The following is a 55330-nucleotide window of genomic DNA, read 5'->3' as shown; positions in this document are numbered from 1 at the left end:
GATGGAAACGGCGATCACGATCAGCTCCAGCGGCAGCCCGATCCGCCAGTAATCGCCAAAGCGGTAGCCGCCCGGCCCAAGGATCAGCGTGTTGTTCTTGTGCCCGATCGGCGTCAGGAACGCGCAAGACGCCGCAACGGCGACCGCCATCAGGAACGGATCGGGGTTCACGCCAAGGCTTTGCGCCATCTGGATGCCGATCGGGGCCGCCACAATCGTCGTGGCCGTGTTGTTCAGCACATCCGACAGCGTCATGGTGACAACCATCAGCGCGGTCAGGATCATCCAGGCTGGCAGGCCCTGCGTCAGACTGACGATCCAGCCTGCGATCAACTCGGTCCCGCCAGAGGTTTCAAGCGCCGACCCCAGAGGGATCATCGACCCCAGCAGGACGACAACGGGCCATTCGATATGGGTATAAAGCTCTGCCAGCGGTACGATTTTTGCCAGCACAAAGGCAATGACCACCAGCCCAAGCGCCACAGGCAGATAGATCAGGCCAAAACTGGCGGCGGCAACCGCACCGCCGAACAACCCGATGGCCAGCCAGACTTTCTTGTCATTGGTCACGGCCAGCCCGCGTTCGGCCAGCGGCAGACAGCCCAGCCATTCCACCACATCGCCCTGCGCGTCGGACGGCACCAGCAGCAACAGGATGTCGCCGGTCTGCACGGTCGTCTTGCGCACCTGCGCGACGATCTTCTGACCGCGCCGCGAAATGCCCATCAGCACCGTGCGCTGGCGCCAGCCAAGGCCGATGGATTGCGCGGTCTTGCCCATGATGCGCGCGCCGTCGGTGACAACCACCTCGACCAGCGAAACGCCTTCGCCTACCGCGTCCAGATGGGCCTGACGCTCGGTCTCGGTAAAATCCAGCTTCAGTGCCGTGCGGAATTCGTCGATCGCGTCCGGCGTTGCCTCCAGCACCAGCGCGTCTCCGGCTTGCAATTGCACGTTTCGCGCCGTGCCATAGCGGCGTTTTCCGTCGCGGATCAGGCCCAGAACGGCAACATCCATCTTGTCGCCCTCGGGGTAAAGGTCGCTGACCCGCTGGCCGATCAATTTTGATCCCTCGGGCAGGGTCAGTTCCGCGATATAGGCGGAAATGCTGGCCATCGGATCTCCCGCCACGGCCTGCGCATCCGCTTGCGGGATCAGCCGCCATCCGACAAATGCCACAAACAACAGCCCCGCCAGGGCCGTAATGCCGCCCACAGGGGCAAAATCGAACATATTGAACGGCGCGCCCAGCGTGTCGGCGCGGATGGTGGCGATGATGATATTGGGCGGCGTTCCGATCAGCGTGACCATCCCGCCCAGAATAGTGGCGAACGACAGCGGCATCAGCGACAGGCCCGGTGCCCGCCCCGCCTTGCGCGCGGTCTGGATATCGACGGGCATCAACAGCGCCAGTGCCGCGACATTGTTCATGAACGCCGACAGCACGCCGCCGATCACCCCCATGATCGCGATATGCGCGCCAAGGCTGCGGCTTGCGTCGATCATCGTGCGGGTGATCAGCATGACCGCGCCCGACCGCACCAGCCCCGCAGACACCACCAGAACAAGCGCCACGATCAACGTCGCCGGGTGCCCGAATCCCGCAAAGGCGTCCGGCGCCGGGACAACCCCCAGAACCACGCCGATCATCAACGCGGAAAAGGCAACGATGTCATAGCGGAACCGCCCCCAAAGCAGCATCCCGAAGACGGCCGCGAACAGGGTGAAAAGAATGATCTGGTCTTGGGTCACGGGCGGTGTCTCCTTTGGCGTCGCCTCACCCAACCGGATCGCGGGCCCGATTGCAATGCGTGGCACCCTTGCACGGTCCATGCGGTCTGACATATAGAGGCCCAGAAATTATAACAGGTCGGAGAAGGTCATGGCAGGCCATTCAAAATGGGCAAACATCCAGCACCGCAAAGGGCGGCAGGATGCGGCACGCTCGAAGCTGTTTTCAAAGCTTGCGAAAGAAATCACCGTTGCTGCGAAAATGGGCGACCCGGACCCCGATAAGAACCCGCGTCTGCGCCTTGCGGTGAAAGAGGCGAAATCGGTCTCGGTGCCGAAGGATGTGATCGACCGCGCGATCAAGAAGTCGATCGCGGGCGAGGGCGACAACTACGACGAGATCCGCTACGAGGGGTATGGCCCCGCCGGGGTTGCCGTGCTGGTCGAAACGATGACCGACAACCGCAACCGCACCGCGTCCAACGTGCGGTCGATCTTCGGCAAGAACGGTGGCAATATGGGCGAAACCGGATCGGTCAGCTTCATGTTCGACCGCAAGGGAGAGATTGTCTACAAACCGGCGGCGGGCGACGCCGACACCGTATTGATGGCCGCAATCGAGGCCGGTGCCGAAGACGTCGAAAGCGACGAGGAAGGTCACTGGATCTATTGCGCCGATACCGACCTGCACGAGGTCTCGAACGCGCTGGAGGCGTCCTTGGGTGAGTCGGAAACGGCCAAGCTCGTCTGGAAACCGCAAACCCGCACCGATCTGGGGCTTGAAGAGGCGCAAAAGCTGATGAAGCTGATCGAGGCGCTGGAAGACGACGATGACGTGCAGAACGTCACCGCGAACTTCGACATCTCGGAAGAGGTCGCAAGCCAGCTTTAGGCGACCGGTCATCTGCTTTGAACAAACGGCGTCCCAAGCGGGGCGCCGTTTTGCATTTGCCCCCTTGCACCTTGGCGCGGGTTGCGATCAGGTCGCGGCATGGCTGTTCAACCCACCCCCGACCGCCCCTTGGCAGGTGTCCTGTGGATGCTTTTCACCGGAGCGAATTTTGTGGCGGTCACCGCCATCGTCAAGCACATCGGCGCCAGTGTTCCGGCCGCAGAAGCCGCGTTCCTGCGCTATGCTCTGGGGCTTGTGTTTCTTCTACCGATGCTGAAAGCGTTCCGCGCGCCGATCTCGAAACGGGGATTGGCACTGTTCGGGGTGCGCGGGGCGGTACACACGCTGGGCGTGCTGTTGTGGTTCTACGCGATGACCAAGCTGCCCCTGGCAGAGGTGACGGCGATGAACTACCTGTCGCCGGTCTATGTCACCATCGGGGCCGCGCTGTTTCTTGGGGAAACGCTGGCCCTGCGGCGTATTCTGGCGGTGGGTGTGGCGCTGTGCGGCGCGTTGATCATCCTGCGGCCGGGGTTTCGCGAAATCTCTGACGGGCATGTCGCAATGCTGGGAACCGCCTTGTTTTTCGCGGTGTCCTACCTGATCGCCAAGGCCATGTCGGCAGAGGCATCGCCGGCGGTCATTGTCGGCATGTTATCTGTCACGGTGACCATCGGGCTGGCGCCTTTCGCCTGGGCCGTCTGGGTGCCGCCGACGGGCGCGCAGCTTGGCTGGTTGTTTCTTGTGGCCTGCTTTGCGACGGCGGGGCATTTCACCATGACACTGGCGTTTCAGGCGGCGCCAGTGACGGTGACCCAACCCGTGACGTTCTTGCAGCTGGTCTGGGCCGTTTCATTGGGGGCGCTGGTGTTCGGTGAACCGGTGGACGGCTGGGTCGTGCTGGGCGGTGCGGTGATCATGGGGGCTGTCAGTTTCATCACCTGGCGCGAGCACAGGTTGAAACGCCGCGCCCTGACGCCGGTTGATCTGGCGACAAAGGTCTGATCCAAAGGCCGCGCCTGCGGCGCGATTGTTTTGCCTCGCGTCCTTCGGACACTCAGGCTGCGCTTCGCGCGAGGATATTTGAACCAAGAAGAATCTTCGTATATCTTCTCGGTCCAAATACTCGTTTATGTGCGCGGATCCAGCAATTTTGCCAGGACGCTGTCGCGGGTGATCTGACCGATCAGCTTGCCGTTCTCCATCACCCCGATGGCCTGTTTCGTATCCTGCACGCGGGACATGACCTTCTGGATGGTATCACTGGGGTCGACGGTGATCGCGGGGGCGGGGTCTGTCACCGGATGCATGGCGTCACGCGCGGTCAGCACCCCCAGCGGGTTCATATGTGCCACGAAGTCGGCCACATAGCCATTCGCGGGATGCGTGAAGATCTGCTGCGGGGTGCCGCTTTGCACGATCCGCCCGCCCTCCATTATCGCGATGCGATTGCCGATTTTGAACGCTTCGTCGAGGTCATGGCTGACGAAGACGATTGTGCGTTTCAGCTTTTGTTGCAGGTCCAGAAGCTCGTCCTGCAGTTTGGCGCGGATCAGCGGGTCAAGGGCGGAAAAGGGTTCGTCCATCAACAGGATAGGCGCATCGGTGACAAAGGCGCGGGCAAGGCCGACGCGTTGCTGCATCCCGCCCGATAATTCTCCGACTTTGCGGTCGGCCCAGTCGGACAGGCCGACAAGGGACAACTGCTCGTCGACTTTCGCCCTGCGGTCGGCTGACGCCATCCCGCCCAGTTCCAATCCAAGCCCGACATTGTCGCGCACCGTGCGCCAGGGTAGCAGGCCGAACTGCTGGAACACCATGGCGATACGGGACAGCCGCATGTGGCGCAGTGTTTTGGCGTCGCAGGTCGTGACATTGACCATCTCGTCGCCGTCCTTGACATGGACAGCCCCCCGCACCACCGGGTTCAGCCCGTTCACCGCCCGCAACAGCGTGGATTTGCCAGAGCCGGACAGGCCCATCAGCACAAGGATTTCGCCTTCTTCGACGGTCAACGAGCAATTGTGCACCCCAAGGATCTGCCCTGTGGCGGACTGGATGTCGCCGCGGGTCTGGCCTTCGTCCATCAGGGGCAGGGCGGCTTCGGGTTTCTCGCCGAAGACGATCGAGACGTTCTGGAAATCGACAGCGGTGCCCATCAGCGTTCTACCCTTAACATACGGTCCAGCATGATCGCGACCACGACGATGATAAAGCCGGATTCAAAACCCAAGGCCGTGTTGACAGAGTTCAGCGCCCGCACCACCGGCACGCCCAGGCCGTTGGCACCCACCAGTGCCGCAATCACGACCATGGACAGGGACAGCATGATGGTCTGGTTCAGGCCCGCCATGATCTGGGGCAGCGCATAGGGAAGCTCGACCTTCCACAGGGTTTGCGTCGGCGTCGCACCAAAGGCCCGCGCGGCCTCGAGCAGGGGCATCGGCGTTGACGAGATGCCAAGATGCGTCAAGCGAATCGGGGCGGGCAGCACGAAAATTACGGTGGCGATCAGGCCGGGGACCATGCCAAGGCCGAACAGGACGATCGCGGGAATGAGGTAAACAAAGGTCGGCAGGGTTTGCATCAGGTCCAGCACCGGGCGCATTGCTGCGTAAACGCGGGGGCGGTGGGCGATGGCGATGCCGATCGGTACGCCGATGCCCATGCAGACAACGCAGGCCGACAGGACAAGCGTCAGGCTTTCTGTGGTGTTCTTCCAGTAGCCTTGATCAAGGATGAACAAAAACCCCAGAAAGACCATCGCGCAGGTCACCCATTTGCGCTGCATATACCACGTCAGGCCGACAAAACCCGCAATGATAATCAGCGGATGCGGGGTTTGCAGAACCCACAATATCCCGTCGATCAGGTTTTCCATGGCCCAGGCCAGCGTATCGAAAAACCCGGACGCATTCGCGTTCAGCCAGTCGAAAAAGGATTTGGCAGAGGCGCCGATCGGAAACTTCTCGTCCGTCTGGCCCAGTATCCGTTGCGGCAGCCAGGTTACGAACCAGTAAAGACTGTCGAATATCCCGACAAAGAAGTTCTTGATCCATTCCATTTCGCGCGACCCTTCTTATAAAAACCCTCACCGGCGGAAACCGGTGAGGGTGGTAACAATCACATCTGCGGGCTTATTTGCCCAGTGCGGCCATAACGGCGGCGGTCGCGTCGCCACCGTCTTTTGTGGTCACACCGTCCAGCCATGCGGCAACAGCGTCGGTATTGTCGGCCAGCCATGCTTTAGTCGCCACGTCCGGCTCCATGCCCTCATCCAGGATCTGACCCATGATCAGGTTTTCCATCGGCAGCGAAAACTTCAGGTTGGTCAACAGCTTGCCCACATTGGGGCATTCCGCGACATAGCCCTTGCGGGTCACGGTTTTCACAACGCCTTCGCCACCAAAGAAATCCTCGCCACCGGTCAGATACTTGAGGTCGAAGTTCGAGTTCATCGGGTGCGGTTCCCAGCCCAGAAAGACAACGTCCTGCTGTTTGGGGTAATAGCGGCTGACCTGCGCCAGCATGCCCTGCTCAGAGCTTTCGACAACCTCCATGCCGGTCAGGCCAGAGCCTTCTTTCTCGGTCAGCGAGATCAGATAGCCGTTGCCTTCGTTGCCCGGCTCGATGCCGTAGATCTTGCCGCCAAGGCTGTCAGAGAATGTGTTGATGTCGGCGTAGGTCTTCAGGCCCTTGTCGTAGGTATAGGCGGGCACGGCCAGCGTATACTTGGTGCCTTGCAGGTTTTCCGCGATGGATTCGATCGCGCCGCTTTCGGTGTAGGGGCCGATCGCGCCGGCCTGCGCGGGCATCCAGTTGCCAAGGAAGACGTCGACATCGCCGCTTTCCAGCGCTGCGAATGTCACCGGAACCGATAGGATCTTGACATCGACTTCATAGCCAAGCGCCTGAAGCACATGCTTGGTCGCAGATGTGGTTGTGGTGATGTCGGTCCAGCCGACATCCGAGAAAGTCACCTTGTCGCATTGTGCCTGTGCGGCACCGGCAAGAGCAAGCGTTGCGACCGAGGCGGTCAGGATCGAGTGAATTTTTGTCATTATATTTTTCCCGTTGGTTGTTTTTTGTCAGTAAAAGTTCTATTGATTGATTAGTCAATTAAAACTTCACCAGCCTGCGAGGGCAGATGCAAGGAGCGCCACAAATGCCTAAGCTTGGAGCAGAGCCTATCAGGCGTCGGGCCTTGGTTAAAGCCACGATTGCCGAAGTCGGGCTTGTCGGGTCGCTGGATGTGACCGTCAGCCAGATCGCCAAACGCGCGGGCATGTCCAGCGCGCTGGCCCATCATTATTTCGGCGGCAAGGACCAGATCTTTCTGGCGGCCATGCGGCACATCCTGTCGGAATTCGGGGCAGAGGTGCGCAGTCAACTGGTGCAGGCCACAACGCCGGCAGAGCGTCTGGATGCCATTTTGCGCGCCTGTTTCGCGCCCTCGTGTTTCGAGCCGGCAACGGTCAGCGCGTGGATGACCTTTTACGCGCAGGCCCAGGCCTCGAACGATGCGCGGCGGTTGTTGCGCATCTACCAGCGGCGTCTGGCGTCGAACCTTACCTTTGCGCTGCGGCCCCTGTCGGGGGATGCGTTGCGCCTTGCAGAAACACTGGGTTCGCTGATCGACGGGCTGTATATCCGCGCCGCACTCAGCCGTGAAACAACGCGGGAACAGGCGCTGGACCTGTTGCGGGGATGCGTCTCCGATGGCCTAAGGACACCAAAATGACCCAACCGAATATCCTGATCATCATGGTCGACCAGTTGAACGGCACGCTGTTTCCCGATGGCCCCGCAGACTGGCTTCATGCCCCGAACATAAAGGCGCTTGCGGCGCGGTCCACACGGTTCCGCAACGCCTATACCGCCTCGCCGCTTTGTGCGCCGGGGCGGGCGGCCTTCATGTCGGGGCAGTTGCCCAGCCAGACCGGCGTCTATGACAATGCTGCGGAATTCACGTCGTCGATCCCGACCTACGCGCATCACCTGCGCCGCGCCGGCTATCAGACCTGCCTGTCGGGCAAGATGCACTTTGTCGGCCCCGACCAGATGCACGGCTTCGAGGAGCGCCTGACAACCGACATCTATCCCGCCGATTTCGGCTGGACGCCGGATTATCGCAAACCGGGCGAGCGGATCGACTGGTGGTATCACAACATGGGGTCCGTCACCGGCGCAGGCGTGGCCGAGATCACCAACCAGATGGAATACGACGACGAGGTCGCCTATAATGCCGTGCGCAAGATCTACGACTACTCGCGCGGGGCCGATCCGCGCCCGTGGTGCCTGACCGCCAGCTTCACCCACCCGCACGATCCCTATGTCGCGCGCAAAAAATACTGGGATCTTTACGAGGATTGCGACCACCTGATGCCGCAGGTCGCCCCGATTCCCTACGCCGAACAGGACAAGCACTCGCAACGCCTGTTTGACGCCAACGACTGGCGGTCCTTCGATCTGACCGACGAGATGGTGCAACGCTCGCGCCGCGCCTATTTCGCCAACATCAGCTATCTGGACGACAAAGTGGGCGAGATGATCGCCGCCCTGACGGCCTCGCGGCAGGAGGCGGTGATCGTCTTCGTCTCTGACCACGGCGATATGCTGGGCGAACGCGGCCTGTGGTTCAAGATGTCGTTCTTCGACGGCTCCTCGCGCGTGCCGATGATGATCGCGGCCCCCTCGATGACGCCCGGTCTGGTGGTCACGCCTGTCTCGAACATCGACGTCACGCCGACGCTTTGCGATCTGGCGGGGGTCTCGATGGACGAGGTCATGCCATGGACCAGCGGCGAAAGCCTTGTGCCTTTGGGGCAGGGCGGCACCCGCGACACACCCGTGGCGATGGAATACGCCGCCGAAGGCAGCCAGACTCCGATGGTGTCGCTGCGCTATGGCCCGTGGAAATACAACCGCTGCATGGCAGACCCCGACCAGTTGTTCGACATGAACGCCGACCCCTTTGAGCTGACCAATCTGGCAGGCGATCCCGCCCATGCCGCCACTTTGACCAGCCTGCGGGCAAAGTCCGAGGCGCGCTGGGATCTGTCCGCCTATGACGCCGCCGTGCGCATCAGTCAGGCCCGCCGCTGGGTCGTCTACGAGGCGCTGCGCAACGGCAACTACTACCCGTGGGACTATCAGCCGCTGCAAAAAGCGTCAGAGCGGTACATGCGGAACCATATGGACCTGAATATCCTCGAAGACAGCAAACGCTTTCCCCGGGGGGAATAACCCGCTGCTTCTTACTTCTGTAAATATCCTCGCCGAAGGCTAGAAATCATGACCTATCCGACCCAACCCACCGCCAGCCATTTCATCGACGGCCAATATGTCGAGGATAGGTCGGGCACGCCGATCCCCGTGGTCTATCCCGCCACAGGCGAGGTGATCGCGACGGTTTACGCCGCGACGCCCGCAATCATCGACCGCGCCCTGACCGCCGCCGGACGCGCGCAAAAGGCATGGGGGCAGATGACCGGCACCCAGCGCGGGCGCATCCTGCGCCGTGCCGCCGACATCCTGCGCGACCGCAACCACGACCTTAGCGTTCTGGAAACGATGGATACCGGCAAACCACTTCAGGAAACGCTTGTCGCAGACGCCACCTCTGCCGCCGACGCGCTGGAATATTTCGGCGGACTGGCGGGCAGCCTGACGGGCGAGCATATCCAGCTTGGTGCCGATTTCGTCTATACCAAACGCGAGCCTCTGGGCGTCTGCGTCGGCATCGGGGCCTGGAACTACCCCACCCAGATCGCCGCATGGAAAGGCGCGCCTGCGTTGGCCTGCGGCAATGCGATGGTGTTCAAGCCTTCGGAAACCACACCGCTTTGCGCGTTGAAAGTGGCGGAAATCCTGCACGAGGCCGGACTGCCCGCCGGGCTTTACAACGTCATTCAGGGCATGGGAGAGGTCGGCGCGGCCTTGGTCACCGACCCACGCGTCGACAAGGTCTCGTTGACCGGATCGGTGCCCACGGGCCGCAAGGTCTATGCGGCAGCGGCGGCGCATATCAAACATGTGACGATGGAACTGGGCGGAAAATCCCCGATCCTGGTCTTCGATGATGCCGACATCGAGGATGCCGTGGGCGGCGCGATTCTGGGCAACTTCTATTCCTCGGGGCAGGTCTGTTCCAACGGCACGCGGGTTTTCGTGCAGAAGGGCATCAAAGAGGCCTTTCTGAAGCGCCTGAAAGAGCGCGTGGAAACCGCCATTCTGGGCGATCCGCTGGACGAGGCGACCAATTTCGGCCCGATGGTGTCAGAGCGGCAGATGAACATCGTTCTGGGCTACATCGAGGCGGGCAAGGCCGAAGGGGCGCGTCTGGTCACCGGTGGCACCCGCGTTGATCGCGCCGGATATTTCCTTGCCCCCACCGTCTTTGCCGATGTCACCGACGATATGTCCATCGCCCGCGAGGAAATCTTCGGTCCGGTCATGTCCGTGCTTGATTTCACCGACGAGGCCGACGCGATCGCCCGCGCCAATGACACCGATTTCGGCCTTGCCGCTGGCGTCTTCACCCGCGACCTGACCCGCGCGCACCGCGTTGTGGCTGCATTCGAGGCGGGCACCTGCTACATCAACACCTACAACCTCGCTCCGGTCGAGGCACCTTTTGGCGGGTCCAAAATGTCCGGCGTCGGGCGCGAGAACTCAAAGGCCGCGATAGAGCATTATTCGCAACTGAAAAGCGTCTATGTCGCCATGGGCAAAGTCGAGGCACCCTATTGATGGAAGCGGATTATGTCATCATCGGCGCAGGCTCTGCGGGCTGCGCCATTGCCTACCGTCTTGCAGAGGCGGGTAAATCGGTTCTGGTCATCGAACATGGTGGCACCGACGCGGGGCCGTTCATCCAGATGCCCGCCGCCTTGTCCTACCCGATGAACATGGCGCGCTATGACTGGGGGTTCAGTTCGGAACCGGAACCGCATCTGGGCAACCGCCGTCTGGCGACGCCCCGTGGCAAGGTGATCGGCGGCTCCAGCAGTATCAATGGCATGGTCTATGTCCGTGGCCACGCCCGCGACTTCGACCATTGGGCCGAACGCGGTGCCGATGGCTGGTCTTACGCCGACGTGCTGCCCTATTTCAAACGGATGGAGCATTGGCATTCGGGCGGGCATGGCGGCGATGCCGATTGGCGCGGCACCGACGGCCCGCTGCATGTTTCGCGCGGCCCGCGCCGCAACCCGCTGTTCCGTGCCTTTGTCGAGGCAGGCCATCAGGCTGGATACCCGCTGACCGACGACTATAACGGGCAGCAGCAAGAGGGCTTTGGCCCGATGGAACAGACCGTTCACAAGGGCCGCCGCTGGTCGGCCGCCAATGCCTATCTGCGCCCGGCGCTGAAGCGGCCGAACTGCGACCTGGTGCGGGCCTTTGCCCGCAAGGTCGTGATCAAGGAGGGCCGCGCCACAGGCGTCGAGGTCGAGCGTGGCGGCAAGATCGAAGTGATCCGCGCACGGGCCGAAGTGATCATCGCCGCCTCGTCGATCAATTCGCCCAAGCTGCTGATGCTGTCGGGTATCGGCCCTGCGGCGCATCTGTCGGATCACGGGATCAACGTAGTGGCAGACCGCAAAGGCGTCGGCGCCAACCTTCAGGATCATCTTGAACTGTATATCCAGATGGCCGCCAGCCAGCCAATCACGCTGTATAAACACTGGAACCTGATCTCGAAGGGGATCATCGGGGCGCAATGGCTGTTTACCAAAACCGGCCTTGGTGCCTCGAACCAGTTCGAAAGCGCGGCCTTTATCCGTTCGAAGGCGGGCGTCGATTACCCCGATGTCCAGTATCATTTTCTGCCCATGGCGGTGCGTTATGACGGCAAGGCCGCGGCAGAGGGGCACGGCTTTCAGGCCCATGTCGGTCCCATGCGATCGGCCTCGCGCGGGGCGGTCACCCTGCGCTCGGGTGATCCGAAGGACGCGCCGAAGATCAACTTCAACTATATGTCCGACCCGCAGGACTGGGAGGATTTCCGCACCTGCATCCGCCTCACGCGCGAGATTTTCGGGCAAGAGGCGTTCAAACCCTTCGTCAAGCACGAGATCCAGCCGGGTGCCGCGGTGCAAACCGACGACGAGCTGGATGCCTTCATCCGCGACCATGCCGAAAGCGCCTATCACCCCTGCGGCACCGCCCGCATGGGGCGGCGCGATGATGCGGGCGCCGTGGTCGATCCAGAGACGCGCGTGATCGGGGTGGATGGCCTTCGGCTTGCCGACAGTTCGATCTTTCCGCAGATTCCCAATGGCAATCTGAACGGCCCCTCGATTATGGTGGGCGAGAAAGCCGCCGATCACATCCTTGGCCGCACGCCACTGCTGCCCGCAAACGTGGAGCCATGGATCAACCCCGCGTGGAAAACCGCCCAGAGGTAACCCCGATGCCCAAGCCCGTGAATGACTTGTCGCTGCGCAGCGGACTGCCGGAACACCTGCAAGAGATGGTCCGCCGCTATCCCCGCGAGGGGTGGGAGGGGCACGCGAACTTTGACGGGCTGACGCGGTTCTGGCTGGACCGTCACCTGATGTTCCGCAAGGTCATGGGGCAATTGCAGGACGGTGCCGAACAGTTTCTGGACGGCAACCGGGACCCGATGCGCTATGCGGCGGACACAGGGCGGCTGGCGGGGTTTTTTCTGAACCAACTGCACGGGCACCACCAGATCGAAGACCTGCAGTATTTTCCGATGCTGTCGGCGCATGACGCCAAACTGGTCGAGGGCTTCGCGCTGTTGGACAGCGACCATCTGGCGTTGGACGGGCATATCCACCGTCTGGCCGACCGGACCAACGCGATGCTGCATGTCGCGGGGCAGGCGGGGATGCGGGACCGCACCGCAGAGTTGCACACCGCGCTGTCGCAGTTCCACGGGTTTTTGAACCGGCATCTGGAAGACGAGGAAGATCTGGTCGTGCCGGTGATCCTGCATTACGGCGCCCCGCTTTAACCACGGGTTAAAGAACCGGTTGAACTTGCCGCGCAATGCCGCAATACCACGGCATGTTAAGAATTTGTTCACTTCTCGTTCTCGTGCTGGCCGCCCCCCTGTTGGCGATCCCGGCAGCGGCGCAAACGGTCACCGGCCCCGCACGGGTGATTGACGGCGACACATATGATGTGGCCGGCCATCGGATCCGGCTGTTTGGCGTCGATGCGCCCGAGGCGAAGCAGACCTGCACAAGCGATCAGGGTGCCTGGCCCTGCGGGCGCTGGGCCACAACCGAAGTGACCCGCCGGATCGGCGGTAAATCCATCACCTGTACCGGGGTCGAGACCGACCGCTATGGCCGCCTTGTGGCGCGGTGTGTTTTGGGCGGGCAGGACATCGGCGCGATGCTGACCCGTGCCGGGATTGTCTATGCCTTTCGCAAATATGCGCTGGATTACGTCGATGCCGAAAAAGAGGCGCTGTTTGCGGCGCGGGGGCTGTGGCGCGGCGGATCGACGCCGCCTTGGGACTACCGTGCCAGCCAACAGCCTGCCGCGCAAACGGTGCCGGCTGCGGATTGTGCGATCAAGGGCAATATCAGCGGGTCGGGCCGGATTTACCACATGCCCGGCGACCGGAGCTATGCCAAGACGCGGATCAACACCGCGAAGGGCGAGCGCTGGTTTTGTTCCGAGGCGGACGCCCGCAAAGCCGGATGGCGCGCCGCGCGTGACTGAGGCCGGAGTTTCACCTTCGGCGAGGATATTTAGAGGCGTCAGAAAGCGAAAGGAAGCGGGTCGGCTTGATCCGTGTCAAAGTGCGACGGCATCGGGGCAGCTATGAATGTGGATGACACGCCACACAGGAGCGCAAGATGTCCCACACGCCGCATGAAATCGCAGACGACTTTCCCGAATTCGCCGAAAAGATCCATGAGCTGAAGATCAACAACACGCATTTCGCGCGGTTGATGGAGGAATATCACGACCTTAACCGTAAGATCCACCGTGCCGAAACCAATGTCGAGCCGCTGGAGGAGCTATACGAGGGTGAAATCCGCAAGAAACGGGCAGACCTGAAAGACCAGATCTACCACGTTCTGCGCGGCGGCGCCTGAGGGTCAGGCCCCGGTGGCGGGCGCTGATGCGCCCTCTACCGTGTCTTTGAACCGCTCGAAGAACTGGTCGGCCATTTTGCGGGCGAAGCCGTCGATCAGGCGGCTGCCCAGTTGCGCGATCTTGCCGCCCACCTTTGCGTCGACATCATAGGTCAACTCTGTGCCGCCTTCGACCTCTGTCAGGACCACTGCGGCCCCGCCTTTCGCAAAACCGGCGACACCGCCCTTGCCCTCGCCGCTGATGGTGTAGCTGGTCAGCGGAACGATATCGGACAATTCCACCGCCCCTTTGAACGTCGCCTTGACCGGCCCGACCTTTTGCGTGACCGTCGCCTCGAACCCGTCTTCGGGCGATCCTGTCAGATCGGTGCAGCCCGGAATACAGGCCCTAAGCGTGTCGGCGCTGTTCAGATGTGCCCAGACCGTTGCGCGGTCGGCATTGATGATGCGGCTGCCTTTAAGTTCCATTTGATCCTCCTGTTTTGCGGTCAGGGTAGGGGGCATTGTGCGGGCGGTAAAGCGCGATCACGGCTCTATTTCGTAGGGCAGCACCCCACGATGGTCGTGGTTGACACGCAATTCACGCTCCAGCGGCGGAACAGAGCGTTGGTGGCAGTTTGTCCGCTCGCAGATCCGGCAGGAAATACCGATCGGCTCGAACGCGCGGGCGGCAGAGATATCCATGTCCTGCGCATAGACCAGCGCGCCCGCATGCTGCACCTCGCAGCCAAGGCCGATGGCATAGCGGCGCACCGGTGCCTGAAACGATCCGCCCGATTTCGACACATCCCGCGCAAGACAAAAGTAGCGCACCCCGTCGGGCGTTTCCGCCAGTTGCCGCAGGAACCGCCCCGGTGTTTCAAAGGCGCGGTGGACGTTCCATAGCGGGCAGGCCCCGCCGAACCGCGCGAACTGAAGCCGCGTGGCAGAGTGGCGTTTGGTGATCGTTCCGGCCTGATCGACGCGGACAAAGTAGAACGGTATGCCCTTGGCGCCGGGGCGTTGCAGGGTGGACAGGCGGTGCGCCACCTGCTCGATCGAGGCGCCGAACCGGTCGGCCAGTTGTTCCAGATCGTGGCGCGTGTCCCGCGCGGCATCGAGGAAGGCGCCGTAAGGCATCAGCGCCGCGCCGGCGAAATAGTTGGCCATGCCGATCTTGGCGATGCTGCGCGAGGCGTCACTTTGGAACCGCGCCAGATCCAGCGTTGCCTCCAGCAGGTCGTTCTGGGTCAAAAGCGCCAGTTGGTGCAGCAGCTGGAACCGCTGTGTCGCCCCCGTTGCCCGCGACGACAGGGTCAGGCGGCGCGTGGTGCGGTCATAGCCGCGCAGGCCCGCGCCTTCGCCATAGGTGATGTCGACACCCGCCTCTTTCAGCAGGGCAGCAGCGGTTTCGGCGGGGTCGCGCCCGTCGCCCGCGCGGGTGGCAAAGCGTTCGGCGGCGCGGTCCACCGCGTCGATGTAGTTGTCACAATAGTGGAAAAAGTCGCGCACCTCTTCCCAGGGGCTGGATTGCGGCCGCCGGTCCTCTCGCCCCAGTGCTTCGTCCAGCGAGGCGAGGCGCTCGTGGGTCTGGCGGTAGGCGCGGTGCAGTTCCAGAAACGCGCGGGCCAGCGCCGGCGCGTTGGACGCGGTCAGGCGCAGGTCGGCCAAAGGCGGCGCGCCGTCGCTGAACACCGGATCGGCCAGTGCCTCCCTCATGTCGCTGACCATGCGTTCCGCGTCGCCCGTCGACAGCTCGGTCACGTCAAAGCCGAACTCTCCGGCCAGCGCCAGAACAACGCCGGTGCTGACGGGGCGGTTGTTGTTTTCCATCTGGTTGAGATAGGGCAGGCTGACGCCCAGCTTGGCGGCAAAGGCCTTTTGCGTCAGGCCAAGGCGGCCGCGTGTTTCACGCAGCTTGACTCCGGCATAAAGTTTCTGGGTGGCCATCGGGGCATCCTCGGCAGGTTTGCTAATATCACTGTAGTCTTTGCAAACCCGGTGATGCAAGCGTCAGTCGGGGGCAACCATCCGCGCGCGCCGGATCACCCAAAGGCCCGACACGATGCCAAGCGCGGAACTGATCAGCATGATCCAGACCAGCGTCAGCGCCCCGTTTTCGGGCGTCAGCAAAGTGCCCGCCAGCGCCGACAGCGCGGCCCCGCCGCCGATCATGATCGCGCCGCCAAGCCCCGAAGCGGACCCCGCCAGATGCGGCCGCACCGACAGCATGCCTGCGTTGGCATTGGGCAGGACCATGCCGTTCCCAAGGCCCACAAACGACATGAACGCGAAGAACACATAGACCGAACCGAAACCTGCGTAGAACGTCAGGATCGACACCAGCAGCCCCGCCGCCGACAGCACCGTGCCCCACAGCATCATCGCGTTGATCCCGAAACGGACCGAATAGCGGCCGCTCAGGAAGTTGCCCAGCATATAGCCGACCGCAGGCGCCCCGAACAAAAGGCCAAGCTGCGAGGGGTCCAGCCCGTAGACCTTTGTTCCGACAAACGGCGCGCCGCCGAGGTAGGCGAAGAACGCGCCAGAGGCAAAGGCGGCGGTCAGGCAGTAGCCCCAGAACCGCTGCGAGGTCAAAAGCTCGGGGTATTGGCGGATCTGCGCGCCAAGGCTGGTGGCGCGGTTCTTGGATGTTTCGCCCAGATCGGCCCAGGCCAGCCAAAGCGTGGCGGCGCCAAGAATGAACAGCAGCCAGAAATTCGCCTGCCATCCGAATGCGGTATCCAGAATGCCGCCGATCGCGGGGCCGACCATCGGCACAATCGACATGCCCATGGTGACATAGCCGATCATCGACGCGGCCTGTTCCTGCGGGACCATATCGCGCACCACGGCGCGGGACAGAACCATGCCGGTCACGATCACCGCCTGCGCCATGCGGCAGGTCAGAAAGACAGTGATATTGGGCGCATAGATGCAGCCCAGCGTCGCGACCAGAAACAACGCGCTGCCCGCAAGGATGACAGGGCGGCGACCATAGCGGTCTGAAATCGGGCCGACAATGATCTGCAATGCCGCGTTGATCCCCAGATATAGCGCGACCGACAACTGCATCAGCTTGTAATCCGTCTGGAAATACTCGGCCATATGCGGCAGCGACGGCAGAAAGATGTTCATCGACAGCGCCGACAGCCCGGCAATCAGGATCAGGGTCGCGATGTGGGGCGGGCTGGTGCGCTGTAAAAAGCGTGGGGTCACAGGTGTGGTCATTGATCCGAGATAGGACGACCACCCGACCTTGTCCAATTCAAAAGCGTGATCGTCGGCATTTCCAACGATTGGGACGGCGGCGTAGCCTATCGTGACAGCATCCCTGATGGAGCAATATTTTGCAACTTTGCAATTTGCAAAATAGATGTTTCATTCAATTTGCAAATCTACTCAATTTTCCTTTCGAACAGCCTGTCCGTCCGTTAGTGTGCGGCTAAACCAGCGAAGGGGACCGGCCCATGAAAGACATCCTGCAACAGCTTGAAGACCGCCGCGAGGCGGCTCGTATGGGTGGTGGTCAGCGTCGGATCGACGCGCAGCACGCCAAGGGCAAGCTGACCGCAAGAGAGCGGATCGACCTGTTGCTGGACGAAGGCTCGTTCGAAGAATTTGATATGTTCGTCGCGCACCGCTGCACCGATTTCGGCATGGAGCAGGATCGGCCTGCGGGCGACGGTGTTGTCACCGGATGGGGCACCGTGAACGGCCGCATGGTCTATGTCTTTTCGCAGGATTTCACGGTTTTCGGCGGGTCGCTGTCTGAAACCCACGCGCAGAAGATCTGCAAGATCATGGATATGGCGATGCAGAACGGCGCGCCCGTGATCGGCATCAACGATTCAGGCGGCGCCCGCATCCAGGAAGGTGTGGCATCCTTGGCCGGCTATGCCGAGGTGTTCCAGCGCAATATCATGGCATCGGGCGTTGTGCCGCAGATCAGCCTGATCATGGGCCCCTGCGCCGGTGGCGCGGTTTATTCACCCGCGATGACCGACTTTATCTTCATGGTGCGCGACAGCAGCTATATGTTCGTGACCGGCCCCGACGTGGTGAAAACCGTCACCAACGAGGTCGTCACCGCCGAGGAACTGGGCGGCGCGAAAACCCACACAAGCAAATCCTCGGTCGCCGACGGTGCCTTCGAGGATGATGTCGAGGCGTTGACAGAGGTCCGCCGCCTGATCGACTTCCTGCCGCTGAACAACCGCCAGAAGCCGCCCGTGCGCCCGTTCTTCGACAGCCCCTCGCGGATCGAGGACAGCCTGGACACGCTGATCCCCGAAAATCCCAACTCTCCCTACGACATGAAAGAACTGATCCTCAAACTGGCGGACGAGGGCGATTTCTACGAGATCCAGCAGGATTTCGCCAAGAATATCCTGACCGGCTTTATCCGTCTCGAGGGCTCCAGTGTCGGCGTCGTCGCCAACCAGCCGATGGTTCTGGCTGGGTGTCTGGACATCGACAGCAGCCGCAAGGCCGCGCGGTTTGTCCGCTTTTGCGATGCCTTCGAAATTCCGATCCTGACGCTTGTCGATGTACCCGGCTTTTTGCCCGGAACCGGACAAGAATATGGTGGTGTGATCAAACACGGCGCGAAATTGCTGTTTGCCTATGGTGAGGCGACTGTGCCCAAGGTCACCGTCATCACCCGCAAGGCCTATGGCGGCGCATATGACGTGATGGCGTCCAAGCATCTGCGCGGCGATTTCAACTATGCCTGGCCCACAGCCGAGATCGCCGTGATGGGTGCCAAAGGGGCGACCGAAATCCTGTATCGGTCGGAACTTGGCGACACCGACAAGATCGCGCAGCGCACCAAAGACTACGAAAGCCGCTTTGCGAACCCCTTCGTTGCCGCGGAAAAGGGCTTTATCGACGAGGTGATCATGCCCCATTCAACGCGCAAACGGATTTGCCGCGCCTTTGCCTCGCTTCGGGGCAAGTCGCTTCAGAATCCATGGAAAAAGCACGACAATATCCCTTTGTGATGATGTGAACATGATCCGCTTCCTTCCCCTTTTCTGGCTTGCTGGTCCGGCTTTGGCGCAAAGCATCGCGGTGCCGTCCGGCCAGACGGTGACCCTGTTCGAGGTGGTCGCCGAGGATCAGGCCGATCTGGGGCAGGTCTGGGCGCGCTTTCGCTTCCTTGCCCCGCAGATCGCACGGGATGCGGGACGACTGACCTTCGAGCAGGCCGAGGCAGACATGCTGCACCTTTGCGAGACCGTCGCACTGCCCGCCCTTGCAGGGGACACGCGCCAGTTTGATCTGGTGCTTGTCAGCCTATCGGATAGAGAGGTTCCTTTCGGGGTCATCGATCCCGAGGCAACCCAGTTTTTCGAAGGCTATAGGCCCGAAGAAGCGACCTGCATCTTGGAGGAATTTTGATGCAACCACAACATCTTGCACGTCGAAGCCGATACAGGGGCATGGTTGATGCAAACCTATCACAGGGTGTCCTGCCGTTGCAGATCCAGTATGTTTCCGGCGTGAATTCTGCTACTGTCATCACAGGTTTTCCTGGGAAAGCCTGTGTGTCATCAATCGACCTTGCGGCGCATAACGTCGTTTCGGTTTATAATAACAGCAGTAGGAGACATGTATGTCCATTCACACCAAAGCCGTTCTGGGCCTTTTCCTTGTCGCATTTGCAGCCGCTTGTGCGCCGAAGACCGAAGAAGTGGTCTATGTCGAGCCGGTTCAGGCAGAGCCCGTATATACCAGCAAATACAAGTAACGCATCAACGGGACGGGCGTTTCTGCCCGTTCCGACACCAGCCCTGACGTTTGGCGCGCCCCGCATTGCGGAGGTCGCAGCATGATAAAGCACCGTGGCTTCCCTGGCCGCCTTCCGGGCACCGACTTTCAATTCACCATCCGCCGCGCCAGCGACAGAGGCATCGCGCCCCTGACCAAACGTGAACGCTATGCCGACCGCCGACCCGCCGACCGCCGTGCCGACGAGGGCTTTTTGCGCGCCTTGTGGGAAAATTTTGGTGAGGCACCATTCGAGCGGGGCAATCTAGATGCCGGGCGCCTGTCATGGTTGTTCGGCCGCGAAGTGATTCCCGCCGAGGACCCGTTTGACCCCGAAAGCTATGAGGCCCTGCTGAAGCTGGATCTGCCGCGCGCCATGTCGTCCTTTCCCGACGTGTTCGAGTAGGAATCGGCATGATTTTGCCCATGAAATCCGGTTTTTGGCGGGAAGCAGCCCAAAACAGCCTGTCTGTTACGGCGGTCTTTTCAGAAACGGCGACTTGGGCCAATCTCACAGACACGGCAGGTGCCTCCAGCAAAGTCCCTGCCGTTTACGATCGATACCGTTACCCTTCCCCTTCTCTGTGGCCTGACCTTATTTGGGTCAGGTCACTTTTTCCCGTTGCGCGTCGGCGACACATTGCCGAGCTGTCCGGTCTTTGTATTTACCGCTTCCCCCGCGTGAAGCGGCATGAGACACTGCGGCACATAATAAATCTCTCTGGAGGCATTTCAAAATGCGAGTACTCAAAATTATCGCGGCAATCGCTGTCGCGTCTTCTCTGTCGGCCTGCCTTGATACTGACCTCGAGCGCGGCCTTGCCGGCGCTGCGGGCGGTGCGGTTGTCTCCGACGCAGTGGGCGGCAGCGCTGTCACCGGTGCGCTTGTCGGCGGTGCTGCTGGCGTGTTCTGCGACGACGCAGGCATCTGCCGCTAATCGGCTTGCGCGGGTCATTCCGCATGCCATAACAGGTTTCAAGCCATTCGGGCCCCGTGCCCGGGTGGCTTTTTCTTTGCTGTAATGACTGCCGTAGCCGGGGGTCATCCCCTGCCGGTCGACTGGAAGGGACGGACATGTTCAAGAAAATCCTGATTGCAAACCGGGGCGAGATCGCCTGCCGCGTGATCAAGACGGCGCGTAAAATGGGCATTCAGACGGTGGCGATCTATTCCGACGCTGACCGCAATGCCCTGCATGTCAAAATGGCGGACGAGGCGGTGCATATCGGCCCGGCCCCTGCCAACCAGTCCTATATCGTCATCGAAAAGGTGATGCAGGCGGTGCGCCAGACCGGCGCAGAGGCGGTGCATCCGGGCTATGGCTTTTTGTCCGAAAACCGGCTGTTTGCCGAGGCGCTGGCGAAAGAGGGTGTGGCCTTTATCGGACCACCCGCCGGCGCGATAGAGGCGATGGGCGACAAGATCACCTCGAAAAAGCTGGCGCAAGAGGCCGGCGTGTCGACCGTGCCGGGGTATATGGGCCTGATCGAAGACGCCGAGGACGCGGTCAAAATCTCTAATCAGGTCGGTTATCCGGTGATGATCAAGGCCTCTGCCGGTGGCGGCGGCAAGGGGATGCGCATTGCGTGGAACGACACCGAGGCCCGCGAAGGCTTTGACAGTTCCAAGAACGAGGCGGCCGCCAGTTTCGGCGACGACAGGATTTTCATCGAGAAATTCGTGACGCAACCGCGCCATATCGAAATTCAGGTGCTGGCCGACAGCCACGGCAACACCCTGTATCTGCACGAACGCGAATGCTCGATCCAGCGCCGGAACCAGAAGGTCATCGAAGAGGCGCCAAGCCCCTTCCTTGACCCAGAAACGCGCAGGGCGATGGGCGAACAGGCCTGTGCGCTGGCCGCCGCCGTGGGGTATACCAGTGCCGGCACCGTGGAATTCATCGTCGATGGCGCGCGCAACTTCTACTTTTTGGAAATGAACACCCGCCTTCAGGTGGAACATCCCGTGACCGAACTGATCACCGGCATCGACCTTGTCGAACAGATGATCCGCGTGGCCTACGGCGAGGCGCTGCCCTTCAAGCAGGACGATATCCAGTTGAACGGCTGGGCGATGGAAAGCCGGCTTTATGCCGAAGACCCTTACCGTGGGTTCCTGCCGTCCATCGGCCGACTGTCGCGCTACCGTCCCCCCGCCGAGGTCGCAACCCCGACCCATGCCGTGCGCAACGATACCGGCGTGTTCGAGGGCGGCGAGATCAGCATGTTCTACGACCCGATGATTGCGAAACTCTGCACCTGGGCACCCACCCGCGCGCAGGCGATCGAGGGAATGCGCAACGCGCTCGATGGGTTCGAACTGGAGGGCATCGGCCACAACCTGCCGTTCCTTGCCGCCGTGATGGACCACGAGAAATTCGCCTCGGGCAACATCACCACCGCCTTCATCGCCGAGGAATACCCCGATGGTTTTGAGGGCGTCAGCCCCGATCAGCCCACGCTGCGCCGTCTGGCCGCCGTCGCCGCCCATGTTAAAATGCTGAAAGAGGCGCGCGCGGCGCAAATCTCGGGTGCCATGGCCAACCACAAACGGCGCGTCGAAACCGATTGGGTCGTGACCGTCGGCAAACAGAATTTCCCCGTGCATATCGTGGAAACGCCGCAGGGCACCGATGTCAGCTTTGACGGCAACGGCACGCTGTCCGTCGCCTCTGACTGGACGCTGGGCGACAGCCTGTTCACCGGCACCGTTGACGGGACCCCGATGATCGTCAAAACCGAATTCGTGCGTGGCGGCGCGCGTCTGCGCTATCGCGGGGCCGACCTGAAGGCGGTCGTGCGCACCCCGCGTCAGGCGGAACTTGCGGCCCTCATGCCCGAAAAGCTGCCCGCCGACACCTCGAAGCTGTTGCTTTGCCCGATGCCCGGTCTGATCGTCAAGGTTATGGTGGCCGAGGGCGACGAGGTGCAGGAAGGCCAGTCGCTTTGCACTGTCGAGGCGATGAAAATGGAAAACATCCTGCGTGCCGAAAAGAAATGTATCGTCACCAAAATCAACGCGGCCCCGGGCGATAGCCTGAAAGTGGACGACGTGATCATGGAGTTCGAATGACCCCGACCGCCGGTCAAAACGCTCGCCCCTTCGCAATCGCCGCGCTTGTCGCGGCACTGGGCTTCTTTGCGTGGCTGCAATACGCGGCACTGGGGCGCACGGGCGGTGTCTTTGAATACCCGCTTGATGACGTTTATATCCATCTGGCGATGGCCGAACAGATGGCGCGCGGCGGCTACGGGGTGAACGCGGGCGAATACGCGTCGGCGGCGTCATCGGCGCTTTACCCCGTGCTGCTGTTGCCCTTCGCCGGGACAGAGGCGCAGCGGCTTCTGCCGTTGGTCTGGAACATCGCCGGTCTGGTGATGGCGGCGGTCCTGTGGGGCCGGATCATCGCCTTTGCCGGATACGGTCGCACCCTCGGGCTGGCACTGGCCATCGCAGGACCGGTCGCGCTGAATATGTCGGCGGTGGCCTTTACCGGCATGGAACACGCGCTGCACACCGCCGCCAGTCTTGCGATCCTTTACGGGTTGCTGCGGTTCGCGCAGGACGGAACCCTGCGCTGGGTTCTGGTCGCGGGCATGGTCGCGGCCCCATTGCTGCGGTTCGAAGGCTTGGCGCTGGCCTTGCTGGCCGTGGGCGTTCTTGCGCTGAACGGGCGGCGCGGCGCGGCGGTCTGGACGGGCGCGATGGTGGTCCTGCCGATCGTCGCCTTTTGCGCCTTTCTGGTGTCCCTCGGGCTGGACCCTTTGCCGAACTCGGTTCAGGCAAAGCTGGTCAGCGCCGGCGAAGAGGAAATCACACTGCTGCAACGCATTCTGGGCACCTTCCAGATCAATATCGGCAAAACGCCGGGGCTTTTGGTGCTTTGCCTTGCGGTTCTGTCTTTGCTGGCGACTGCGGTCGTGCCGCAGTTGCGGCAGGGCCCGATGCGGCATCTGGCGCTGGCCGTGGCCGGGGCCGCCATCGCGCATCTGTTCCTCGGGCAGATCGGCTGGATGCACAGGTATGAGAATTACATCCTGTCGGTCGCCGCAGGCGGCCTTCTGGTTCTGGTGGCCCCTGCCTTTCGCGGCACAGCCCCGGCCCGCACGCTTGCCGTTCTGGCGCTTTTGCCGATCGCGGGGGCAGGGGCGTTTTACCTGCCTAAAATCATCCGCGACTTTCCCGCCAACCCCCGCGCGATCCACCTGCAACAGGCGCAAATGGCGCGGTTCGCGCAGGACTATGCACATGTGCCCGTCGCGGTGAACGATCTGGGGCGCGTGGTCTGGGGCAACCCCGACTATGTGCTGGACCTTTGGGGCCTCGCCTCGACCGAGGCGCGGATGACGCGGTTGTTCCACCCCGTCAAAGGTTGGGCGGGGCCAATGGCCAAGGCCAAGGGCGTGCCCCTTGCCATGATCTATGACGAATGGCTTGGCGATGCCGTGGGCACCGATTGGGTCCGTGTCGGGACGCTGACCATGATCAACCCGCAGGGGTTTCTGGGATCAGACAAGGTCGCCTTTTACGCCACAGCGCCAGAGCATGTCGCGGGGCTGATCCCCGCGCTTGATGCCTTTGTCCCGACCTTGCCGGGCGACGCACGCTTTGATTTCGCAGAGGGTATCCGATGACCGCCCCGCGTTATTGCACCGCCCGCCTGTCGCGCAGCTCTTGCTGGCGCAGGGGCATCTTGTCGATCACGCGGGTCAGTTCGCGCACATCCCAGGGGCTGGGTTTGCGCAGCTTGATCTCCCCGTCCTTGCCGATCAGCACCATCATGAACCCGCGCGGGCGCAAGGTGGTCCGCACCTCTGACATCGCCGCCGGGGCGGTGTCGGTCAGAATGACCACATCGCGCTCTGCCAGTTCCGCGCGGCGGGCCTCCAGCAACTGCATCTGGCGGATAAAGGCGGGGTCGTTCGGGCTGTCGGCAAAGACAACCACGGGCCGCGCCACCCAGACAAAGTCGTCAAGGCTGACCGTTGCCGCATCGAACGGCCCCAAGGGGTCGACAGCCTCAGCTGCGATTTCAGGGGTCTCCGTGGTCGCGGTTTGCGCCTCTCCGACAAAGGCCGAGACGGTGATCAATACAGCAATTCCAAGCGCCAAGACGTGTTTCATGCATCCTCCTGTTCAAATGAATATAGGGGGTGCCCAGCCGATGTCTAAGGCTTTGCCGATGCAATCCGCATGTTTTGTGTCTGCGGTGTGCATGTTTTCCGCATGGCCCCGCCCCGATGAACAAAGGATAGACCGATGACCGACAAAAAAGCGGCGTGGACCAAGCGCGCAGAGATCGAGATGAAGGGCAAAAGCGCCGACAGCCTGATCTGGAACACCCCCGAAGGCATCAAGGTGCAGCCGGTCTATACCGAGGAAGACGCGCAGGGGCTGCCGCATATGGGCAGCCTGCCGGGCGAGGCACCCTTCACCCGCGGACCGAAGTCCACCATGTATGCGGGGCGCCCCTGGACCATCCGCCAATATGCCGGTTTCTCGACCGCCGAGGAATCGAACGCCTTCTACCGCAAGGCGCTGGATGCGGGGCAGCAGGGGGTCTCGGTCGCGTTCGATCTGGCCACCCACCGCGGCTATGACAGTGACCACGAACGGGTCGAAGGCGATGTCGGCAAGGCCGGTGTGGCGATTGACAGTGTCGAGGACATGAAGATCCTGTTCGACGGAATTCCGCTGGAAAAAGTCAGCGTTTCCATGACGATGAACGGCGCGGTCATTCCGGTTCTTGCGTCATTCATCGTGGCGGGCGAAGAGCAGGGCGTCGACCGCCGCCTGTTGTCGGGCACCATCCAGAACGACATTCTGAAAGAATTCATGGTGCGCAACACCTACATCTATCCGCCCGAGCCTTCGATGCGGATCGTGGCGGATATCATCGACTATACCAGCCGCGAGATGCCGAAATTCAACTCTATTTCGATCAGCGGCTACCACATGCAAGAGGCCGGTGCGAACCTTGTGCAGGAACTGGCCTTCACCCTTGCCGACGGGCGCGAATATGTCCGCGTGGCGATCGCGAACGGTATGGATGTCGACGCATTCGCGGGGCGGTTGTCGTTCTTCTTTGCCATCGGCATGAACTTTTTCATGGAAGCCGCCAAGCTGCGCGCGGCGCGGTTCCTCTGGCACAAGATCATGTCGGAATTCAATCCGGCGAAAGAGGGCAGCCTTGTCCTGCGGACCCATTGCCAGACCTCTGGCGTGTCGTTGCAGGAACAGGACCCCTACAACAATATCGTCCGCACCGCCTACGAGGCGATGTCGGCGGTGCTGGGCGGCACCCAGTCGCTGCACACCAATTCGTTCGACGAGGCGATTGCCCTGCCGACGGAATTCTCGTCGCGGATCGCGCGGAACACCCAGTTGATCCTGCAAAACGAGACCGGCGTGACCAATGTCGTCGATCCGCTGGCGGGTAGCTATTACGTCGAAAAACTGACCTCGGACCTGATCGACGAGGCCTGGGCGCTGATCGAAGAAGTGGAAGCGATGGGCGGCATGACCAAGGCCGTGGCCAGCGGCATGCCCAAGCTGCGGATCGAGGAAGCCGCCGCACGGCGTCAGGCGGCGGTGGATCGCGGCACCGAAGTGATCGTGGGCGTGAACCGGTTCCGGCTGGAAAAAGAGGATGTGATCGATTTCCGCGCCATCGACAACGACTCTGTCCGGCTGAGCCAGATCGCGCGTCTGGACCGCGTGCGCGGCAGCCGCGACACAGAGGCCTGCGCGGCGGCGCTGGACGCGCTGGAGGTGGCGGCACGCGACGGCGGTGGCAACCTGCTGGCGCTGGCGATCGACGCCGCCCGTGCCCGCGCAACAGTTGGAGAGATTTCAATGGCGATGGAAAAAGCATTCGGGCGGCACCGCGCCGAGGTCAAAACGCTGGCCGGTGTCTATGGCGCGGCCTACGAGGGTGATGCGGGCTTTGCCGCGATTCAGGCCGACGTCGAGGCCTTTGCCGAGGAAGAGGGGCGCCGGCCACGGATGCTGGTGGTCAAGATGGGGCAGGATGGTCACGACCGGGGGGCCAAGGTGATCGCCACCGCCTTTGCCGACATTGGTTTTGACGTCGACGTTGGCCCGCTGTTCCAGACCCCCGAAGAGGCGGCGCAGGACGCGGTGGACAACGACGTGCATGTGATCGGGATTTCCAGTCAGGCCGCAGGGCACAAGACCCTTGCGCCCAAGCTGGTCAAGGCGCTGGAGGCCGCGGGTGCGGGTGATATTCTGGTGATCTGTGGCGGGGTCATCCCGCAGCAGGACTATCCGTTCCTGTTTGATGCAGGCGTCAAGGCGATCTTTGGTCCCGGCACCAATATCCCCGAGGCGGCCAAGGACATCCTTAAACTGATCCGTGCCGCCAAGCGGTGATCCGGTTTTCCGGATATTTTCAGAACAAAGAAAACGAAAAGAGGCCCCATGCACCGGGGCCTCTTTTGCATTTGTAGCCTATTGCGCAGGGACGGCGTTTGCCAGCTTTGCCTGCCGCTGGTGGGCCAGCATCAGCACGCCATATCCCAGCACGGCCGAGACGAGCGAGCCTGCCAGCACCCCGATGCGCACATCGTTCATCAGGCTTGCATCGCTGAAACTGAGCGAGCCGATGAACAGCGACATGGTAAAGCCGATGCCCGCCAGGCAGGCAATGCCGTAGATATGCAGCCAGTTGGCCCCGTTGGGCAGACGCGCAAGGCCGGATTTAACCATCAGGAAGGTGATCCCGAACACGCCCACCTGTTTGCCCACGATCAGGCCAAGGGCAATGCCGAGGGGCAGGGGGGCGGCGAGGTCGGACAGCGCCATGCCCTTCAGGACCACGCCCGCGTTGGCGAAGGCAAATATCGGCACGATAAGGTAGAGGACATAGGGCGAAATGCCATCTTCCAGCGCGTGCAGCGGAGATTTGCCGTATTTGTCCTTGAGCGGGATACAAAAGGCGGTAAGGACGCCGGCCAGCGTCGCATGGACCCCGGATTTCAGCACAAAGAACCACATGATCGCGCCCAGCAGCAAGGCGGGGGCGACGCGGTGGGTGCCTTTCATGTTCAGCCAGACCAGCAACACTAGTGGCACAAGGGACATCAGAAGGTAATCAATCTTCAGCTCTGCGGTGTAGAACAGCGCGATGATCAGGATCGCGCCGAGGTCGTCCAGAATGGCCAGCGTCAGCAGGAACACCTTGAGCGAGACGGGGGCCCGTTTTCCCACCAGCGCAAGAATACCCAGCGCAAAGGCGATGTCGGTCGCGGCTGGAATGGCCCAGCCGCCGATGGTGGCCGCATTGCCCCAGTTGAACCAGGCAAAAACCAACGCCGGAACGACCATGCCGCCCACCGCCGCCATGCCCGGCAAGATGACATCGGCGGGATTTTTCAGTTTTCCTTCCAGCAGTTCTCGTTTCAGTTCAAGCCCGATGAGGAAGAAGAAGACCGCCATAAGGCCGTCATTGATCCAGAGGATAAGTGGTTTTTCCAAACCGGATCCGTTCAGCGTTATCGCAAGATAGGATCCAAGGGCGCCCTCATATGCGCCGGAAAGCGCAGAATTGGCCACGATCAGGGCAGCAAGGGCCGCAAGCATCAGCAGGATTCCACCCGAAGCCTCATGCTTGAAAAAACGGTCGATGGAGCGAAGAAGGGGCATTATTTACCTGACTATTTTTGTTTACACTGGGTTTGAAATGGAGCAAGCGCGTTCAAATTCAACCACTGGGCCAGCAGTTTTCGCCTTTCCTTTGAATGGATTTGCGGATTGTCTGCAGGGCGCGCGGATCTGCTTAATAAAGGGGCACCATAATGCTGGAACTGGATCATCGGGTGCTCGAAGTGACGCCCCGCAGGCGACGGGGGCGGCAATGATCCGGGCCGCGACCCCCGCAGATTGCCCGGCGATCGCGGATATATGGAATCCGGTGATCCGCGACACGTTGCGAACCTTTACCACGGCGCTGAAAACGCCCGAGGCGCTGGTGCAGTCGCTGGCCGCGAAGGCCGTGCTGAGCCATCCGTTTCTGGTGGCAGATCAGGGCGGTATCCTTGGTTTTGCCACCTACGGCCAGTTCCGTGACGGACCCGGCTATGCCCGCACGATGGAGCATACGATTATTCTGGCGCCACAGGCACAGGGGCGTGGTGTCGCGCGTGCGCTGATGCTGGCGCTGGAGGATCGCGCGCGCGCGCAGGCTGTGCACAGCCTTTGGGCGGGTGTCAGCGCCGCCAACCCCGAAGGGCTGGGATTTCACAGGGCCGTAGGCTTTGTCGAGGTGGCGCGGCTGCCCGAGGTCGGATATAAGTTCGGGCAATGGATTGATCTGATATTATTGCGCAAACAACTTTGAAGCCGCACTGACAGCCGGCAACCAAAAGGTTAGAATATTCATATGTCATTGTGGTCCCGCATTGCCGATGCCCTGTCCGCCCTTGCCGCCGGCGAAGGGTTATCGACCGTGTTCGACCGTTTGCGGTCGCCGCCGCAACGCACGGTGGCCTTTACCATCGCGGTCATTGCGTTGGGGGCGAAGATGGCCAAGGCCGACGGCCAGGTCACCCGCGACGAGGTGACCGCCTTTCGCGAGGTGTTCACCATTCCGCCCGAGGACGAGGCAAGCGCCGCGCGATTGTTCAATATGGCGCGTCAGGATGTGGCAGGTTTTGAGGAATACGCGCACCGTATCAAGGCGATGTTCGGAACCGACCCGAACGGCATGCTGTGCGACCTGATGGAGGGGCTGTTTCATATTGCCCTTGCCGATGGGCAATACCACCCGGACGAGGATGAGTTCCTGCACCGCGTGTCAGAGATACTGGGGCTGAGCGGTCGGCAATTCAAAACCCTGCGCGCAAGGTTTGTGCCCGACGCGGTGCCCGATCCTTATGATGTTCTGGGGGTGGACCCCGACACGCCGCTGGAAAAGGTCCGCGCGGCGTGGCGGGGGCTTGTCCGCGATACCCATCCTGACCGGATGATGGCCCGCGGCCTACCCGAAGAGGCGGTGAAACTGGCAGAGAAACGCCTGATCGCGATCAATCGGGCATGGGAGACAATCAACAAGGACGCGGCCTGATGCGGATTGCCACCTATAACGTGGAATGGTTCAATTCTCTGTTTGACGATGAAAACAACGTCATGGCCGATGACCAGTGGTCGGCGCGCTGGAATGTGACGCGGGCCGATCAGCTGGACGCATTGGGCATCGTTTTTACCGCAATCAACGCGGATGCGGTCATGGTCATCGAGGCGCCTGATTCCAACAGGCGCAGATCGACGGTCGCGTCGCTGGAAGCCTTTGCCGCGCGGTATGACCTGCGGGTCCGCAAGGCGGTGATGGGGTTCTCGAACGAGACCCAGCAGGAAATAGCCATGCTATACGACCCCGATGTCATGGATGCGGTCCATGACCCGATCGGCGAGGCGACGGGCAAAAAGGGCAACCATGACGCGCCGCGCTTTGACGGGGTGTTCCGGATCGACGTCGATATCGACGGCACCCCCGACCTTGTCACGTTTTCCAAACCGCCGCTGGAACTGATCGTGACCCCGAAACACGGGGCCGCGTTCCGCATGATTGGCGTGCACGCCAAATCCAAGGCCCCTCATGGTGCCCGTGACAAAATTCAGGCCACACGGATCGGCATCGACAACCGGCGCAAGCAGCTGGCCCAGTGCATCTGGCTGCGGCAACGCGTGGCGGCGCATCTGGCTGCGGGGGATCCGTTGATCGTTCTGGGGGATTTCAACGATGGTCCGGGGTTGGACGACTACGAAAAACTGTTTGGCCGGTCCGGGGTCGAGATCGTGATGGGTGCGGACCAACCGCCCGAACTGCGCCTGAACGACCCGCATGCCCGTCAGGTGCTGGGGCAGCGCACGCCGGTCATGCCGGCGACCGCCCGGTTCTACATTCAGGCGCAGGATCACTGGCTGTCGGCGCTGCTGGACTACATCATGGTGTCGCCCGCTCTGATGGAAAAGGCCCCTGTCTGGCGGATATGGCATCCGTTCGATGATGCGGGGTGTTACAAGGTGCCGGAATTGCGGGATGCGTTGCTCGCCGCCTCCGATCACTTTCCGGTCACGGTTGATTTGACGTTCTGACCTTCAAAATTGCGACCGGATCGCGTATATTGATCCGATGAAACAGATTGCAGCGCCTTTGATCGTTCTGATGTTGGCCCTTGGTCCCGCCACTGCGCAGGACCAGCCTGCGCCGCCGCCTGCCGCAGGCGATGTCGAAGAGGGTATGAACCTGCTGTCCGAAGGCACAAAGCTGTTGCTGCGCGGCCTTCTGGGCGAGGTAGAGCCTGCGATGCGCGAATTGCAGGACGCACTGGGGAATTTGAACGCCTATCACGCCCCTGAAATCCTGCCGAATGGCGATATCATCATTCGCCGCAAGACGCCCGCCGAACTGGTCACGCCCGATGAAGGCGACATCGAAATCTAGGCGGAAATCCTGACTGTTGTCGCGCAGCCCAAAGATTGCGCAAGAGAGTTGAACCGCGCAACGGCCACTTCGCCGAACAGGCCTTCGGCCTTTTTTGACAGGATCAGCTGCAACAGTTTTTTCTGCGGAAAGTAGCGCAGTTCGGCCAATGCCCCCGGACCGTCAAGCGACAGCATAGAGCCAAAGCGCATGGCTTTGCCCAGAACCTCGGCATCGATCACATCCTTGGGGGGCAGCATGGCGACCACGGGTTCAAACCGCGATCCTGTGCGGCTGTTTTTGTAACGATGCAGCAGGGCCAGACCCATGAACGCGCGTTCCCGATGGGTCAGGCCGCCCAGATTGGCGCGGGTTGCGTTGTCAAAACAGACCTCGGCGCGGTAGTCGGGATGGGCACGCCAGCTGACATCGTGCAGCAGGCAAGCCGCCTTGACCAGGCGCAGTCGCTCCGGTCGGGCCGATTTATAAAGCGGCAACAAAAAGCTGTACAGCGCCTTACCCATGCCGGGCATCCGCGCATCCTTGGCCTCTGCAAAGCGGCACGCCTCGATCAGGGGGTCGCGCTGGCGCAGGCGTTCGGGCATCTGTTCATACAGCATGCCCTCGCGGATTCCATAGCTGGAAATCGCGATTTCCTTGGGTTTGAAGGTGCGGATCAACTGGCGCAGCACCATGCAGGCCAGCGGCACCAGCGCCATCCGTTCGGACGAGGTGCCGGTGCGCGACCGCAGATCATCCGGGTCATTTTCGGCGATCCATTTGATCGTGTCCATCACACTGCGCGTCGTCATCCGGTATTCGTGCAGCACCAGAAGCGGATAACCGCGCCGCTCCATGTCAAGACGCGCAATCGCCCGCCATGACCCGCCCACAAGGAACAGGCGCATGTGCTCGCGCGGGATCCTGTCGTGCAGTCCGGTGATGATCCTGGCGATATGCGCCTTCAGACCCTTCTTGCCCCCCGCGACATCGCGCAGCTTCAGCGGGCCCAGAGGCGAGGTCAGGCGCCGCCCGACCTTGCCGTCGCCGATCTCTGCCAGCTCCATGGATGATCCGCCTATATCGCAGATCATGCCGTTGGCTTCGGGCCAGCCCAGCAGGACGCCCTGTGCCGACAGGCGCGCCTCTTCCTCGCCGTCGATCACCCAAAGATGCAGGCCGGTTTCGCGCAGCACGTCGTCCTGGAAATCCTGCCCGTCGCTTGCCTCGCGGACGGCGGCGGTTGCCACGGCGGACAGAGGGTTGATGCCCATGCCCTCGGCCAGTAGGACGAAGCGCTTGATCGCGGCCAATGCGCGGATGCGGCCCTGCGGGTTCAGGCGGCCCGTATCTGACAGGCCGGCCCCAAGGGCGCACATGATTTTTTCGTTGTAAAAATAGGCGGGTGACCGCGCGGCGCCGTCAAACACCACAAGCCGGACAGAGTTCGACCCAACGTCGACAACCCCCACCCGCGACAATCGTCGCGCAGTTGGGTCATCGAACAACGGCCTGCCGAAATGCCCCCATTCGTCTGCGGGCTTTTCTGCATTTCCGTCCATAGGGGCGACTCCATCTTCCACAGCGGCCACTTTTCCGCGATCAGCGGGGTCGCGTCAATCTTTGCTGTGCGTCAGTTCGGGCACATCGGCCGCGCCCGCAGTTCCGCGACCCGACAAAGAGGGGTTTTCCATAAAGAAACGGTGGCAATTGAACGGATGTTCGCCGGGCGCGGCAGGGGGTCGCACATAGGTGCCAAAGGCGTCCAGAACCCAGCTTTGCGCCTCGTCCGCCATATTTGCCGCCATGATCTGGCTGACAATCTGCGCCTTGACGGTCTGGTTGGTGATTTCAACCAGCGTTTCAACGCGGCGCACAAGGTTGCGGCCCATCCAGTCGGCAGACGAGATATAGACCCGCGCCTTTTTTGACGGCAATCCGTAACCGTTGCCGAAACAGACGATCCGGCTGTGTTCCAGAAACCGCCCGACGATGGATTTCACGCGGATATTTTCGGACAGGCCCTTGATGCCGGGGCGAAGCCCGCAGATGCCACGGATCACAAGGTTGATCTTGACCCCCGCCTGTGACGCCGCATAAAGCCCGTCGATGACATCGGGATCGACCACGGAATTCATCTTGGCCCAGATTTCTGCCGGCTTGCCGCTGCGGGCAAAATCCGCCTCGCGGGCGATGCTGTCCAGCAGGCTGGATTTCAGGCTGATCGGCGCGATGGACAGGTTTTCCAGACGCTCTGGCTGGGCATATCCCGACAGATAGTTGAACACCTTTGTTGCATCGCGCCCAAGGGCGGCATCGCAGGTGAAGAACGACAGGTCGGTATAGATTCGCGCTGTGATCGGGTGATAGTTGCCGGTGCCGTAATGGGTATAGGTCACCAGTTGCTTGCCCTCGCGGCGCACGACAGTGCTGATTTTCGCGTGGGTTTTGTAATTCATAAAGCCATAGACAACATGGGCGCCCGCACGCTCTAGTCGGCGCGACTGGCGGATGTTGGCAGCCTCGTCGAAGCGGGCCTTCAGTTCGACCAGTGCGGTCACCGATTTGCCTGCCTCTGCGGCTTCGCACAGGGCCTCGACGATCGGGCTGTCACGGCTGGTGCGATACAGCGTCTGCTTGATGGCGACGACATTTGGATCGCGCGCGGCTTGCGCCAGAAACCGGACCACCATGTCGAAGGTCTCGTAGGGGTGATGCAGCAGCATGTCCTTTTGCTGTATCGCGGCAAACATGTCGCCGTCGTGGTCCTGAACCCGTTCGGGCACACGCGGGGTAAAGGCGGGCCATAGAAGGTCGGGCCGGTTGTCCAGCACCAGCTCTTTAAGGTCGGTCATGCCCAGCATTCCGCCCAGTTCCACCACCTCGTCCTCTGTCACGATCAGGCGGTCCATGATCAACTGACGCAGCGCGGGCGGGGCATCGGCGGACAGGGTCAGGCGGACAACTTCGCCACGGCGGCGACGCTTCAGCGCCACTTCGAACTCGCGCACCAGATCTTCGGCCTCGTCCTCGACCTCCAGATCGCTGTCGCGCAACACGCGGAAGGCGCAATTGCCCTTCATCTTGTAGCCGGGGAACAGTTGCACAAGGTGCAGTAGCAGCAACTCTTCCAGCGGCAGGAACCGCTGTTTTCCGTTCCGTGGCGGCAGTTCGACATAACGGTCGATCTGCTGGGGGATCGGCAAAAGCGCCTGCAAGGGCCGCTTGTCTGCGGTGCGTTCCAGATGCAGGGCAAGCGAGTAGCCCGCATTCGGAATGAACGGAAACGGGTGCGCCGGATCGACGGCAAGCGGCGACAACACGGGAAAGACGTTGTTCATGAACACGACTTCCAGAAAAACCCGGTCCTCGTCGTCAAGATCGCCGCGCGTCAGCAGGGTGATTCCCTTTTCCTCCATCTCGGCACGGATGGTGTTCCACGCGGTCTGCTGCGCCAGCAACAGTTTGCGCGCATCGGCGTTGATCAGCACAAGCTGCTCTGTCGGGGTCAGGCCGTCTGCCGCGGGGGTAGTGTTGCCAGCATGGTCCAGCTCTCGCAGGCCCGCGACGCGCACGGTGTAGAACTCATCAAGGTTGGTCGCCGAAATCGACAGGAACCGCAGGCGTTCCAGCAGCGGTACACGCGGGTTTTCCGCCTCTTCCAGCACACGCCAGTTAAAGGCAAGCCACGACAGTTCACGGTTGAAAAACCGCTTTGGTCCGGCAAAATCCGCTTCGGGAAGGTCGGTTGGCGCGTCGAACGGCGCCACAAGGAAATCAGCTTTGGTCATGGGGCGGGTATCCACACAATGTGTGACAATTACATGACAACTATGCGTCTCCGCGTTCAAGATTGTCCAGCACCTCTGCCGCCATGGATTGACCGATGGCGCGGCCCTCTCGCAGGGCGCGCTGGTCCAGTGTCTGCACGATGGTTTGTGCCGCAGCAAACGACCGTTCCATACGCCGCAACAAGTAGCCGATCAACGCGGGGGACACGGCAAGCTGACGGTCCGAGAACAGCTTCAGCAGCACAGCCGCCAACAGCGCATCATCGGGCGGATCAAGCGTGACGACAGAGGTGCCCTGCATCCGGCTGGCCAGATCGGGCAGCGCAAGGCGCCAGCGCGTGGGGGCGTCGGTGCCGGTCAACAAAAGTGCGCCGCCGCCGGCCTGCAACAGATTGTGCAGGTGAAACAGCGCCTGTTCCGGCTCTGCCTGCCCCGCGATCAGCGGCACGTCCTCGATCACCACATGTGATTGTGCGGCAAGGGTGTCGACGCGGTCCAGCGTCAGGTCGCGGGCGGGCACGACGGTGGCCGCTGCCTCGACCGCCCAGACATGGGCAAGGTGGGTCTTGCCCGATCCGGTCTGGCCCGCAAGCACCAGCTTGCCGTTCGGCCAATGCGCCCAGTCCGTGACGGTGGCCACGGCAACCGCGTTGGCGGGCGAGACATAGAAATCATCGCGCCCCAGTGCGGCTCTGCCTGGCAGGTCGAATGTCAGTTGTTGCGGCATGGGTTACTTGGTCTTTCCACCTTCAAGACCGCGGTACAGCAAACCGTTCTTGTATTCGGCCACGGCAAAGCGGGCGATGACGCCCAGCGATGCCGCGACGGGAACGGCGACCAGCATGCCGACAAACCCGAACAGCGCCCCGAACACCGACAAGGCAAAGATCAGCCAGACCGGGTGCAGGCCAACGCTGCCGCCGACCAGTTTCGGGGTCAGGATGTTGCCCTCGACCATCTGGCCCGCGATGAAAATGCCGCCGATGACCGCCAGCATGACCCAGTCGCCCCAGAACTGGAACACCGCCAGCGCCAGCGCCAGACCGCCGCCAACCACAGCGCCGACATAGGGAATGAACGAGATAAGACCGGCGATAGCCCCCACAACCGCGCCGAATTGCAGCCCCGCCAGCATCAGTGCTGCGGCGTAATAGGTGCCAAGGATCACGCAAACCGTGCCCTGCCCACGGATGAACGCGGCCAGCGTCCGGTCGATCTGCTTGGCAAGACTGCGAATTACAGGGGCATGGTCGCGCGGCAAAAGGTCGTCGACCTTGGCCACCATGTTATCCCAGTCGAGCAGCAGATAGAACGCCACCACAGGCACGATCACCAGCAGGACAACGATGTTCAGCAGGCTCATTGCCGACGACACAAGGCCGTTCAGCACCTCGGCGCCCCGCGATTCAATCGCGGTGCCGATGCTTTGCAGCGATTGCCGCACAGTGCTGCTGGAATCCATCAGCGATGGGAACCGCTCTGTCAAAAAGGCCTGAAGGCTCTGGAACAGGTCCGGTGCCGCACCGATCAGGGCGGTGGTTTGCTGGATCAGCGTCGGAATGACCAGAAGCGCCAGAAGGATGAACAGGATAAACGCCAGAAGGGTGATGATCACGGTGGCCACGGCACGGCTGGTGCCCAGACGCTCTATCCGGTCGGCGATCGGGTCAAGGCAATAGGCGATGGCACCGCCCAGCACAAAGGGCAGGATCACATTGCCCAGAAACCACATCGTCAAAAGGAAGGCCAGTGTGGCGATCCCCCAATAGGTGACTTGCTGTCTGACGGGTAATCCCATGCCGATTTTCCTTATCCCAGAATGTTCTTCGCCCAAGGGGCGCAATCTTGCAAGGGCTCTGCTAGATTTGCGCGATCATCCCGCCCGCTTGCCTGACCCGTTGCGATGGCTTAGACGGGGCGCGAAAGCATTCCAGAGCAAAGAGCACCCCCATGCGCCTCAGCCGATATTTCCTGCCAGTTCTCAAAGAAACGCCATCCGAGGCGCAGATTGTCAGCCACCGATATATGTTGCGCGCCGGCATGATCAAGCAGCAGGCGGCGGGCATCTATTCCTGGTTGCCGCTGGGCTACAAGGTGCTGAAGCGGATCGAGCAGATCGTCCACGAGGAACAGGCCCGCGCGGGGCATATTCCGTTGCTGATGCCGACGCTGCAACCGGCGGACCTGTGGCGTGAAAGCGGCCGTTACGACGATTACGGCGACGAGATGCTGAGGATCAAGGATCGCGGCGGTCGCGACCTGCTTTATGGTCCCACGAACGAAGAGATGATCACCGATATTTTCCGCTCGAATGTCAGCAGCTACAAAGATCTGCCGCTGACGCTCTATCATATCCAGTGGAAATTCCGCGACGAGATGCGCCCGCGCTTTGGGGTGATGCGGGGGCGCGAGTTCCTGATGAAGGACGGCTACAACTTCGACATCGACAAAGACGCGGCGATCCACGCTTACAACCGTCACATGGTCAGCTATCTGCGCACCTACGAACGGATGGGCCTGAAGGCGATCCCGATGCGCGCCGACAGCGGCCCGATCGGCGGCGAGGACACGCATGAATTTCTGGTGCTGGCCGATACCGGCGAAAGCGAGGTCTTTTATGACAGCGCGATCCTTGATCTGAATTTCGGCGGCCGTTCGGTGGATTACGACAACCGCGAGGCCTGCGCCGAGATCGTGACCGAATGGACCACGCCCTATGCGCGGACAGACGAAACCCACGACGCCGCCTTGTTCGATGCAATCCCCGAAGAGCGCCGCAAGACGTCGCGCGGGATCGAGGTCGGGCAGATCTTCTATTTCGGCACCAAGTATTCGGACCCGATGGGTGCAACAGTGGTCACGCCTTCGGGAGAGAAAACGCCGGTGCACATGGGGTCGCACGGGATTGGTGTCAGCCGCCTGCTGGGCGCGATCATCGAGGCAAGCCACGACGACAAGGGCATCATCTGGCCCGAAGGCGTCACGCCGTTCCATTGCGGTATCGTGAACCTGCGTCAGGGCGACGATGAGGCGGACGCCGCCTGTCTGGCGCTTTACCAGTCGCTGACCGCACTGGGGCTGGAGCCCTTGTATGATGACCGCGACGAGCGGGCAGGTGCAAAGTTCGCAACGATGGACCTGATCGGTCTGCCATGGCGCATCACCGTCGGCCCGCGCGGGCTGAAGAACGGCGTTGTCGAGTTGACCTCGCGACGCACCGGCGAAAGCGTAGAGATGACGCCCGCGATGGCGGTGGCCAAAGTGGCCGAAATCTATGCCGGTATCTGATCCAAAGGAGGCGCGTGCCGCGCCATTCTTATAAGCACTTCGTGCGGTTTTGCGCTTCGCGCGAGGATATTTTTCCAAGAAGAGACTGGATGTTCTTCTCGGTCAAAATACTCTCGCGCGAAGCGCATCCGGCGTGGCGGCTTGACCCTTGCCTTTGAACAGCCCATCGTCGCCCATAACAACAAGGAGCAGATATTTGGCTGGTAGAACCGCCCCTTTCGCGCGATTCGAGTGGATGATCGCCTGGCGCTACCTCAGGGCCAGACGGGCCGAGGGCGGGGTCAGTGTGATGACCTGGATTTCGCTTATCGGCATTACATTGGCGGTCTTTGCGTTGATCGCGACTTTGGCCGTCCGGTCGGGGTTCCGGGCCGAGTTCATTGACACGATCGTAGGGTCGAACGCCCATGTGACCGTTTACAATGCGACGTATGTGAACGAGGGCGGCCAGACGACCCGTGTGATGCCTGACTATACCGATGTCGCCGCGCGTGTGCGCGACGTTGCCGGGGTGACGCGCGTGGCGCCCTTGATCAAGGGGCAGGTGATGGCCAACGCCAACAGCAGTAATGCGGGCGTTCAGGTGTTCGGGATTACGCTGTCCGATCTGAAGGGCATCCCGCGGATTGCCGATCCCGAAACCGGGCAGGGCGATATCGGGCGGTTCGATCAAGGCGTCGCCATCGGATCAGGTGTCGCGTCCGAACTGGGGTTGGGGCTGGGCGACCGGATCAAGCTGATCTCGCCCGACGGGGTCAAGGGGCCGTTCGGCACCACGCCACGGGTCAAGAGCTACGACGTGGTCTATATTTTCAGCGCCGGTCGCTATGATATCGACCGCACGCGGATCTACATGCCTTTCACAGAGGCGCAGAGTTATTTCAACCGCGAGGGTGTCGCGGACGAGTTGGAAGTGATGGTCGAGCATCCCGAAACCGTCGACAGCCTGTCTGGCGCCTTGATCGCGGCGGCGGGGGATCGTGCGCTGGTCTGGACATGGCAGGACGCGTCGGGGGCGTTTCTGCGGGCGCTGGACATCGAGGACAACGTGATGTTCGTGATCCTGTCCATTCTGGTGCTGATCGCCGCGATGAACATCATTTCGGGGTTGATCATGCTGGTCAAGAACAAGGGGCGCGATATCGGAATCTTGCGAACGATGGGTTTGACCGAAGGGTCGGTTCTGCGGGTGTTCTTCATTTGCGGTGCCTCTACCGGCTTGATCGGAACGGCCATGGGCGTTGCTTTGGGGTGTCTTTTTGCCGTCTACATCGATCAGGTCTTTTCGCTGGTGAACTATGTGTCGGGCGGCGGTGTCTGGGACCCGTCCATTCGCGGGATTTATGCCTTGCCGGCCAAGTTGCAGGTGAACGACGTTCTGTCCGCTGTGGCCCTGTCGCTGGGGTTGTCGTTCATCGTGACGATCTTTCCGGCGCGGCGCGCGGCGCGGATGAACCCGGTAGAGGCGTTGCGGTATGAGTGATCCTGCGCTGGTTCTGGACGGGGTCGAGAAGGCCTATAACGAAGGCACGCCCGCCGAGGTGATCGTGTTGCGCGGCGCGTCATTGGTCGTGCAGCCGGGAGAGATTGTTGCGCTGGTGGCCCCGTCGGGTGCGGGCAAATCGACGCTTTTGCATATTGCGGGGTTGCTGGATACGCCCGACGCGGGGCTGGTGCGAATCGGGGGTGCCGATATGACCCATCGCCGCGACGCCAAGCGGACAGAGGTGCGCCGCGCCGAGGTGGGGTTCATCTATCAGTTCCACCATCTGCTGCCCGAATTTTCGGCACTGGAAAACATCGTGCTGCCGCAGCTGGCCAATGCCGTTCCGCAGGCGCAGGCCGAGGCGCGCGCGATGGATCTGTTGACCCGTGTCGGCGTGCAGCATCGGGCGCATCACCGCCCCGCCGCCTTGTCGGGCGGAGAGCAGCAAAGGGTGGCGTTTTGCCGGGCATTGGCCAATAGCCCGCGTCTTTTGCTGGCGGACGAGCCGACGGGGAACCTTGATCCCGCCACATCGGATCAGGTGTTCGCGGCCCTGCTGGATCTGGTGCGGGGCACGGGGCTGGCGGCACTGATCGCAACCCATAATCTGGATCTTGCCGGTCGTATGGACCGGATATTGCGGATGGAAGACGGGCGGCTGGTCTAGGGTGCTGCGGTTGCGGGCGCGGGCCTGACATGGATCAATGCGCCGGGTTTGCGGGCATGGTGGAGTGCAGTGGACACAGAAGGGGAGACACGATTCATGCGTAAACTGGGGGCGATCCTGACCGCTTTGACACTTGCGGGTTGCGTGCCGCCGGTCGAGGTGGGGCGCACGACCTATGCCGATACATGCGCGGCCTGTCACGGGCCTGCGGGCAAGGGCGACGGGCCGTTGGCGGGCGAGATTGGCAAGCTGCCACCGGACCTGAGCACATTGTCGGCACGCAATGGCGGCACATTTCCGAAGGTCTATGTGATGTCGGTGGTTGACGGATACACCCGCCGCGGCAACCACGCGAGCCTGATGCCAGAGTTCGGGACCGATCTGGGCGAGGGGGATCTGGTGTTGGTTCCCACAGGCGAGGGGATCTACACACCGACGCCGAAACGTATCGTGGCAATCGCGGCTTTTCTGGAAACGCTTCAGGAATAACACCCGTTCGCGCACCCGCGCCAGTGCATCTCGAGGTTTGGCCTGCGTTGCGTTTAGTCAAGGCATTTTTCCACATAACCGGCACATTGACGGCATGTTCATCCATTCAGGGAGATTGCCATGACACGCCGTATTCCATTGATTTCACTAACCATCGGGGGGGTAATGTTTCTGGCATCTGCCGCTTCGGCACAGGAATCCACCCTTGGCCGCGCTGAGTTTCAGGCCCGCTGCGCTGTGTGCCATGGTGACGATGCCAAAGGCGGTGGTCTGGTGGGAGAGTTGTTCGCGATAAAGCCCAAGGATCTGACCCTTCTGGCAAAAGAAAACAACGGCGCGTTCCCGTTTTCAGAGGTCTATCAGGCGATCAACGGTCGCCGCGAGATTGCGGGTCATGGCCGATCGGAAATGCCGGTCTGGGGCGAATATTTCAAAGAAGACGCGCTGGAGGACCGCTCGTCGATCTATGGCAGCGACGCGGAACACATCGTGCAGGGGCGGATCTTGTCGCTGGTCTACTATTTGCAGGGCCTTCAGGAATAGGCGCGGCCAGAACGATCAGGCCCACGCCGATCCGCAGCCTTACACATCCAGTTCTTCGACGAACTGGGCGTTCTCGCTGATATACTGGAACCGCATCTCGGGGCGTTTGCCCATCAGACGCTCTACCAGGTCACCGGTTTCGCCCGGTTCGTCCTCGTCGATCGTGACGCGGATCAGCTTGCGGGTTTCGGGGTTCATCGTCGTGTCTTTCAGATCCTTCGCGTCCATCTCGCCCAGACCCTTGAAGCGCGACACGTCGATTTTGCCTTTGCCGCCCAGACCTTTTTCCATCATCCGGATCTTTTCCGGCTCGTCCACGCAATAGACCCGTTTGGCCCCCTGCGTCAGGCGGAACAGCGGCGGGCAGGCCAGATACAGATGCCCGCGGTCGATCATCGGGCGCATCTGGGTGAAGAAGAACGTCATCAACAGCGCCGCGATATGCGCCCCGTCGACGTCGGCGTCGGTCATGATGATGACCTTGTCATAGCGCAGGTCCTCGACGTTGAACTTGGTCCCCATGTTGACGCCAAGCGCCATGCACAGGTCGTTGATCTCGGCGTTGCCCGACATCTTGTTCGAGGCCGCGCCCAGCACGTTCAGGATCTTGCCGCGCAATGGCAGCAGGGCCTGTGTCTTGCGGTCGCGGGCCATTTTCGCCGATCCACCAGCCGAGTCGCCCTCGACGATGAACAGCTCCGTGCCCTCGCGGTTGGAATTGGAGCAATCGGTCAGCTTGCCCGGCAGGCGCAGTTTCTTGGTCGCGGTCTTGCGCTGGGTTTCCTTTTCGGCGCGGCGGCGCATCCGCTCCTCGGCCCGCAGGACCAGAAAATCAAGGATGGCGCCAGCGGATTTCGTATCCGCCGCAAGCCAGTTGTCAAAATGGTCGCGAACAGAGTTTTCCACCAGACGCGCGGCTTCCTCGGTGGCAAGGCGGTCCTTGGTCTGGCCGACGAATTGCGGCTCGCGGATAAAGACCGAGATCACCGCACAGCCGCCCGCCATCATATCCTCGCGGGTGATGTCCTTGGCCTTGCGGTTGTTGACCCGTTCGCCGTAAGCGCGGATGCCTTTCAGGATCGCCGCCCAAAAGCCGGATTCGTGTGTGCCGCCCTCTGGCGTCGGGACGGTGTTACAATAGGACTGGATGAACCCGTCGCGCGACGGGGTCCAGTTGATTGCCCATTCGACAGACCCCACCGTTTGCGGCCCGAATTTCTCGGAAAACCCGACCTTTCCCGCAAAGGGGCGGTCGGCGTAGGTCACGGATTTCTCCAGCTGCTCGCCCAGATAATCGGCAAGGCCACCGGGAAAATGAAAGGTCGCGGTCAGCGGCGTTTCGCCATCGTCGATCGCGGTTTTCCAGCGGATTTCGACGCCCGAGAACAGATAGGCCTTGGACCGGACCATCTTGATCAGCCGCGCCGGTTTGAATTTCAGCGCACCGAAGATCTGCGCATCGGGGTGGAAGGTGACGCTGGTGCCGCGCCGGTTCGGGGCCGCACCCGCCGCCCGCACCGGCCCTTGCGGGATGCCGCGCGAGAACTCCTGCACGAACAGTTCCTTGTTGCGCGCCACTTCGACGCGAACATGATCGGACAATGCGTTGACGACGCTGATGCCGACACCGTGCAGGCCACCAGATGTCTCGTAGGCCTTGCCGCCGAACTTGCCACCCGAATGCAGGGTGCACAGGATCACCTCCAGCGCGGATTTGCCGGGGAACTTCGGATGCGGGTCAATCGGAATACCGCGCCCGTTGTCGCGGATTGTCACGCTGTAATCGGCGTTGACCTCGACCTCGATCCGGTTGGCGTGCCCGGCCACGGCCTCGTCCATAGAGTTGTCCAGCACCTCTGCCACCAGATGGTGCAGCGCGCGTTCATCCGTGCCGCCGATATACATGCCGGGGCGTTTGCGTACGGGTTCAAGCCCCTCAAGCACCTCGATAGAGGAGGCGTCATAGGTCTCTGGCGCGGTGCCGTTCAAAAGATCGTCGGACATGGGTGGTGCTCGATATTTTTGTTGGTTTTGCTGGCCTGTGATTAGACCATTCAGGGCCACATGGTGCAATGGGCAAAGTCGGCTTGAAGCACTTTGCCGTCGCGCGATATAGTGGGCCACGGCACAGGCATCAGGGAGACAGGGCAATGCGCATTCTATTCACCGGCGGCAGCGGCAAGGCGGGGCGGCATGTGGTTGCCTATCTTCTGGCGCAGGGGCACCGCGTTCTGAACGTCGATCTGGTGCCGCTTGCGCTGGATGGCGTCGATAACCTGACGGCCGACATCACCGACAGCGGGCAGATGTTCAACGCGTTGACCTCCTACGCGGGGTTCGACGAGCTGGAGGCGGGCACCGGCGTGCCGGCGTTCGATGCCGTTGTGCATTTCGCCGCCGTGCCGCGTATCCTGATCTGTCCCGACAATGAAACCTTCCGCGTCAATACCATCGGCACCTACAACGTGATCGAGGCTGCGGTAAAGCTGGGCATCCGCAAGGTGGTCTTTGCCTCGTCCGAGACGACCTATGGCGTCTGTTTCGCCGATGGCGTGATCGACCCGCATGTACTGCCCTTGGAGGAGGACTACGATGTGGACCCGATGGATAGCTACGGCCTGTCCAAGGTGGTCAACGAAAAGACGGCGCGCGCGTTCCAGCGGCGGTCCGGCTTCGACATCTACGGCTTGCGGATCGGCAATGTGATCGAACCGCATGAGTACGACCGCTTTCCCGATTTCTTTGCCAATCCGGCACAACGCAGGCGCAATGTCTTTTGCTACATAGATGCGCGCGATCTGGGCCAGATCGTTGATCTTTGCCTGAAAACCGACGGTCTGGGATTCCAGATGTTCAATGCCGGCAATGACGAGAATTCGGTGAACATGCCCAACGCGGACATTCTGGCGGACTTCTTTCCCGATGTCCCGTTGTCGCGAGACCTTGCCCCGCACGAGGCGCTTTTTTCCAATCGCAAAATCCGCGAGATGCTGGGGTTCAGGGAGCAGCACAGCTGGCGCAATGTCGTGCAGGACCCGCGACGGGACTAACCCCCTACTGCCTCTTCTTGGAAAAATATCCTCGCCGAAGGCGGGTGCCGCGCCACAATACTTGACCGGTTGATCAAAACCGCTGCTGCCACCACTTGCCGCATGCGTCCAACTGCCCTAATCGGGATGGATGAGCACGCCCATGACATATAAAGGCCACGCCCGCGCGACGCTGGCCTTGGGTCTGCCGCTGGTCGGCAGCCATGTCGCGCAATTCGCGGTGCATGTGACTGACACGATCATGCTGGGCTGGTATGGCATTGCAGAACTCGCAGCCGTCGTTCTGGGCGCGTCGAGCTTTTTTGTGATCTTCATCATGGGGTCCGGTTTCGCACTGGCCGTCATGCCGATGGTCGCGACCGCAGCCGGTGCCGACGACGACGTTCAGGTGCGTCGCGTGACGCGCATGGGGATCTGGCTGTCGTTGATTTACGGAGTGCTGGTGCTGCCGCTGTTCTGGTATTCGGGGTCTTTGCTGGTGGTTTTGGGGCAGAACCCCGACATCGCCGCGATCACACAGGATTACCTTCGCATTGCGGGCTTCGGGATTTTGCCGGCGCTTCTGGCGATGGTGATGAAAAGCTATCTGGCCGCGCTGGAACGGACGCAGGTCGTTCTTTGGGCGACGATTGCCAGCGTGGTCCTGAATGCGGGCCTGAACTGGATGCTGATCTTCGGCAACTGGGGCGCGCCGGAACTGGGTGTGCGCGGGGCGGCGATCGCCACGATCGGCACGCAGCTTCTGTCGTTGGTGATCATTCTGGCCTATTCGGCCCTGCTGCCCTCGCTGCGCCGCTATACGTTGTTCATCCGCTTCTGGCGGCCCGATTGGGGCGCCTTTGCAGATGTCTTTCGTCTTGGCTGGCCGATCGGGCTGACCAATCTGGCCGAATCCGCCCTGTTCGCCGCATCGGCCCTGATGATGGGATGGATCGGCACAAGGGAACTGGCGGCGCATGGCATCGCGCTGGAAATCGCATCGGCCACCTTCATGGTGCATCTGGGCCTGTCGAACGCGGCAACGGTGCGGGCGGGGCGGGCCTTTGGCGCGGGTGACCAGACGGGGCTGCGGCGGGGCGGGGTGATTGCCATTGCGCTGTCCGTCGGCGTTGCCTGCCTGACGATCCTGTTGTTTCTGGGCATACCAGAGGTGCTGATCGGCGCGTTTCTGAACGAGACCGATCCCGCCCGCCCACAAATCATCGCCATCGGCGTGTCGCTGCTGGCGGTCGCCGCGTTGTTCCAGCTTGCCGACGGGGCGCAGGTCATGGCCTTGGGTCTGTTGCGCGGGGTGCAGGATACGCGCGTGCCTCTGGTGATCGCCGCATGCAGCTATTGGCTGGTTGGGGTGCCGGCCAGCTATGTGCTTGGGTTCACCTTTGGTCTGGGCGGGCCGGGAATATGGCTGGGTCTGGTTATCGGGCTGGTTCTGGCCGCGGTGTTGCTGATGGTACGGTTCTGGACCGGCAAGGGACGCGCGGCGGTTATGGTGCCGCGCGCTGGCCTTATTCCGTAGTCGTCAATTCAACTGTGGCACTCTCTCCGGTTGCGACATCGACGTCGTAAACCGGTTCTTCCTCAGCGACCGAAACGTCCGTTGCGAGGGTGGGCAGATCCAGAAGGCGGTGCAGTTCGGCCAAAGCCTCGGGCGAAAGCGCGCGACCATTGGATGCGGCCAACAGGGCATCCGCCTGATCTGTTTCTGCCGTCGTTTCCGCGTCTTTCAACGTTTCAATCTGCCCCTCAAGCATTTTGCTGTCCATCTCGAAGGTTTCAGCAAGCGCCAGCTCGTCATTCAGCGCCAAAAGGGCGTCTTCGTTCTCGATGGCCAAAGGGTCCAGTTTCGCAATATCGTCATTGATCTCGGCAGTGGTCCGCCCGTCGTAGCCGCTCTGCAGGGCAAGCAGTGCGTCTTCGGCTGCGATCAATTCGTCCTGAGAAAGCGTGGCCTGATCCAGCAACGCGCGATAGGTCTCGATCCGGCCAACCTGACTGTTGGGCGCGGCGTTCGCGCGGGCCGTGGCGCTTGCGTGGGCCGCGTTCAGGCCCTTAAGCTCTGACGCCAGCGCGCCATGTCCCGAGGCGCCGCGTGGTCTGGGGGTCGGCGAGGCTTTGACGGCGGTTACGACGCTGCGCTGTTGCGCCTTGGCCTTTGCGGTTTGGCCTTTGGTTGCGGCGGATGATTTTTTCGGGCTGAAAATCGCTGCGATGTCACTGAAAATTTTCGGGGAGGCCTGACCGCCTGACGCGGCATGGCCGCCTTTGTTGGTTTTGGCATTGGCGTGGCTGTTGCCGCCGCCCTGATGGCCGTTGTTCGAGGCATCCGAATTGCCGCCACGGTTGCCATTTCCGCCGCCGTTGTGGCCGCCGTTTCCGTTGCCGCCATTGTTGTTGTCATTTTTGGCAACCGCCATGTCGGCTGTCACAACAAAAACGCCCGTGGCAACAGTGCCAAGGGTCAGCGAAGAAACCGCCAGCGCGGCAAGTGTCGAGGTCAATCGGCGCGTCATATGCTATCCTTTCGGTGCCCTATGAGGGCATTTGCCTGGACTGTATTGCCAAAACCTTGACGCGAAATTCAGGCAAAAGTCTGGCATAAGCAAGACGGCAATCGGGCGGCCAGCCGAATGGGCCGTATTCCGCCCGAAGTGCAGGAGCGCCCCGCAGGCGCAAAGCTGATGATCATCCGCGCATGGCGGCGACCGTCCTGCCGTCGCGGATCAGTCCCCGGTCTTGTCCATCAGCCGGTCTGCCTTTTTGCGGACCAGCACTGATCGCAGATCGTGCATCGCCAGCAAAAGCGCATCGGTGACGTTTTCCAGCTGCTCGTCCGTTGCCTTGGATTGCACCCATTGGGTGGTCAGGTTCATGTGGTCGACCGCGCGGTGGATATCGTCGATATCGCGCCGCGCCAGAAGGTCCGTGCGCTCTGCCATCCAGCTGCGGATTGCGGCCATGTCGCCTGCTGACAGTTCCCGGTCGCCTTGCGGTTTCACGTCGTTGTTTTTGATGTTGATCACGGCGATCTGATCCATGTCGATGCGGCGCTGGCGGTTTTCCGTGTCGATCCGGAAAACCACCGCGCCATTCTCGCGGATACGAAAGTAGTAATCGGGCAGGTCGCTTGACATCGGTTCCCTAGCTTAGTCCGGCGCAGAACGCCTGAATTCTGGTGCAGGCCTCTGTCAGGGCCTCGTCAGAAGTAGCGTAGCTGACGCGGAAGTTGGGCGATAGGCCAAAGGCCGCGCCAAAGACCACGGCGACGCCGGTTTCCTCCAGAAGAGCGGTCGCGAAGGCCTCGTCATCCGCTATTTTTGCACCCGCTGCAGTCGTCTTGCCGATGCATCCCGCAATCGAGGGGTAGACGTAGAACGCACCTTCGGGCGTCGGGCAGACGATGCCCTGCGCCTTGTTCAACATGGACACAACCAGATCGCGGCGCCGCTGGAACAGCTTTGCATTCTCGGGGATATAGTGCTGGGTGCCGTTCAGGGCCTCGACCGCCGCGTATTGGCTGACCGAGCAGGGGTTCGACGTTGACTGCGACTGGACCTTGCCCATCGCCTTGATCAGGGCCACCGGCCCCGCCGCATAGCCGATGCGCCAGCCGGTCATAGCATAGGCCTTGGATACACCGTTGACGGTCAGGGTGCGGTCGTAAAGGCCCGGTTCCACCTCTGCCGGGGTGCAGAATTTGAAGTCGTCGAACACAAGATGCTCGTACATATCGTCTGTCATCACCCAGACATGCGGGTGGCGCATCAGGACATCGGTCAGCGCCTTCAACTCGTCCCAGCTATAGCCTGCGCCGGTCGGGTTCGACGGAGAGTTGAACAGGAACCACTTGGTCCTGGGTGTGATCGCCGCCTCCAGCTGGTCGGCGGTGATCTTGTAACCGGTCTGCATCGGGCCTTCGACCACCACAGGTTCGCCGCCCGCCAGCAGCACCATGTCGGGGTAGCTGACCCAGTAGGGGGCGGGAATGATGACCTCGTCGCCGGGGTTCAGCGTCGCCATGAAGGCGTTATACAGAACCTGCTTGCCGCCGGTGCCGACGGTGACCTGCGCGGGGGTATAGTCCAGCGCATTGTCGCGCTTGAACTTGGCGCAGATCGCCTTTTTCAGCTCGGGAATACCGTCAACGGCGGTGTATTTCGTCTTGCCCTCGTGGATCGCCCGAATGGCGGCCTCTTTGATGTTTTCGGGGGTGTCGAAATCCGGCTCTCCGGCGCCAAGGCCGATAATGTCCTTGCCTGCGGCCTTCAGCTCCTGCGCTTTGGTTGTGACGGCAATGGTGGGCGATGGTTTGACGCGGTCAAGGGTCGCGGACAGGAAGGCCATGGTGAACTCCGGTTTGAATGTGCCGGCTTCATGTCTTAGGGTGGTCGCGGAACCCGTTCAAGGGATATCCGCACAGGAGGTATCTATGACCGACACAGAAATCGACACAGAAACCGAGACAGACATTGACTTGGAAACGCCTGGCCATTCTGGCTGGTATAGCGCGGAAAGTGCCACATTCGGCGACCGGATGGCCGGTGCGCGCGACGCGATGAACATGACACAGAACGAACTGTCCAAGCGGATCGGCGTCAAACTGAAGACGATCCGATCATGGGAGGACGACCTTGAAGAACCTCGCGCGAACAAGTTGCAGATGCTGGCGGGGCTTTTGAATGTCTCGATGATGTGGCTTTTGAACGGCGAGGGTGACGGGCTTGACGGGCCTACGGATGAGATGGCATTGGCTCCCGAAGTGACCGAGTTGTTGACCGAATTGCGGAATTTGAAAAGTCAGATGGCGCAGACGGCTAACCGCCTTGGGCTGTTGGAAAAACGTCTGCGGACAGTGTTGAAGGACCCCAACCGATGATCGAAACGGCAGAGCACCGGCTGAAGAAATTGCGTATGCGGTCATGGCGGCGCGGGATCAAAGAGATGGATTTGATTCTCGGGGCCTATGCCGACGCCAAACTGGCCGATCTGGATCCGACGACGCTGGACACCTATGATGCCATGTTGTCAGAGAACGATCATGATCTCTATCAATGGGTTACGGGGCAGGTTTCGACCCCGCCACAGTATTTGAACCTGATCACGGTGATCTCGCGGCACGCGGGTATCGGCGCCTAGCGCAGCTTTCCTGCGTATTTTTCTCGGTTTAACCGAATGTTCGGCTTTTCGTCGCAATCTCTGCAAAAGCAAGGAACGGCGGAGAGCGTAATGAGTGTTCATACCAAACTGGGGGCCCCCCAGACCCAAGGATTTTTGTCGGCCTATCTGGACGCGCTTGCGCTGGTCGAACGGCTGCACCGGCTGTTGCTGGATGTGATCAAGGACGAGTTCGAGCGTGTCGGCGTGTTGGAAATCAACGCGGTTCAGGCGTTGTTGCTGTTCAATATCGGCGAGAACGAGGTGACTGCCGGAGAACTGAAAAGCCGTGGATATTATCAGGGGTCTAATGTGTCCTATAACCTGAAAAAGCTGGTCGATATGGGGTATATGCACCATCAGAAATGCGAAATCGACCGCAGGTCGGTGCGGGTCAGGCTGACAGAGAAAGGCCGCTATGTGCGCGGCGTTGTCACCGGGCTTTTTGCCAGCCACGCCGAGGGTCTGGAACAGCGCGGTGTGCTGAATCCCGACGGCATTGACCAGATCAACACCTCTTTGCGCCGGATGGAGCGGTACTGGATGGACCAGATCCGCTATATTTACTGAGTCGGGCCGTGGGGCGGGGTAAGTTCGGTGAAGGATCGCCCCTGAAGCTCTTTTCGCAGCTTGCGCGTCATCGCCGCCTGAAAGTCCTGAAACCCAAGGGCGGTGATGATGAACGCGTCTGGCCCCTGAATGACCTCGGCGGTGAAATAGGCGGACAGTTCTGCGATAGTGCCCTGCCCTTGGTCGGTTGCCGTTCGGTTGTCGGCCCCGATCACAAGGGCATTCACAGTTGTGCCGGACAGAACTGCGGCACCTTTGACATCGCGGGGGCGGGGGCCGGCATTGGCTTTCCCGTCGCCTGACAGGTCAAGCGTCCGTTTCCAGCAGGTCGGTTGCCCCTGCAACAGGGTCGCGCCATATAGGGCCGCAGATCCAAGGGCTGTCACCGGGGCCATCGCGGCGCGGCGGGTGCTGCGAAGGCGGGCGGTCACGCGGGACAGTGCGGCGACGCTGTCGATCGCCGTCCAGTCCACCAACAGCCGCTGGTCGGTGGTGCCGCTCCACTCGAACACCGACAAAAGCACTGGCACTTCGGGTGCGGTAAACAAGGCCTCTGTCACCGAAGGATCATTCAGTGCGGCGGCCAAACCGTCAAGTTGCAGGCGGTATTCCGTCGCATCGACAGAGCCGGACACATCCAGCCCAAGCGCCAGCGCCTGACGGCAGGATGCCCCGGCATCCGTGCAAACGGCACCCGCGACAAGGGACATGACCCCTGCCGCAAGGATGCGCCGCTTTACCAATGGCCGATGTTCGGCATGCTGGTCCAGGGTTCTGCCGGGGCCAGCTTTTCACCCATCTGCAACAATTCGACCGAGATGTTGTCAGGAGAGCGGACAAACGCCATATGCCCGTCGCGCGGCGGGCGGTTCATCGTGACGCCATTGTCCATAAGATGCCGACACATCGCGTAAATATCGGAAACGCCATAGGCCAGATGGCCAAAATGACGACTGTCCGACGGCAGGCCCGCGTCGCCGTCCCAGTTATAGGTCAGTTCCAGCGGGCAATCCTCGTCGCCGGGGGCGGCCATGAAAACGTTGGTGAACCGACCGCCTTCGCTGTCCCAGCGCCGGGTTTCTTTCAGCCCGAGAAGTTCGTAAAAGGCCATGGATTTCTCCAGATCCTGAACGCGAACCATGGTGTGAAGATATTTGGTCTGCATGATGTGCTCCATTCCAGTGTCCCTCTTATCTAGGGCCTTGGGGGGAACAAGGAAATACGCAGCGCTAGAATGCCGATTGAAATCCGACGCGGACACCGTATTCACGGGTCTCGTACAGGCCGATGTTCGATCGGTTGGACGAGGCGTTCAGGCTTAGGGTCGGGGCAAATCCGTAGTAGTCGACCTTGTCGAAAATCAGGGTGATGCCGCCTTCGATGGTTGTGTCCTGCCGCCCTGCCGCCGAATACGCAGACAGCGGAAAGTCACGCGCCTGAAGGGCCGCAGACAGGACAATATGCGCCGTCAGAACCGGCTTGGGCAGCTGATATGTCGCCGAAACCCGGCGCAACGTGAAATTGTTGTTTTCCGCATCCGATGTGCTGTTCGCGATGTCCAGACCAAATTGCACACGCCCGCCGGTCTTGAAACGCCGCGCATAACTGGTGCCCGCAGACAGGCTATGCACATCCGGTTGATTGGTGTCGCTGATCTGTTTGTCCGCGCCAAGGGTGAAAGACAGGCTTTGATTGTTGGCAAGGGCCAGAGTTTTCGTGGCGCGGCCCTGGATGAAATGGGTATAGGGGCTGCCGCCATACCAGTTCTGACCGGCCCCGATGGACAGGTCCAGCGGGCTTTGCGGCGTGGAGCCAAAGACCCTGCGGGACAGCGAGACAGACGCGGTGCTGAAGGCATAATCGCTGCCCTTGGCCATGGGCGCCTTTGCCTTGGCGTCTTCGGACAAGACGTAGCCGCGCGAAAAATACCTGAGGTTGACAGCCGTCTGCCCCGAATCCGAGGCCGCGAATTTGTAGGTCGTGCTGATGCCGGCGGAAATCTCGGTGCCGGACAGCGCCTGCGCATCACCGCTCAGCTTGAACTCGAACGGCAGGTCGAACAGCCGCGTCGTAGTGTTCGCGCTGCCGTTATTCACGTTCGAGGTGGGCGAAATGTTGAACGACAATGACGTGGACCACGGGTTGCGCGACCGGACATAGGCGAAATCGCGGATCGCAAGCTGCCGCGCCTGATCGGTGGGGGCATGCTGCACTGCACGCCGCAACCAAAGCTGCGCCCGCGTCCGCGCCCCGGCCGAAGACAGGGCCTGCGCCATCAAAAGCGACGACTGGAATTTCTGGTCCGGCGTTTTGGCCAGACGCCAGGCCGCAAGGGCAGAGGCCTTTGACTGATCCACCAACCCCAGGTTGCGCGCCGCGCGGCTGTTGATCAGAAGAGCGAAAAAGTCGGTTCTGTCGCGTTGAAGCAGGGCGTTGGACAGGTCCAGCGCAATGCGGGGCTGGTTTTGCTCGATGGCTGTGACCGCCGTCATGCGCACCTGATCAGGGGTCAGGGTAAGCGTCTGTGCATTTGCGGTTCCAGCCCAAAGCACGACAAGACAGGCTAGGCCAAGATTGGTGGAAATACGCATCTTGTTATGGGGTAGGCTGGCGATATGCGATGAAACCGCCGGTCTCTCGGACGGTTACGCCTGAATAACGCAGATCAGCGCCTTCGACGACGATAACGCCCACCAACTCGTCAGGAGCCGCGCCAGAGAGGATGCCATAGTATTTTCCGGTTTCAAATGTCTGCGTGCCGCCATTCAGAGAGAAAATGCTGCTGTCGATGTTCCCTGCAAGTTCGCCGTTGGTGTCAAGCACACCGGGCCCGACCCTGAACACCAATGTCGGGATATTGCCACCTGCTGCCCGCAGTTCGGAATCTTCAATGCCGCCACCAGACACTGGGTTTGTCTCGATACCGATAATGATACTTGCCGTGATGTCATTTCCTGCCAGATCATAGACCTTACGATTGGTCACGTATCCTTTCACTCCGTCGCCCTCGTTGAAGTCAGCCAGATCGATATCAATATTCACGTCTCCTGTCGCGTATTCCAGATCGGAACGCCCGTTGAAGTCGCGCACAGCGGCGTAGTTTCCCGTGAATTTGGCTTGGCCAGTCGTGGGCAGCGGCAAAGTCACCCCGCTGTTATCCGCGCGTCGGTACACGAAACCGCCAAAGCCGTAGCCGACGTAGCTGCCTGTTCGCACGATGGCGAACTCTACACTGCCACTGGTGCTTTTTCCGTAGATTGCGCGGTTGACGAACTGAGTTATTGGTTGCCCGTTTACATCGTCGACGACCGTCTGCTCATTTTCATAAACCTTGAATGGCGACGCGAGTGTTTGCACCAACGCGGTCGTTGTTTCGGGATAGGCATTTTCACCGTCGAAGGCCAGGTTGTCGACCAGGAATCTGTCAGAGACGGCATCATAGCTGACGGACTGGGCGTAGCCATTGCCATTTCCGTCCTTTGCTTCGTAGCGTTCAATGGCCGACGATGGTGTCGGCGCAATCGTGCCCGGCGGCAGGTCCAGCCCGGTTGCCGGGGCTGTCGGGGTCGTCGTTCCCGTCCCTGCCGCCACGTCATTCCCGTTCAACGGGTTCGATCCCCCGCCGCATGCGGCAAGAAAAACGGTCAGCGGCAAGGCTGCGAGAAATCTGGACATGGCTGCTCAATTCTTTTTTTGTCGATTTGACGGTCACGCTGAACGCGCCCCCGCGAAAAGTCAACAATTCACGAATTTTTGACGGGATTTGATCGCAACCGTTGCGCCCGCGCCGCTTTGTATTCTGGCCGCCGGATGTCGCGGGCTTGGCGGCGTGCCGCGCCATTGTGCCTTGCAGTCTTGGTCCGCGCGGATAAACCATGAAAAACACACTGATTCCATGCGCCGGATCTGTCGGCGTTTGGTCAGCCAACGGGAGGATCCGATGCAACAATACTTGAACGCCCTGAAGACGGTGCGCGACCTGGGGGTGCCCTCGACGGATCGGACAGGCACCGGGACGATTTCGTATTTCGGGTTGCAGTGCCGCTATTCGCTGGCCGACGGCTTCCCGCTGGTCACCACAAAGAAGCTGCATCTGAAGTCCATCGTGCACGAACTTTTGTGGTTTCTGTCGGGCGATACGAACATCAGATACCTCAAGGACAACGGTGTGCGGATCTGGGACGAATGGGCCGATGAAAACGGCGATCTTGGTCCGGTCTACGGGCACCAGTGGCGGCATTTCCCGAAGGTTGACGTGGTCAAGTCCGACGACGCCGACACCCGCCTTCTTTTGGGCGAGGTCGACCAGATCGCAGAGCTGATGCAGACGATCCGCACAAAGCCGGACAGCCGGCGGATGATCGTGACCGCCTGGAACCCCGGAGATGTCGACAAGATGGCCCTGCCGCCCTGCCATACACTCTGGCAGGTCCGCATTCTGGGGGGCAAGCTGCACCTGCAACTGTATCAACGCTCTGCCGACATGTTTCTGGGGGTGCCGTTCAACATCGCGTCTTACGCGCTTTTGCTGGCGATGCTGGCCCATGTGACGGGGTATGAGGCGGGCGATTTCATCCATTCGATCGGCGACGCGCATATCTACAACAACCACGTCGATCAGGTCGCAACCCAGTTGGAACGCCCGATGCGGCCGCTGCCCGAACTGCGGATCGGGCGCAAGGTCGACTCGATCTTTGACTTCAAATTCGAGGATTTCGAATTCGCGGGCTACGACCCCCATCCCGCGATCAAAGCCCCGGTGGCGGTGTAATCATGATCACACTTATCGTTGCCCGCGCCCGCAATAACGCCATTGGCCGCAATGGCGACATCCCGTGGGACGTGCCCGAAGACCTGCGCATGTTCTGGCGCGAAACGACGCAAGGGGCGCTGATCATGGGGCGCCGCACCTGGGAAAGCCTGCCTGTCAAACCGCTGAAAGGGCGCTTTAACTGCGTCGTCACCCGCGGCGATGTGCCCGCCGATGCGGTCTGCCGCAGCGTCGATGAGGCGATCAACGCCTGCTATGCGGCGGGTTACAGCCGGATTTACGGCATCGGGGGGCAGGCGATCTATCAGGCGCTGCTGCCCAGGGCCCACCGCCTGTTGATCACAGAGGTCGATCTGGATGTCCCCGACGCCGACACATGGTTCCCTGACTTCAACGAGCAGGACTGGACCACGGTGCACACGCGAACGCTCCGCGAGGACGGGCCGCGGTGTGTGCTGAAAGAGCGGTTGGTGAAGGCGGGGTAGGGGGCGAGGGGATTTGGCTGGGTAATTTTTTAGGGAGTTTTTGGTGGATAAGATTTATAAAGGGCACCTCGATTTTTACGAGTTTTCAGCTCCACACCTCGGCGCTACCGGTTTGAAGGTGGCCGGAGACCACTGAC

General features: G+C 61.3%; 54 protein-coding genes (1 of these 54 cut by a window edge). 33 read left to right on the top strand and 21 right to left on the bottom strand.

Annotated features, from left to right (window positions below; all coding sequences use genetic code 11):
* Nucleotides 1–1752: the 5' portion of an SLC13 family permease gene (locus ACEN2R_RS12425; protein WP_442042764.1), read on the bottom strand. 30 nt of this gene lie to the left of the window's left edge; the window shows 1752 of its 1782 coding nt (coding positions 1–1752); the start codon lies at nt 1750–1752; its stop codon lies beyond the left edge, outside the window.
* A 130-nt stretch (nt 1753–1882) separates the two neighbouring features.
* Here ACEN2R_RS12425 and ACEN2R_RS12420 point away from each other — a divergent pair, with 130 nt between their 5' ends.
* Nucleotides 1883–2623: a YebC/PmpR family DNA-binding transcriptional regulator gene (locus tag ACEN2R_RS12420; RefSeq protein WP_442042637.1), complete on the top strand. Its 741-nt coding sequence runs from the start codon at nt 1883–1885 to the stop codon at nt 2621–2623.
* A 99-nt stretch (nt 2624–2722) separates the two neighbouring features.
* Nucleotides 2723–3628 (top strand): DMT family transporter, encoded by a 906-nt coding sequence (locus tag ACEN2R_RS12415; protein WP_442042635.1) that lies wholly within the window; start codon nt 2723–2725, stop codon nt 3626–3628.
* Between the two features lie 125 nt (nt 3629–3753).
* On the opposite strand, the gene choV is transcribed toward ACEN2R_RS12415, so the two are convergent.
* The 3 genes from choV to choX all read right to left on the bottom strand — a co-directional run bounded on the left by choV (nt 3754) and on the right by choX (nt 6684).
* The gene (choV, locus tag ACEN2R_RS12410) at nt 3754–4782 is read right to left on the bottom strand and encodes a choline ABC transporter ATP-binding protein (RefSeq protein ID WP_442042633.1); all 1029 of its coding nucleotides are present in this window, start codon (nt 4780–4782) and stop codon (nt 3754–3756) included.
* On the bottom strand, nt 4782–5687 hold the full coding sequence (gene choW, locus ACEN2R_RS12405; protein ID WP_442042631.1) for a choline ABC transporter permease subunit: 906 nt from the start codon (nt 5685–5687) through the stop codon (nt 4782–4784). Before choW ends, choV begins: the two co-directional genes overlap by 1 nt.
* Before the next feature lie 73 nt (nt 5688–5760).
* On the bottom strand, nt 5761–6684 hold the full coding sequence (gene choX, locus ACEN2R_RS12400; protein WP_442042629.1) for a choline ABC transporter substrate-binding protein: 924 nt from the start codon (nt 6682–6684) through the stop codon (nt 5761–5763).
* Between the two features lie 104 nt (nt 6685–6788).
* On the opposite strand from choX, the gene betI reads away from it, so the two are divergent.
* From betI to ACEN2R_RS12365, 7 genes are all read left to right on the top strand, one after another.
* Nucleotides 6789–7364, top strand: coding sequence for a choline-binding transcriptional repressor BetI (betI, locus tag ACEN2R_RS12395; RefSeq protein ID WP_442042627.1), 576 nt, complete (start codon nt 6789–6791; stop codon nt 7362–7364).
* The gene (gene betC / locus ACEN2R_RS12390) at nt 7361–8869 is read left to right on the top strand and encodes a choline-sulfatase (protein ID WP_442042625.1); all 1509 of its coding nucleotides are present in this window, start codon (nt 7361–7363) and stop codon (nt 8867–8869) included. The genes betI and betC overlap by 4 nt, the downstream gene beginning before the upstream one ends.
* A gap of 48 nt (nt 8870–8917) precedes the next feature.
* Nucleotides 8918–10375, top strand: a complete 1458-nt coding sequence (gene betB / locus ACEN2R_RS12385; RefSeq protein WP_442042623.1) for a betaine-aldehyde dehydrogenase — start codon at nt 8918–8920, stop codon at nt 10373–10375.
* Nucleotides 10375–12033: a choline dehydrogenase gene (betA, locus tag ACEN2R_RS12380; protein WP_442042621.1), complete on the top strand. Its 1659-nt coding sequence runs from the start codon at nt 10375–10377 to the stop codon at nt 12031–12033. Before betB ends, betA begins: the two co-directional genes overlap by 1 nt.
* On the top strand, nt 11997–12605 hold the full coding sequence (locus tag ACEN2R_RS12375; RefSeq protein WP_442042619.1) for a hemerythrin domain-containing protein: 609 nt from the start codon (nt 11997–11999) through the stop codon (nt 12603–12605). The genes betA and ACEN2R_RS12375 overlap by 37 nt, the downstream gene beginning before the upstream one ends.
* Before the next feature lie 53 nt (nt 12606–12658).
* Nucleotides 12659–13324, top strand: coding sequence for a thermonuclease family protein (locus tag ACEN2R_RS12370; RefSeq protein WP_442042617.1), 666 nt, complete (start codon nt 12659–12661; stop codon nt 13322–13324).
* Nucleotides 13325–13461: 137 nt separating this feature from the next.
* Nucleotides 13462–13704: a YdcH family protein gene (locus ACEN2R_RS12365; RefSeq protein WP_442042615.1), complete on the top strand. Its 243-nt coding sequence runs from the start codon at nt 13462–13464 to the stop codon at nt 13702–13704.
* 3 nt (nt 13705–13707) lie between these two features.
* Here the strand turns inward: ACEN2R_RS12365 and ACEN2R_RS12360 are convergent, their stop codons facing one another.
* From ACEN2R_RS12360 to ACEN2R_RS12350, 3 genes are all read right to left on the bottom strand, one after another.
* Complete coding sequence (locus tag ACEN2R_RS12360) at nt 13708–14172, bottom strand: CoxG family protein (protein WP_442042613.1); 465 nt, start codon at nt 14170–14172, stop codon at nt 13708–13710.
* Between the two features lie 57 nt (nt 14173–14229).
* Complete coding sequence (locus ACEN2R_RS12355) at nt 14230–15633, bottom strand: helix-turn-helix domain-containing protein (RefSeq protein WP_442042611.1); 1404 nt, start codon at nt 15631–15633, stop codon at nt 14230–14232.
* A 63-nt stretch (nt 15634–15696) separates the two neighbouring features.
* Nucleotides 15697–16914: a multidrug effflux MFS transporter gene (locus tag ACEN2R_RS12350; protein ID WP_442042609.1), complete on the bottom strand. Its 1218-nt coding sequence runs from the start codon at nt 16912–16914 to the stop codon at nt 15697–15699.
* Nucleotides 16915–17153: 239 nt separating this feature from the next.
* Here ACEN2R_RS12350 and ACEN2R_RS12345 point away from each other — a divergent pair, with 239 nt between their 5' ends.
* The 7 genes from ACEN2R_RS12345 to ACEN2R_RS12315 all read left to right on the top strand — a co-directional run bounded on the left by ACEN2R_RS12345 (nt 17154) and on the right by ACEN2R_RS12315 (nt 24093).
* The gene (locus ACEN2R_RS12345; protein ID WP_442042607.1) at nt 17154–18686 is read left to right on the top strand and encodes an acyl-CoA carboxylase subunit beta; all 1533 of its coding nucleotides are present in this window, start codon (nt 17154–17156) and stop codon (nt 18684–18686) included.
* A gap of 10 nt (nt 18687–18696) precedes the next feature.
* The gene (locus ACEN2R_RS12340; RefSeq protein ID WP_442042605.1) at nt 18697–19086 is read left to right on the top strand and encodes a DUF6497 family protein; all 390 of its coding nucleotides are present in this window, start codon (nt 18697–18699) and stop codon (nt 19084–19086) included.
* Nucleotides 19087–19300: 214 nt separating this feature from the next.
* The gene (locus ACEN2R_RS12335; RefSeq protein WP_442042603.1) at nt 19301–19435 is read left to right on the top strand and encodes a hypothetical protein; all 135 of its coding nucleotides are present in this window, start codon (nt 19301–19303) and stop codon (nt 19433–19435) included.
* Between the two features lie 81 nt (nt 19436–19516).
* Nucleotides 19517–19861, top strand: a complete 345-nt coding sequence (locus ACEN2R_RS12330) for a hypothetical protein (RefSeq protein WP_442042601.1) — start codon at nt 19517–19519, stop codon at nt 19859–19861.
* 331 nt (nt 19862–20192) lie between these two features.
* Nucleotides 20193–20393, top strand: a complete 201-nt coding sequence (locus ACEN2R_RS12325) for a hypothetical protein (RefSeq protein ID WP_442042599.1) — start codon at nt 20193–20195, stop codon at nt 20391–20393.
* Nucleotides 20394–20530: 137 nt separating this feature from the next.
* Nucleotides 20531–22531 (top strand): acetyl-CoA carboxylase biotin carboxylase subunit, encoded by a 2001-nt coding sequence (locus ACEN2R_RS12320; protein ID WP_442042597.1) that lies wholly within the window; start codon nt 20531–20533, stop codon nt 22529–22531.
* Nucleotides 22528–24093, top strand: coding sequence for a hypothetical protein (locus ACEN2R_RS12315; protein ID WP_442042595.1), 1566 nt, complete (start codon nt 22528–22530; stop codon nt 24091–24093). The genes ACEN2R_RS12320 and ACEN2R_RS12315 overlap by 4 nt, the downstream gene beginning before the upstream one ends.
* A 10-nt stretch (nt 24094–24103) precedes the next feature.
* Here ACEN2R_RS12315 and ACEN2R_RS12310 read toward each other — a convergent pair whose 3' ends face one another.
* On the bottom strand, nt 24104–24583 hold the full coding sequence (locus ACEN2R_RS12310; RefSeq protein WP_442042593.1) for a DUF4174 domain-containing protein: 480 nt from the start codon (nt 24581–24583) through the stop codon (nt 24104–24106).
* A gap of 135 nt (nt 24584–24718) precedes the next feature.
* On the opposite strand from ACEN2R_RS12310, the gene scpA reads away from it, so the two are divergent.
* Complete coding sequence (gene scpA / locus ACEN2R_RS12305; RefSeq protein ID WP_442042591.1) at nt 24719–26851, top strand: methylmalonyl-CoA mutase; 2133 nt, start codon at nt 24719–24721, stop codon at nt 26849–26851.
* Nucleotides 26852–26929: 78 nt separating this feature from the next.
* On the opposite strand, the gene nhaA is transcribed toward scpA, so the two are convergent.
* Entirely contained in the window at nt 26930–28123 is a 1194-nt protein-coding gene (gene nhaA, locus ACEN2R_RS12300) for a Na+/H+ antiporter NhaA (RefSeq protein WP_442042589.1), read from the bottom strand.
* A gap of 211 nt (nt 28124–28334) precedes the next feature.
* Here nhaA and ACEN2R_RS12295 point away from each other — a divergent pair, with 211 nt between their 5' ends.
* From ACEN2R_RS12295 to ACEN2R_RS12280, 4 genes are read left to right on the top strand one after another with little or no spacing between them, the layout of a single operon-like run.
* Nucleotides 28335–28817, top strand: a complete 483-nt coding sequence (locus ACEN2R_RS12295) for a GNAT family N-acetyltransferase (protein WP_442042588.1) — start codon at nt 28335–28337, stop codon at nt 28815–28817.
* A 42-nt stretch (nt 28818–28859) separates the two neighbouring features.
* Nucleotides 28860–29543 carry a TerB family tellurite resistance protein gene (locus tag ACEN2R_RS12290; RefSeq protein ID WP_442042586.1) on the top strand — a complete coding sequence of 228 codons (684 nt, stop codon included), beginning with the start codon at nt 28860–28862 and terminating at the stop codon, nt 29541–29543.
* Nucleotides 29543–30574 (top strand): endonuclease/exonuclease/phosphatase family protein, encoded by a 1032-nt coding sequence (locus tag ACEN2R_RS12285; protein ID WP_442042584.1) that lies wholly within the window; start codon nt 29543–29545, stop codon nt 30572–30574. The genes ACEN2R_RS12290 and ACEN2R_RS12285 overlap by 1 nt, the downstream gene beginning before the upstream one ends.
* 37 nt (nt 30575–30611) lie before the next feature.
* A complete protein-coding gene (locus ACEN2R_RS12280; protein WP_442042582.1) occupies nt 30612–30923 on the top strand; it encodes an AAA+ family ATPase in 312 nt (103 codons plus the stop codon).
* Here the strand turns inward: ACEN2R_RS12280 and ACEN2R_RS12275 are convergent.
* The 4 genes from ACEN2R_RS12275 to ACEN2R_RS12260 are packed head-to-tail and all read right to left on the bottom strand — an operon-like array spanning nt 30920 to nt 36491.
* Nucleotides 30920–32464, bottom strand: coding sequence for a Ppx/GppA family phosphatase (locus tag ACEN2R_RS12275; protein ID WP_442042580.1), 1545 nt, complete (start codon nt 32462–32464; stop codon nt 30920–30922). The two genes, ACEN2R_RS12280 and ACEN2R_RS12275, sit on opposite strands and share 4 nt — an antisense overlap.
* 54 nt (nt 32465–32518) lie before the next feature.
* Nucleotides 32519–34693, bottom strand: coding sequence for an RNA degradosome polyphosphate kinase (locus ACEN2R_RS12270; protein ID WP_442042578.1), 2175 nt, complete (start codon nt 34691–34693; stop codon nt 32519–32521).
* A gap of 40 nt (nt 34694–34733) precedes the next feature.
* A complete protein-coding gene (locus tag ACEN2R_RS12265) occupies nt 34734–35420 on the bottom strand; it encodes a chromosomal replication initiator DnaA (protein WP_442042576.1) in 687 nt (228 codons plus the stop codon).
* 3 nt (nt 35421–35423) lie between these two features.
* Nucleotides 35424–36491, bottom strand: coding sequence for an AI-2E family transporter (locus tag ACEN2R_RS12260; protein WP_442042574.1), 1068 nt, complete (start codon nt 36489–36491; stop codon nt 35424–35426).
* Nucleotides 36492–36643: 152 nt separating this feature from the next.
* Here ACEN2R_RS12260 and proS point away from each other — a divergent pair, with 152 nt between their 5' ends.
* From proS to ACEN2R_RS12235, 5 genes are all read left to right on the top strand, one after another.
* The gene (gene proS, locus ACEN2R_RS12255; protein WP_442042572.1) at nt 36644–37981 is read left to right on the top strand and encodes a proline--tRNA ligase; all 1338 of its coding nucleotides are present in this window, start codon (nt 36644–36646) and stop codon (nt 37979–37981) included.
* Nucleotides 37982–38177: 196 nt separating this feature from the next.
* Nucleotides 38178–39464 (top strand): lipoprotein-releasing ABC transporter permease subunit, encoded by a 1287-nt coding sequence (locus ACEN2R_RS12250; RefSeq protein WP_442042570.1) that lies wholly within the window; start codon nt 38178–38180, stop codon nt 39462–39464.
* Entirely contained in the window at nt 39457–40134 is a 678-nt protein-coding gene (locus tag ACEN2R_RS12245; protein ID WP_442042568.1) for an ABC transporter ATP-binding protein, read from the top strand. The genes ACEN2R_RS12250 and ACEN2R_RS12245 overlap by 8 nt, the downstream gene beginning before the upstream one ends.
* 96 nt (nt 40135–40230) lie before the next feature.
* Nucleotides 40231–40623: a c-type cytochrome gene (locus tag ACEN2R_RS12240; RefSeq protein WP_442042566.1), complete on the top strand. Its 393-nt coding sequence runs from the start codon at nt 40231–40233 to the stop codon at nt 40621–40623.
* Between the two features lie 120 nt (nt 40624–40743).
* Complete coding sequence (locus ACEN2R_RS12235) at nt 40744–41166, top strand: c-type cytochrome (RefSeq protein WP_442042564.1); 423 nt, start codon at nt 40744–40746, stop codon at nt 41164–41166.
* Nucleotides 41167–41205: 39 nt separating this feature from the next.
* Here ACEN2R_RS12235 and parE read toward each other — a convergent pair whose 3' ends face one another.
* Nucleotides 41206–43170 carry a DNA topoisomerase IV subunit B gene (parE, locus tag ACEN2R_RS12230; protein ID WP_442042562.1) on the bottom strand — a complete coding sequence of 655 codons (1965 nt, stop codon included), beginning with the start codon at nt 43168–43170 and terminating at the stop codon, nt 41206–41208.
* Between the two features lie 146 nt (nt 43171–43316).
* Here parE and ACEN2R_RS12225 point away from each other — a divergent pair, with 146 nt between their 5' ends.
* Nucleotides 43317–44216, top strand: a complete 900-nt coding sequence (locus ACEN2R_RS12225) for an NAD-dependent epimerase/dehydratase family protein (protein WP_442042560.1) — start codon at nt 43317–43319, stop codon at nt 44214–44216.
* Nucleotides 44217–44358: 142 nt separating this feature from the next.
* A complete protein-coding gene (locus ACEN2R_RS12220) occupies nt 44359–45732 on the top strand; it encodes an MATE family efflux transporter (protein WP_442042558.1) in 1374 nt (457 codons plus the stop codon).
* Here ACEN2R_RS12220 and ACEN2R_RS12215 read toward each other — a convergent pair.
* The 3 genes from ACEN2R_RS12215 to ACEN2R_RS12205 all read right to left on the bottom strand — a co-directional run bounded on the left by ACEN2R_RS12215 (nt 45722) and on the right by ACEN2R_RS12205 (nt 48557).
* Nucleotides 45722–46726, bottom strand: a complete 1005-nt coding sequence (locus ACEN2R_RS12215; protein ID WP_442042556.1) for a hypothetical protein — start codon at nt 46724–46726, stop codon at nt 45722–45724. The genes ACEN2R_RS12220 and ACEN2R_RS12215 overlap by 11 nt on opposite strands.
* A 210-nt stretch (nt 46727–46936) precedes the next feature.
* Nucleotides 46937–47347 (bottom strand): hypothetical protein, encoded by a 411-nt coding sequence (locus ACEN2R_RS12210; RefSeq protein ID WP_442042554.1) that lies wholly within the window; start codon nt 47345–47347, stop codon nt 46937–46939.
* 7 nt (nt 47348–47354) lie between these two features.
* The gene (locus tag ACEN2R_RS12205; protein ID WP_442042552.1) at nt 47355–48557 is read right to left on the bottom strand and encodes a pyridoxal phosphate-dependent aminotransferase; all 1203 of its coding nucleotides are present in this window, start codon (nt 48555–48557) and stop codon (nt 47355–47357) included.
* Between the two features lie 85 nt (nt 48558–48642).
* Between ACEN2R_RS12205 and ACEN2R_RS12200 the strand changes: the two genes are divergently transcribed.
* The 3 genes from ACEN2R_RS12200 (at nt 48643) to ACEN2R_RS12190 (ending at nt 49937) form a co-directional block, all read left to right on the top strand.
* Nucleotides 48643–49089, top strand: coding sequence for a helix-turn-helix domain-containing protein (locus ACEN2R_RS12200; RefSeq protein ID WP_442042550.1), 447 nt, complete (start codon nt 48643–48645; stop codon nt 49087–49089).
* Nucleotides 49086–49349 (top strand): FAD assembly factor SdhE, encoded by a 264-nt coding sequence (locus ACEN2R_RS12195; protein WP_442042548.1) that lies wholly within the window; start codon nt 49086–49088, stop codon nt 49347–49349. The genes ACEN2R_RS12200 and ACEN2R_RS12195 overlap by 4 nt, the downstream gene beginning before the upstream one ends.
* Nucleotides 49350–49439: 90 nt before the next feature.
* Nucleotides 49440–49937: a MarR family winged helix-turn-helix transcriptional regulator gene (locus ACEN2R_RS12190; RefSeq protein WP_442042546.1), complete on the top strand. Its 498-nt coding sequence runs from the start codon at nt 49440–49442 to the stop codon at nt 49935–49937.
* Here ACEN2R_RS12190 and ACEN2R_RS12185 read toward each other — a convergent pair.
* From ACEN2R_RS12185 to ACEN2R_RS12170, 4 genes are all read right to left on the bottom strand, one after another.
* Nucleotides 49931–50647 carry a DUF1194 domain-containing protein gene (locus ACEN2R_RS12185; protein WP_442042544.1) on the bottom strand — a complete coding sequence of 239 codons (717 nt, stop codon included), beginning with the start codon at nt 50645–50647 and terminating at the stop codon, nt 49931–49933. The genes ACEN2R_RS12190 and ACEN2R_RS12185 overlap by 7 nt on opposite strands.
* A gap of 26 nt (nt 50648–50673) precedes the next feature.
* A complete protein-coding gene (locus ACEN2R_RS12180; protein WP_442042542.1) occupies nt 50674–51102 on the bottom strand; it encodes a VOC family protein in 429 nt (142 codons plus the stop codon).
* A gap of 64 nt (nt 51103–51166) precedes the next feature.
* On the bottom strand, nt 51167–52528 hold the full coding sequence (locus ACEN2R_RS12175) for a surface lipoprotein assembly modifier (protein ID WP_442042540.1): 1362 nt from the start codon (nt 52526–52528) through the stop codon (nt 51167–51169).
* 4 nt (nt 52529–52532) lie between these two features.
* Nucleotides 52533–53543, bottom strand: a complete 1011-nt coding sequence (locus ACEN2R_RS12170; RefSeq protein WP_442042538.1) for a hypothetical protein — start codon at nt 53541–53543, stop codon at nt 52533–52535.
* Between the two features lie 334 nt (nt 53544–53877).
* On the opposite strand from ACEN2R_RS12170, the gene ACEN2R_RS12165 reads away from it, so the two are divergent.
* Both ACEN2R_RS12165 and ACEN2R_RS12160 read left to right on the top strand, forming a co-directional pair.
* On the top strand, nt 53878–54708 hold the full coding sequence (locus ACEN2R_RS12165) for a thymidylate synthase (RefSeq protein WP_442042536.1): 831 nt from the start codon (nt 53878–53880) through the stop codon (nt 54706–54708).
* A gap of 2 nt (nt 54709–54710) precedes the next feature.
* Nucleotides 54711–55193 carry a dihydrofolate reductase gene (locus tag ACEN2R_RS12160; RefSeq protein WP_442042534.1) on the top strand — a complete coding sequence of 161 codons (483 nt, stop codon included), beginning with the start codon at nt 54711–54713 and terminating at the stop codon, nt 55191–55193.
* Nucleotides 55194–55330: the final 137 nt, after the last annotated feature.

This window comes from Pseudogemmobacter sp. W21_MBD1_M6, from assembly GCF_052119585.1.
Lineage (GTDB): Bacteria > Pseudomonadota > Alphaproteobacteria > Rhodobacterales > Rhodobacteraceae > JBGQOJ01.
This window is presented reverse-complemented; position numbering and strand designations above follow the sequence as displayed.

What these genes read in the sequence shown, in the direction of transcription:
- choW (WP_442042631.1), bottom strand. Translation starts at nt 5,687, where the DNA reads ATGGAATGGATCAAGAACTTCTTTGTCGGGATATTCGACAGTCTTTAC.
- ACEN2R_RS12260 (WP_442042574.1), bottom strand. Translation starts at nt 36,491, where the DNA reads ATGGGATTACCCGTCAGACAGCAAGTCACCTATTGGGGGATCGCCACA.
- ACEN2R_RS12350 (WP_442042609.1), bottom strand. Translation starts at nt 16,914, where the DNA reads ATGACCACACCTGTGACCCCACGCTTTTTACAGCGCACCAGCCCGCCC.
- ACEN2R_RS12325 (WP_442042599.1), top strand. Translation starts at nt 20,193, where the DNA reads ATGCGAGTACTCAAAATTATCGCGGCAATCGCTGTCGCGTCTTCTCTG.
- ACEN2R_RS12205 (WP_442042552.1), bottom strand. Translation starts at nt 48,557, where the DNA reads ATGGCCTTCCTGTCCGCGACCCTTGACCGCGTCAAACCATCGCCCACC.
- choX (WP_442042629.1), bottom strand. Translation starts at nt 6,684, where the DNA reads ATGACAAAAATTCACTCGATCCTGACCGCCTCGGTCGCAACGCTTGCT.
- ACEN2R_RS12210 (WP_442042554.1), bottom strand. Translation starts at nt 47,347, where the DNA reads ATGTCAAGCGACCTGCCCGATTACTACTTTCGTATCCGCGAGAATGGC.
- ACEN2R_RS12355 (WP_442042611.1), bottom strand. Translation starts at nt 15,633, where the DNA reads ATGGCCACCCAGAAACTTTATGCCGGAGTCAAGCTGCGTGAAACACGC.
- ACEN2R_RS12270 (WP_442042578.1), bottom strand. Translation starts at nt 34,693, where the DNA reads ATGACCAAAGCTGATTTCCTTGTGGCGCCGTTCGACGCGCCAACCGAC.
- ACEN2R_RS12315 (WP_442042595.1), top strand. Translation starts at nt 22,528, where the DNA reads ATGACCCCGACCGCCGGTCAAAACGCTCGCCCCTTCGCAATCGCCGCG.
- betB (WP_442042623.1), top strand. Translation starts at nt 8,918, where the DNA reads ATGACCTATCCGACCCAACCCACCGCCAGCCATTTCATCGACGGCCAA.
- choV (WP_442042633.1), bottom strand. Translation starts at nt 4,782, where the DNA reads ATGGGCACCGCTGTCGATTTCCAGAACGTCTCGATCGTCTTCGGCGAG.
- ACEN2R_RS12415 (WP_442042635.1), top strand. Translation starts at nt 2,723, where the DNA reads ATGGCTGTTCAACCCACCCCCGACCGCCCCTTGGCAGGTGTCCTGTGG.
- ACEN2R_RS12285 (WP_442042584.1), top strand. Translation starts at nt 29,543, where the DNA reads ATGCGGATTGCCACCTATAACGTGGAATGGTTCAATTCTCTGTTTGAC.
- nhaA (WP_442042589.1), bottom strand. Translation starts at nt 28,123, where the DNA reads ATGCCCCTTCTTCGCTCCATCGACCGTTTTTTCAAGCATGAGGCTTCG.
- parE (WP_442042562.1), bottom strand. Translation starts at nt 43,170, where the DNA reads ATGTCCGACGATCTTTTGAACGGCACCGCGCCAGAGACCTATGACGCC.
- scpA (WP_442042591.1), top strand. Translation starts at nt 24,719, where the DNA reads ATGACCGACAAAAAAGCGGCGTGGACCAAGCGCGCAGAGATCGAGATG.
- ACEN2R_RS12175 (WP_442042540.1), bottom strand. Translation starts at nt 52,528, where the DNA reads ATGCGTATTTCCACCAATCTTGGCCTAGCCTGTCTTGTCGTGCTTTGG.
- betC (WP_442042625.1), top strand. Translation starts at nt 7,361, where the DNA reads ATGACCCAACCGAATATCCTGATCATCATGGTCGACCAGTTGAACGGC.
- ACEN2R_RS12245 (WP_442042568.1), top strand. Translation starts at nt 39,457, where the DNA reads ATGAGTGATCCTGCGCTGGTTCTGGACGGGGTCGAGAAGGCCTATAAC.
- ACEN2R_RS12370 (WP_442042617.1), top strand. Translation starts at nt 12,659, where the DNA reads ATGTTAAGAATTTGTTCACTTCTCGTTCTCGTGCTGGCCGCCCCCCTG.
- ACEN2R_RS12340 (WP_442042605.1), top strand. Translation starts at nt 18,697, where the DNA reads ATGATCCGCTTCCTTCCCCTTTTCTGGCTTGCTGGTCCGGCTTTGGCG.
- ACEN2R_RS12320 (WP_442042597.1), top strand. Translation starts at nt 20,531, where the DNA reads ATGTTCAAGAAAATCCTGATTGCAAACCGGGGCGAGATCGCCTGCCGC.
- ACEN2R_RS12295 (WP_442042588.1), top strand. Translation starts at nt 28,335, where the DNA reads ATGATCCGGGCCGCGACCCCCGCAGATTGCCCGGCGATCGCGGATATA.
- ACEN2R_RS12280 (WP_442042582.1), top strand. Translation starts at nt 30,612, where the DNA reads ATGAAACAGATTGCAGCGCCTTTGATCGTTCTGATGTTGGCCCTTGGT.
- ACEN2R_RS12345 (WP_442042607.1), top strand. Translation starts at nt 17,154, where the DNA reads ATGAAAGACATCCTGCAACAGCTTGAAGACCGCCGCGAGGCGGCTCGT.
- ACEN2R_RS12310 (WP_442042593.1), bottom strand. Translation starts at nt 24,583, where the DNA reads ATGAAACACGTCTTGGCGCTTGGAATTGCTGTATTGATCACCGTCTCG.
- betI (WP_442042627.1), top strand. Translation starts at nt 6,789, where the DNA reads ATGCCTAAGCTTGGAGCAGAGCCTATCAGGCGTCGGGCCTTGGTTAAA.
- ACEN2R_RS12215 (WP_442042556.1), bottom strand. Translation starts at nt 46,726, where the DNA reads ATGACGCGCCGATTGACCTCGACACTTGCCGCGCTGGCGGTTTCTTCG.
- ACEN2R_RS12225 (WP_442042560.1), top strand. Translation starts at nt 43,317, where the DNA reads ATGCGCATTCTATTCACCGGCGGCAGCGGCAAGGCGGGGCGGCATGTG.
- ACEN2R_RS12420 (WP_442042637.1), top strand. Translation starts at nt 1,883, where the DNA reads ATGGCAGGCCATTCAAAATGGGCAAACATCCAGCACCGCAAAGGGCGG.
- ACEN2R_RS12360 (WP_442042613.1), bottom strand. Translation starts at nt 14,172, where the DNA reads ATGGAACTTAAAGGCAGCCGCATCATCAATGCCGACCGCGCAACGGTC.
- ACEN2R_RS12375 (WP_442042619.1), top strand. Translation starts at nt 11,997, where the DNA reads ATGGATCAACCCCGCGTGGAAAACCGCCCAGAGGTAACCCCGATGCCC.
- proS (WP_442042572.1), top strand. Translation starts at nt 36,644, where the DNA reads ATGCGCCTCAGCCGATATTTCCTGCCAGTTCTCAAAGAAACGCCATCC.
- ACEN2R_RS12235 (WP_442042564.1), top strand. Translation starts at nt 40,744, where the DNA reads ATGACACGCCGTATTCCATTGATTTCACTAACCATCGGGGGGGTAATG.
- ACEN2R_RS12290 (WP_442042586.1), top strand. Translation starts at nt 28,860, where the DNA reads ATGTCATTGTGGTCCCGCATTGCCGATGCCCTGTCCGCCCTTGCCGCC.
- ACEN2R_RS12330 (WP_442042601.1), top strand. Translation starts at nt 19,517, where the DNA reads ATGATAAAGCACCGTGGCTTCCCTGGCCGCCTTCCGGGCACCGACTTT.
- ACEN2R_RS12265 (WP_442042576.1), bottom strand. Translation starts at nt 35,420, where the DNA reads ATGCCGCAACAACTGACATTCGACCTGCCAGGCAGAGCCGCACTGGGG.
- ACEN2R_RS12240 (WP_442042566.1), top strand. Translation starts at nt 40,231, where the DNA reads ATGCGTAAACTGGGGGCGATCCTGACCGCTTTGACACTTGCGGGTTGC.
- ACEN2R_RS12220 (WP_442042558.1), top strand. Translation starts at nt 44,359, where the DNA reads ATGACATATAAAGGCCACGCCCGCGCGACGCTGGCCTTGGGTCTGCCG.
- ACEN2R_RS12365 (WP_442042615.1), top strand. Translation starts at nt 13,462, where the DNA reads ATGTCCCACACGCCGCATGAAATCGCAGACGACTTTCCCGAATTCGCC.
- ACEN2R_RS12190 (WP_442042546.1), top strand. Translation starts at nt 49,440, where the DNA reads ATGAGTGTTCATACCAAACTGGGGGCCCCCCAGACCCAAGGATTTTTG.
- ACEN2R_RS12160 (WP_442042534.1), top strand. Translation starts at nt 54,711, where the DNA reads ATGATCACACTTATCGTTGCCCGCGCCCGCAATAACGCCATTGGCCGC.
- ACEN2R_RS12275 (WP_442042580.1), bottom strand. Translation starts at nt 32,464, where the DNA reads ATGGACGGAAATGCAGAAAAGCCCGCAGACGAATGGGGGCATTTCGGC.
- ACEN2R_RS12165 (WP_442042536.1), top strand. Translation starts at nt 53,878, where the DNA reads ATGCAACAATACTTGAACGCCCTGAAGACGGTGCGCGACCTGGGGGTG.
- ACEN2R_RS12180 (WP_442042542.1), bottom strand. Translation starts at nt 51,102, where the DNA reads ATGCAGACCAAATATCTTCACACCATGGTTCGCGTTCAGGATCTGGAG.
- ACEN2R_RS12185 (WP_442042544.1), bottom strand. Translation starts at nt 50,647, where the DNA reads ATGTCCCTTGTCGCGGGTGCCGTTTGCACGGATGCCGGGGCATCCTGC.
- ACEN2R_RS12195 (WP_442042548.1), top strand. Translation starts at nt 49,086, where the DNA reads ATGATCGAAACGGCAGAGCACCGGCTGAAGAAATTGCGTATGCGGTCA.
- ACEN2R_RS12335 (WP_442042603.1), top strand. Translation starts at nt 19,301, where the DNA reads ATGTCCATTCACACCAAAGCCGTTCTGGGCCTTTTCCTTGTCGCATTT.
- ACEN2R_RS12200 (WP_442042550.1), top strand. Translation starts at nt 48,643, where the DNA reads ATGACCGACACAGAAATCGACACAGAAACCGAGACAGACATTGACTTG.
- betA (WP_442042621.1), top strand. Translation starts at nt 10,375, where the DNA reads ATGGAAGCGGATTATGTCATCATCGGCGCAGGCTCTGCGGGCTGCGCC.